65 protein-coding genes and 1 pseudogene (2 of these 66 running past the window's edge) are annotated in these 54165 nt (G+C 69.2%); 36 read left to right on the forward strand and 30 right to left on the reverse strand.

Annotation, left to right across the window (positions count from 1 at the left end):
• Positions 1–329: the 3' end of a hypothetical protein gene (locus BM199_RS07020; RefSeq protein WP_091671286.1), read on the forward strand. Its footprint begins 655 nt before the window's first position; the window shows 329 of its 984 coding nt (coding positions 656–984); its start codon lies off the left edge, out of view; the stop codon is at positions 327–329.
• 48 nt (positions 330–377) lie between these two features.
• On the opposite strand, the gene BM199_RS07025 is transcribed toward BM199_RS07020, so the two are convergent.
• The 7 genes from BM199_RS07025 to BM199_RS07055 all read right to left on the reverse strand — a co-directional run bounded on the left by BM199_RS07025 (position 378) and on the right by BM199_RS07055 (position 7699).
• Positions 378–1292 (reverse strand): GNAT family N-acetyltransferase, encoded by a 915-nt coding sequence (locus BM199_RS07025; protein WP_091671288.1) that lies wholly within the window; start codon positions 1290–1292, stop codon positions 378–380.
• Positions 1293–1468: 176 nt separating this feature from the next.
• Positions 1469–2218: a phosphoglyceromutase gene (locus BM199_RS07030; RefSeq protein WP_091671289.1), complete on the reverse strand. Its 750-nt coding sequence runs from the start codon at positions 2216–2218 to the stop codon at positions 1469–1471.
• 457 nt (positions 2219–2675) lie between these two features.
• Entirely contained in the window at positions 2676–3608 is a 933-nt protein-coding gene (locus BM199_RS07035) for a DUF4349 domain-containing protein (RefSeq protein WP_091671291.1), read from the reverse strand.
• 231 nt (positions 3609–3839) lie between these two features.
• A complete protein-coding gene (locus tag BM199_RS07040) occupies positions 3840–4373 on the reverse strand; it encodes a type III secretion system chaperone family protein (protein ID WP_091671292.1) in 534 nt (177 codons plus the stop codon).
• Positions 4373–5680, reverse strand: coding sequence for a D-inositol-3-phosphate glycosyltransferase (gene mshA, locus BM199_RS07045; protein WP_091671294.1), 1308 nt, complete (start codon positions 5678–5680; stop codon positions 4373–4375). The genes BM199_RS07040 and mshA overlap by 1 nt, the downstream gene beginning before the upstream one ends.
• Positions 5681–5699: 19 nt before the next feature.
• Complete coding sequence (locus BM199_RS07050; protein ID WP_091671606.1) at positions 5700–6533, reverse strand: alpha/beta fold hydrolase; 834 nt, start codon at positions 6531–6533, stop codon at positions 5700–5702.
• Between the two features lie 5 nt (positions 6534–6538).
• Positions 6539–7699: a L,D-transpeptidase gene (locus BM199_RS07055; RefSeq protein ID WP_091671295.1), complete on the reverse strand. Its 1161-nt coding sequence runs from the start codon at positions 7697–7699 to the stop codon at positions 6539–6541.
• Positions 7700–7821: 122 nt separating this feature from the next.
• Here BM199_RS07055 and BM199_RS07060 point away from each other — a divergent pair, with 122 nt between their 5' ends.
• A complete protein-coding gene (locus tag BM199_RS07060; RefSeq protein ID WP_091671297.1) occupies positions 7822–8553 on the forward strand; it encodes an SDR family oxidoreductase in 732 nt (243 codons plus the stop codon).
• Here the strand turns inward: BM199_RS07060 and BM199_RS07065 are convergent, their stop codons facing one another.
• A complete protein-coding gene (locus BM199_RS07065; protein ID WP_091671298.1) occupies positions 8554–9630 on the reverse strand; it encodes a UDP-N-acetylmuramate dehydrogenase in 1077 nt (358 codons plus the stop codon). It lies immediately after the preceding gene.
• A 188-nt stretch (positions 9631–9818) separates the two neighbouring features.
• Between BM199_RS07065 and BM199_RS07070 the strand changes: the two genes are divergently transcribed.
• The 7 genes and pseudogenes from BM199_RS07070 to purU all read left to right on the forward strand — a co-directional run bounded on the left by BM199_RS07070 (position 9819) and on the right by purU (position 15066).
• A complete protein-coding gene (locus BM199_RS07070) occupies positions 9819–10313 on the forward strand; it encodes a DUF2505 domain-containing protein (RefSeq protein WP_091671300.1) in 495 nt (164 codons plus the stop codon).
• Positions 10298–11125 (forward strand): acyl carrier protein, encoded by an 828-nt coding sequence (locus BM199_RS07075; protein WP_091671301.1) that lies wholly within the window; start codon positions 10298–10300, stop codon positions 11123–11125. The genes BM199_RS07070 and BM199_RS07075 overlap by 16 nt, the downstream gene beginning before the upstream one ends.
• Positions 11126–11308: 183 nt before the next feature.
• Positions 11309–12061, forward strand: a complete 753-nt coding sequence (locus BM199_RS07080; protein WP_091671303.1) for a GNAT family N-acetyltransferase — start codon at positions 11309–11311, stop codon at positions 12059–12061.
• Positions 12062–12138: 77 nt separating this feature from the next.
• Positions 12139–12840 carry a lysophospholipid acyltransferase family protein gene (locus tag BM199_RS07085; RefSeq protein ID WP_245788205.1) on the forward strand — a complete coding sequence of 234 codons (702 nt, stop codon included), beginning with the start codon at positions 12139–12141 and terminating at the stop codon, positions 12838–12840.
• Positions 12833–13618 carry a DedA family protein gene (locus BM199_RS07090; protein ID WP_245788206.1) on the forward strand — a complete coding sequence of 262 codons (786 nt, stop codon included), beginning with the start codon at positions 12833–12835 and terminating at the stop codon, positions 13616–13618. Before BM199_RS07085 ends, BM199_RS07090 begins: the two co-directional genes overlap by 8 nt.
• Positions 13536–14156: pseudogene (locus tag BM199_RS07095) on the forward strand (maleylpyruvate isomerase family mycothiol-dependent enzyme); the annotation flags it as partial. The gene BM199_RS07090 and the pseudogene BM199_RS07095, both read left to right, overlap by 83 nt.
• Before the next feature lie 25 nt (positions 14157–14181).
• On the forward strand, positions 14182–15066 hold the full coding sequence (purU, locus tag BM199_RS07100; protein WP_091671306.1) for a formyltetrahydrofolate deformylase: 885 nt from the start codon (positions 14182–14184) through the stop codon (positions 15064–15066).
• Positions 15067–15229: 163 nt separating this feature from the next.
• Here the strand turns inward: purU and BM199_RS07105 are convergent, their stop codons facing one another.
• Positions 15230–16240, reverse strand: a complete 1011-nt coding sequence (locus tag BM199_RS07105; RefSeq protein WP_091671308.1) for an NADP-dependent oxidoreductase — start codon at positions 16238–16240, stop codon at positions 15230–15232.
• A 100-nt stretch (positions 16241–16340) separates the two neighbouring features.
• The gene (locus BM199_RS07110) at positions 16341–16787 is read right to left on the reverse strand and encodes an SRPBCC family protein (RefSeq protein WP_091671310.1); all 447 of its coding nucleotides are present in this window, start codon (positions 16785–16787) and stop codon (positions 16341–16343) included.
• 252 nt (positions 16788–17039) lie between these two features.
• On the opposite strand from BM199_RS07110, the gene BM199_RS07115 reads away from it, so the two are divergent.
• Positions 17040–17879 (forward strand): helix-turn-helix domain-containing protein, encoded by an 840-nt coding sequence (locus BM199_RS07115; RefSeq protein WP_245788207.1) that lies wholly within the window; start codon positions 17040–17042, stop codon positions 17877–17879.
• Positions 17880–17892: 13 nt separating this feature from the next.
• On the forward strand, positions 17893–18090 hold the full coding sequence (locus BM199_RS07120) for a DUF397 domain-containing protein (RefSeq protein WP_091671311.1): 198 nt from the start codon (positions 17893–17895) through the stop codon (positions 18088–18090).
• A 36-nt stretch (positions 18091–18126) separates the two neighbouring features.
• On the opposite strand, the gene BM199_RS07125 is transcribed toward BM199_RS07120, so the two are convergent.
• From BM199_RS07125 to BM199_RS07140, 4 genes are all read right to left on the reverse strand, one after another.
• Positions 18127–18681, reverse strand: coding sequence for a YbaK/EbsC family protein (locus BM199_RS07125; protein WP_091671313.1), 555 nt, complete (start codon positions 18679–18681; stop codon positions 18127–18129).
• 182 nt (positions 18682–18863) lie between these two features.
• Positions 18864–19160, reverse strand: a complete 297-nt coding sequence (locus BM199_RS07130; RefSeq protein ID WP_091671314.1) for a DUF2516 family protein — start codon at positions 19158–19160, stop codon at positions 18864–18866.
• A gap of 80 nt (positions 19161–19240) precedes the next feature.
• A complete protein-coding gene (locus tag BM199_RS07135) occupies positions 19241–19966 on the reverse strand; it encodes a hypothetical protein (protein WP_091671611.1) in 726 nt (241 codons plus the stop codon).
• Between the two features lie 5 nt (positions 19967–19971).
• A complete protein-coding gene (locus BM199_RS07140; RefSeq protein ID WP_177242516.1) occupies positions 19972–20391 on the reverse strand; it encodes a helix-turn-helix domain-containing protein in 420 nt (139 codons plus the stop codon).
• Between the two features lie 163 nt (positions 20392–20554).
• Here BM199_RS07140 and tgmC point away from each other — a divergent pair, with 163 nt between their 5' ends.
• Complete coding sequence (gene tgmC / locus BM199_RS07145) at positions 20555–21694, forward strand: ATP-grasp peptide maturase system methyltransferase (RefSeq protein ID WP_091671317.1); 1140 nt, start codon at positions 20555–20557, stop codon at positions 21692–21694.
• Positions 21695–21714: 20 nt separating this feature from the next.
• Here the strand turns inward: tgmC and BM199_RS35160 are convergent, their stop codons facing one another.
• From BM199_RS35160 to BM199_RS07165, 4 genes are read right to left on the reverse strand one after another with little or no spacing between them, the layout of a single operon-like run.
• Positions 21715–22104 carry a PPOX class F420-dependent oxidoreductase gene (locus BM199_RS35160; RefSeq protein ID WP_425425503.1) on the reverse strand — a complete coding sequence of 130 codons (390 nt, stop codon included), beginning with the start codon at positions 22102–22104 and terminating at the stop codon, positions 21715–21717.
• A 33-nt stretch (positions 22105–22137) separates the two neighbouring features.
• On the reverse strand, positions 22138–22791 hold the full coding sequence (locus BM199_RS07155; protein WP_091671321.1) for an AAA family ATPase: 654 nt from the start codon (positions 22789–22791) through the stop codon (positions 22138–22140).
• A 15-nt stretch (positions 22792–22806) separates the two neighbouring features.
• The gene (locus BM199_RS07160) at positions 22807–23268 is read right to left on the reverse strand and encodes a TFIIB-type zinc ribbon-containing protein (RefSeq protein WP_091671322.1); all 462 of its coding nucleotides are present in this window, start codon (positions 23266–23268) and stop codon (positions 22807–22809) included.
• Between the two features lie 40 nt (positions 23269–23308).
• Complete coding sequence (locus BM199_RS07165; RefSeq protein ID WP_091671324.1) at positions 23309–23686, reverse strand: VOC family protein; 378 nt, start codon at positions 23684–23686, stop codon at positions 23309–23311.
• Between the two features lie 89 nt (positions 23687–23775).
• On the opposite strand from BM199_RS07165, the gene BM199_RS07170 reads away from it, so the two are divergent.
• On the forward strand, positions 23776–24261 hold the full coding sequence (locus BM199_RS07170) for a CGNR zinc finger domain-containing protein (RefSeq protein ID WP_091671326.1): 486 nt from the start codon (positions 23776–23778) through the stop codon (positions 24259–24261).
• Positions 24262–24314: 53 nt separating this feature from the next.
• Positions 24315–24821 (forward strand): GtrA family protein, encoded by a 507-nt coding sequence (locus BM199_RS07175; protein ID WP_091671327.1) that lies wholly within the window; start codon positions 24315–24317, stop codon positions 24819–24821.
• A gap of 10 nt (positions 24822–24831) precedes the next feature.
• Here the strand turns inward: BM199_RS07175 and BM199_RS07180 are convergent, their stop codons facing one another.
• Positions 24832–25191, reverse strand: a complete 360-nt coding sequence (locus BM199_RS07180; RefSeq protein ID WP_143101781.1) for a hypothetical protein — start codon at positions 25189–25191, stop codon at positions 24832–24834.
• Positions 25192–25488: 297 nt separating this feature from the next.
• Positions 25489–26778: a DUF445 domain-containing protein gene (locus BM199_RS07185; protein ID WP_091671330.1), complete on the reverse strand. Its 1290-nt coding sequence runs from the start codon at positions 26776–26778 to the stop codon at positions 25489–25491.
• A gap of 29 nt (positions 26779–26807) precedes the next feature.
• On the opposite strand from BM199_RS07185, the gene BM199_RS07190 reads away from it, so the two are divergent.
• Entirely contained in the window at positions 26808–27977 is a 1170-nt protein-coding gene (locus BM199_RS07190; RefSeq protein ID WP_091671332.1) for a pyridoxal phosphate-dependent aminotransferase, read from the forward strand.
• Positions 27978–28016: 39 nt separating this feature from the next.
• Here the strand turns inward: BM199_RS07190 and BM199_RS07195 are convergent, their stop codons facing one another.
• A complete protein-coding gene (locus BM199_RS07195) occupies positions 28017–28574 on the reverse strand; it encodes an RNA polymerase sigma factor (RefSeq protein ID WP_091671334.1) in 558 nt (185 codons plus the stop codon).
• A gap of 365 nt (positions 28575–28939) precedes the next feature.
• On the opposite strand from BM199_RS07195, the gene BM199_RS07200 reads away from it, so the two are divergent.
• Both BM199_RS07200 and BM199_RS33770 read left to right on the forward strand, forming a co-directional pair.
• Entirely contained in the window at positions 28940–30166 is a 1227-nt protein-coding gene (locus BM199_RS07200; protein WP_143101782.1) for a hypothetical protein, read from the forward strand.
• A gap of 111 nt (positions 30167–30277) precedes the next feature.
• The gene (locus BM199_RS33770; RefSeq protein WP_177242505.1) at positions 30278–30445 is read left to right on the forward strand and encodes a hypothetical protein; all 168 of its coding nucleotides are present in this window, start codon (positions 30278–30280) and stop codon (positions 30443–30445) included.
• 150 nt (positions 30446–30595) lie between these two features.
• Here the strand turns inward: BM199_RS33770 and yczR are convergent, their stop codons facing one another.
• Positions 30596–32062 (reverse strand): MocR-like transcription factor YczR, encoded by a 1467-nt coding sequence (gene yczR, locus BM199_RS07205; protein WP_177242506.1) that lies wholly within the window; start codon positions 32060–32062, stop codon positions 30596–30598.
• A gap of 61 nt (positions 32063–32123) precedes the next feature.
• On the opposite strand from yczR, the gene yczE reads away from it, so the two are divergent.
• Complete coding sequence (yczE, locus tag BM199_RS07210; protein ID WP_091671339.1) at positions 32124–32759, forward strand: membrane protein YczE; 636 nt, start codon at positions 32124–32126, stop codon at positions 32757–32759.
• On the opposite strand, the gene BM199_RS07215 is transcribed toward yczE, so the two are convergent.
• On the reverse strand, positions 32756–33301 hold the full coding sequence (locus BM199_RS07215; RefSeq protein WP_091671341.1) for a Clp protease N-terminal domain-containing protein: 546 nt from the start codon (positions 33299–33301) through the stop codon (positions 32756–32758). The genes yczE and BM199_RS07215 overlap by 4 nt on opposite strands.
• A gap of 4 nt (positions 33302–33305) precedes the next feature.
• Positions 33306–33512, reverse strand: a complete 207-nt coding sequence (locus BM199_RS07220; RefSeq protein WP_091671342.1) for a sigma factor-like helix-turn-helix DNA-binding protein — start codon at positions 33510–33512, stop codon at positions 33306–33308.
• A 65-nt stretch (positions 33513–33577) separates the two neighbouring features.
• Between BM199_RS07220 and BM199_RS07225 the strand changes: the two genes are divergently transcribed.
• From BM199_RS07225 to BM199_RS33780, 6 genes are all read left to right on the forward strand, one after another.
• Positions 33578–34345, forward strand: a complete 768-nt coding sequence (locus tag BM199_RS07225) for a protein phosphatase 2C domain-containing protein (protein WP_091671344.1) — start codon at positions 33578–33580, stop codon at positions 34343–34345.
• Positions 34346–34536: 191 nt separating this feature from the next.
• A complete protein-coding gene (locus BM199_RS07230; RefSeq protein WP_091671346.1) occupies positions 34537–35262 on the forward strand; it encodes a DUF998 domain-containing protein in 726 nt (241 codons plus the stop codon).
• Between the two features lie 159 nt (positions 35263–35421).
• Positions 35422–36795: an amidase gene (locus tag BM199_RS07235; RefSeq protein WP_091671348.1), complete on the forward strand. Its 1374-nt coding sequence runs from the start codon at positions 35422–35424 to the stop codon at positions 36793–36795.
• Positions 36792–37349, forward strand: a complete 558-nt coding sequence (locus BM199_RS07240; RefSeq protein WP_091671349.1) for a TetR/AcrR family transcriptional regulator — start codon at positions 36792–36794, stop codon at positions 37347–37349. The genes BM199_RS07235 and BM199_RS07240 overlap by 4 nt, the downstream gene beginning before the upstream one ends.
• Before the next feature lie 77 nt (positions 37350–37426).
• On the forward strand, positions 37427–38011 hold the full coding sequence (locus BM199_RS33775; RefSeq protein WP_177242507.1) for a hypothetical protein: 585 nt from the start codon (positions 37427–37429) through the stop codon (positions 38009–38011).
• Positions 38008–38370, forward strand: coding sequence for a transcriptional regulator (locus BM199_RS33780; RefSeq protein WP_177242508.1), 363 nt, complete (start codon positions 38008–38010; stop codon positions 38368–38370). The genes BM199_RS33775 and BM199_RS33780 overlap by 4 nt, the downstream gene beginning before the upstream one ends.
• On the opposite strand, the gene BM199_RS07250 is transcribed toward BM199_RS33780, so the two are convergent.
• Both BM199_RS07250 and BM199_RS07255 read right to left on the reverse strand, forming a co-directional pair.
• Positions 38321–38506: a DUF397 domain-containing protein gene (locus tag BM199_RS07250; protein ID WP_091671351.1), complete on the reverse strand. Its 186-nt coding sequence runs from the start codon at positions 38504–38506 to the stop codon at positions 38321–38323. The two genes, BM199_RS33780 and BM199_RS07250, sit on opposite strands and share 50 nt — an antisense overlap.
• Complete coding sequence (locus tag BM199_RS07255) at positions 38493–39368, reverse strand: helix-turn-helix domain-containing protein (protein ID WP_091671615.1); 876 nt, start codon at positions 39366–39368, stop codon at positions 38493–38495. Before BM199_RS07255 ends, BM199_RS07250 begins: the two co-directional genes overlap by 14 nt.
• A 114-nt stretch (positions 39369–39482) precedes the next feature.
• Between BM199_RS07255 and BM199_RS07260 the strand changes: the two genes are divergently transcribed.
• The 3 genes from BM199_RS07260 to BM199_RS07270 all read left to right on the forward strand — a co-directional run bounded on the left by BM199_RS07260 (position 39483) and on the right by BM199_RS07270 (position 40477).
• A complete protein-coding gene (locus tag BM199_RS07260; protein ID WP_091671353.1) occupies positions 39483–39791 on the forward strand; it encodes a hypothetical protein in 309 nt (102 codons plus the stop codon).
• Complete coding sequence (locus BM199_RS07265) at positions 39788–40018, forward strand: hypothetical protein (RefSeq protein WP_091671355.1); 231 nt, start codon at positions 39788–39790, stop codon at positions 40016–40018. The genes BM199_RS07260 and BM199_RS07265 overlap by 4 nt, the downstream gene beginning before the upstream one ends.
• 90 nt (positions 40019–40108) lie before the next feature.
• Positions 40109–40477, forward strand: a complete 369-nt coding sequence (locus BM199_RS07270; protein WP_091671357.1) for a hypothetical protein — start codon at positions 40109–40111, stop codon at positions 40475–40477.
• A 48-nt stretch (positions 40478–40525) separates the two neighbouring features.
• Here BM199_RS07270 and BM199_RS07275 read toward each other — a convergent pair whose 3' ends face one another.
• Complete coding sequence (locus BM199_RS07275) at positions 40526–41617, reverse strand: hypothetical protein (protein ID WP_091671617.1); 1092 nt, start codon at positions 41615–41617, stop codon at positions 40526–40528.
• Between the two features lie 146 nt (positions 41618–41763).
• Between BM199_RS07275 and BM199_RS07280 the strand changes: the two genes are divergently transcribed.
• Complete coding sequence (locus BM199_RS07280) at positions 41764–42267, forward strand: hypothetical protein (protein ID WP_091671358.1); 504 nt, start codon at positions 41764–41766, stop codon at positions 42265–42267.
• A gap of 118 nt (positions 42268–42385) precedes the next feature.
• Here BM199_RS07280 and BM199_RS07285 read toward each other — a convergent pair whose 3' ends face one another.
• The 3 genes from BM199_RS07285 to BM199_RS07295 form a co-directional block, all read right to left on the reverse strand.
• The gene (locus BM199_RS07285) at positions 42386–43183 is read right to left on the reverse strand and encodes an ABC transporter ATP-binding protein (RefSeq protein ID WP_091671360.1); all 798 of its coding nucleotides are present in this window, start codon (positions 43181–43183) and stop codon (positions 42386–42388) included.
• Positions 43180–44214, reverse strand: coding sequence for a FecCD family ABC transporter permease (locus tag BM199_RS07290; RefSeq protein WP_091671619.1), 1035 nt, complete (start codon positions 44212–44214; stop codon positions 43180–43182). Before BM199_RS07290 ends, BM199_RS07285 begins: the two co-directional genes overlap by 4 nt.
• A gap of 83 nt (positions 44215–44297) precedes the next feature.
• Positions 44298–45362 carry a FecCD family ABC transporter permease gene (locus BM199_RS07295; protein ID WP_091671362.1) on the reverse strand — a complete coding sequence of 355 codons (1065 nt, stop codon included), beginning with the start codon at positions 45360–45362 and terminating at the stop codon, positions 44298–44300.
• Between the two features lie 217 nt (positions 45363–45579).
• Between BM199_RS07295 and BM199_RS07300 the strand changes: the two genes are divergently transcribed.
• The 8 genes from BM199_RS07300 to BM199_RS07335 all read left to right on the forward strand — a co-directional run.
• The gene (locus BM199_RS07300) at positions 45580–47847 is read left to right on the forward strand and encodes a xanthine dehydrogenase family protein molybdopterin-binding subunit (RefSeq protein WP_091671363.1); all 2268 of its coding nucleotides are present in this window, start codon (positions 45580–45582) and stop codon (positions 47845–47847) included.
• Positions 47848–47874: 27 nt separating this feature from the next.
• Entirely contained in the window at positions 47875–48327 is a 453-nt protein-coding gene (locus BM199_RS07305; protein WP_091671365.1) for a (2Fe-2S)-binding protein, read from the forward strand.
• Between the two features lie 136 nt (positions 48328–48463).
• A complete protein-coding gene (locus BM199_RS07310; protein ID WP_091671367.1) occupies positions 48464–49192 on the forward strand; it encodes a TetR/AcrR family transcriptional regulator in 729 nt (242 codons plus the stop codon).
• Positions 49193–49251: 59 nt separating this feature from the next.
• A complete protein-coding gene (locus BM199_RS07315; RefSeq protein WP_091671369.1) occupies positions 49252–49716 on the forward strand; it encodes a DUF6401 family natural product biosynthesis protein in 465 nt (154 codons plus the stop codon).
• Positions 49717–49888: 172 nt separating this feature from the next.
• On the forward strand, positions 49889–51331 hold the full coding sequence (gene ligD, locus BM199_RS07320) for a non-homologous end-joining DNA ligase (protein WP_091671371.1): 1443 nt from the start codon (positions 49889–49891) through the stop codon (positions 51329–51331).
• A complete protein-coding gene (ligD, locus tag BM199_RS07325; RefSeq protein WP_091671373.1) occupies positions 51324–52250 on the forward strand; it encodes a non-homologous end-joining DNA ligase in 927 nt (308 codons plus the stop codon). Before ligD (BM199_RS07320) ends, ligD (BM199_RS07325) begins: the two co-directional genes overlap by 8 nt.
• A gap of 22 nt (positions 52251–52272) precedes the next feature.
• Positions 52273–53376: an NAD-dependent epimerase/dehydratase family protein gene (locus BM199_RS07330; protein WP_091671620.1), complete on the forward strand. Its 1104-nt coding sequence runs from the start codon at positions 52273–52275 to the stop codon at positions 53374–53376.
• Between the two features lie 18 nt (positions 53377–53394).
• Positions 53395–54165: the 5' portion of a phytoene desaturase family protein gene (locus tag BM199_RS07335; RefSeq protein WP_091671375.1), read on the forward strand. It continues 822 nt past the right edge of the window; 771 of the gene's 1593 nt are visible here — the first part of the coding sequence; the start codon lies at positions 53395–53397; its stop codon lies off the right edge, out of view.

Raw genomic sequence — 54165 nt, forward strand, 5'->3', positions numbered from 1 at the left:
ACGCGTCCGACCCGGAGGGCACCATGGATCGTTCCGAGGCCGTGGCCGTGGACCCGCTGCGCACGCAAATCCGGGAAGCCCGGGATGCCAATATCGACAAGCTGGTCGCCGCGGGCACGGTAGCGGTGCCTGCCGCACCGGCCGCGGTGGCAGCGGTCGAGTTCGACCGTGCTGCCGGTACCGCGACCGTGCTGCTGGCCTTGGAAATCAACGTGACGCAGCACGGTGAGCAACGTGGGCAGCGCCCGACAAGCATGCGCCTTGGCGTCACCCGCACAGAGCGAGGCTGGCTGGCAAGCTCGGTCGACCTGATCCGCCCCACTGCCTGACCCGTTCGTGCGACAAGCCGGGTTCCCAATGCCACTTTGGGGACATCCTCACGCCGGGAAGTGCAGGTACGTACGTTCCTGGGTGACCGGGTAGCCGGCTCTGGCGAAGGCGGCGGCCATCGGGGTGTTGGTCGCGTCGGTCTCCGCCAGGATCGGGGCCTCCCCCGCCTCGACCAGCCGGTGCGTGCACTCCACCAGCAGGTCGTAGCCGTACCCGTGCCCCCGCTGCTCCGGCACGACGCCGATGATCCCGACGACCGGCCCCGTGTAGTTCCGCCCCGGCACGGTGAGTCCCACCAGCTCGCCGCCGGGCGTGTGGGCGAGCAGCCACCACTCCCGCGGCGAGGGCATCCAGCGCAGGAACTCCAGGTCCGACGCGGCCGCGGCGTCGAGCCCGCCACGCCGGATGTCCGCCTGCGCGTGCGCGTCGAGCGTGCCCGCGTGTATCCGGCGCAGGACGTCGAAGATCACGTCGTCGTCGGGTTCGGGCCGGAACTCGAGCCGTCCTGGCCTCGGCTCCAGCGGGCGGTCAGGCGTCCAGGTGTAGCGCAGGCGGTCGACCAGTCTGCGCATTCCGGCCTGCTCGGCGACGGCGATCCGAGCACGAGTGGCCGCGGCGCGTTCGGTGTCGCGCTGCCATCCCGGCGGCAGCGCCAGGCAGTACTCCGCGCGGATCGATGCACCGCGCAGGAGGGCGACGGCCGCCTCAATGTCGTCGCCGAAGTCGAGGCAGTGCAGCGTTATCGGCTCGGCGTCGTCGGGCCCGGCCCACCAGGCGGCGCGGGCCACGATCCGCTCACCGCGCAACGCGATCCAGGTCCATTCGGGACGGTATTCACCCTTGGCCAAGAGCGCGTCGAAGCTCTTGCCAGGAAAGGGAAAACCGACTTGTGCGGCTTCGGGAAGAGCATGGAAGAGGTGTTGCTCGCCCGCGTTCAGCGGGCGCACGACCAGATCGGTCACGGGTGGATCCTTCCGGAAAGCTGCGCGCTCCCGGCCGGGTCGTCGGTGACGCCCTACTTGATCTGCCCGAGGCGGGAGCACGTGAACGGCTGGCACTGCACGGCTCTCACCTCCTTCGGCGATCGGCGGACGTCGTGGGCGACCCTAACCGGGCCACCCACGACGAGCCAAGCGATTTACCTGCCCTGTTTCGCGACGGCCGCCGCGGCCTGGGCGGCGGCGTCGGGGTCGAGGTACGTGCCACCCGGGTTCAGCGGCTTGAGGTCCTCGCCGAGGTCGTAGCGCAGGGGAATGCCGGTGGGGATGTTCAGCCCGGCGATTCCGTCGTCGGAGATCCCGTCGAGGTGCTTCACCAGCGCGCGCAGCGAGTTTCCGTGCGCGGCGACCAGAACGTTGCGCCCCGCCCGCAGATCCGGCACGATCGCCGACTCCCAGTACGGCAGCATCCTGGCGACCACGTCCTTCAGGCACTCGGTCAGCGGAGCCTCGTCACCGAGGTCCGCGTACCGCACGTCGGTGTCCTGACTGAACTCGCTGCCCGGTTCGATCGGCGGCGGCGGCGTGTCGAAGGAACGACGCCAGAGCATGAACTGCTCCTCGCCGAACTCCTCGAGCGTCTGCTTCTTGTTCTTGCCCTGCAGCGCCCCGTAGTGGCGCTCGTTGAGCCGCCAGTCCCGCCGCACCTCGATCCAGTGCCGGTCGGCGACGTCCAGCGCGAGGTTGGCGGTGGAGATCGCGCGCCGCAGCAGCGAGGTGTGCGCCACGTCGGGCAGCAGCCCGGACTCCGCGAGCAGCTCTCCGCCCCGGCGGGCCTCGGACTCGCCGAGCTCCGACAGCGGAACGTCGACCCAGCCGGTGAACAGGTTTTCCGCGTTCCACGTGCTCTGCCCGTGCCGCAGCAGTACGAGTGTCCCTAGTTCGGCCATGGGCCAAGCCTGCCAGAGCCGGGAGGGTCCCGAACAGCGGGTTCGCAGCGAAAGCACAGCTACTACCGGGAAGAATGAGAACCTACCCACAGTTGGTTGACTCGCGAGTAGTTAATCACTCCAACGTCCGGCATAGCGCCAACAAGATCTCGGTTACGTCACGTTAGTTGCGTTCCGTTAACGCCTAAACACAAGTTCACTCGAACGGAGTAACCAGTAGTCTTGTGATTACGGACCCGGTTCTGCCAAGTTGGCTAACGTCCCGCTCGGTTGGAAACCACGCACTCCCCAGCCGTGCGGACTACAGACGCAGCTCGTCTCCCCCCTGCCGAGCTGCGCCCGCCGGCCCCGTTGGCATCCCCCTCGTCACCGGGTCCATCGCGGCGGGAACGTCAGCGGGGCGGCTCGAGTTCGCGACTCCCCCCTCCCTCGAGCCGCTCCGCTCCCCGCACCGGGGTCATTCCGGGAGTGGCGTCGCCACGGTGGTCCTGCGTTTGCGCAACAGCCACCAGACGAGCAGCGCCACCGGCACCCCCAGCAGGACCAGGAACGGCAACATGGCCGCCAGCACGGTCAGTGCGCCGGCGCTGACGTCGAGAAACACCCGCCAGCCGGCGGCGAGACCGCCGAGGATGCCGGTGTCGGAGTCCGTCGCGACGGGACCGGGAGCCGGGCGGATGCTCACTGTGACCGTGGACATCGCGACGCTGCCCGCCAATGCCTCCTGACGTGACTTCAGCGACTCCAGTTCGGCTTCCCTGCTGGTCAGCTCCGACTCCAAGGTGGTGATCTCACTGATCGAGTTCGCCCGCTCCAGCAGTTCCCGCACCCGCGCGACGCTGGCCTGCTGCGTCTCCACCCTGGATCGCACGTCGACGACCTGCTCGGTCACGTCCTGCGTGTGCTGCTCGCGCGCCACCACCTCGCCGAGCCCGGCGAGCCGGTTGAGCGTCGCGTCCAGTTCGTCGCTGGGAACGACGACCTCCACCGTCGCCGACTGGAGGTCGCTGCGCTCCTGCCCGGTGTAACCACCGGCCGCACCGGCGATGGTCCGTGCCCGCGCGACCGCGTCGCCAAGGTCGGGAGCCTCGATCTCCAGCCGGGCGCTCCTGGCCAGCTGCCGGTCCTGCCCGCTTACCCGGCCCAGCGGCACCGTCGCTTTCGCACCCTCGTCCTTCGGCGCGGCCTTGTTCGGTGCGGCCTCCTTCGGGACCAGCCCGGCTCCGCTGTCCGCCGCCTCCGGAGCGACGGGTGCCTGCCCTGCGTACTCACTGTTCGCCTGGGCGTCCGTGGCCGAGCCCGCGTCCTGGCCGGTACAGCCCGCCACCAGGACCGCGAGCACCCCGAACGCCAACACCGCAGCCGACGCACGTGCCCATCGTGATCTCATTCGTCCGGTTCCCTCCAGTCGTGTGCGCCGGAAGGACGGACTCACGGATCAGCGGCGTTGCATTCGCCCGATCACGATGTCTTATTGAAATTCGGGTTACTCACCTCCGATGTGCGGCAAGGACCGGCCTCACCTGCAGTCGGCAGCCACGACCGCCCCTACTGCGGCAAAAGGCCTGCCACAGCGGGGGCCTCTCCGGGGCGGCGCCGTCTGCCGACTTGTGAATAACCCTCACGATTCGGTCAGCGGGGTGTGCCCGTGTTCGGGCTCGATCAGGTGCTTGAACGCCTGCAGGTTCGCCAGCGACTCCCCGCGCGAGACCCGCCAGTCCCACTCGCGCTTGATCGAACTGGCGAACCCGATCTCCAGCAGGGTGTTGAAGTCGCCGTCGGCGGCTTCCAGCACCTGCCCGAGCAGGCGGTCCAGCTCCGCCCTCGTCACCGACTCCAGTGCCAGCCTGCCGACCAGGTAGATGTCGCCGACCTGGTCGATCGTGTAGTGCACGCCGTACAACTTCGCGTTGCGCCGCAGGAGGTAGCGGTAGACCTCCTCGTGCGCCTCGTCCGGCCTGCGGCAGACGAAGGCCTCCACGACGAACGCGTGCTCTGTGGCGATCAGCCAGCAGTTGGTCTGCAGCTTCTTGATGCCGGGCAGTGTGACGAAGTAGCGCCCCTCGCCCTTGCGCTCGTACTTCAGCTCGGCCTCGTCCAGCGCCCCCCGCACCAGCTCGTCGACCCCAGCCCCCAGCTGCTCCGGCTTGCTCACTAGACCGCTACCTCCTCCTGCAACGCGCGGACCACCGAGTCGCGGAACGCGGTGGCCGCGTCGGTGTACGTGGCCACCAGCGCGTCGGTTGTGCGTTCCCAGGAGAACCTGCGCGCATGCCGGACCGCGTTGGCCGCGAGCTCCGCGCGCCTTCCTGGGCGCAGAGCGACTCCTGCCAGCGCATCCGCCCAGTCCTGCGCCCGGTGACCGGACACCAGCATGCCGGAAACGCCGTGCGACACCGCCACCGGCAGCCCGCCGACCTCGGCGGCCACCACCGGCGTCCCGCACGCCTGCGCCTCCAGCGCGACCAGGCCGAACGACTCGTTGTAACTCGGTACGGCTACCACGTCGGCCGCGCGGTACACATCGACCAGCGCCTGGCCCGGCTGCGGCGGCAGGAATCGCGTCTGTCCCGCGATGCCGAGCGAGCCGGCCAGCTCCCGCAGCTCTCTCGGCTGCTCCATCCCGCTGCCCGAAGGACCGCCGACGATCAGCACGACCAGCCGGTCCCGCAGCTCGGGCTGCCTGCGCAGCAGGTTCGCCGCCGCGTGCAACAACACGTCCGGGGCCTTGAGCGGCTGGATCCGGCCGGCGAACGCCAGCACCACGGCGTCCTGCCGGAGTCCCAGCGCCGCACGCGACAGCATCTGCGAGCCGGGCGTGAAGCGTTCCAGGTCCACGCCGGGCGCGACCGTCCGCACGGTGCTGGGGTCGGCGTCGTACAGCCCGACCAGCTCGCGCGCCTCCACCTGCGTGTTGGCGACGAGCCGGTCCGCCTCGGCCACCACCTGTTCCTCGCCGATCACCCGCGTCCTCGGCTCGGGCGTGTCACCTTCGGCCAACGCGGCGTTCTTGACCTTCGCCAGTGTGTGCGCGGTGTGCACCAGCGGCACTCCCCAGCGGTCCCGCGCCAGCCAACCCACCTGACCGGACAACCAGTAGTGCGAGTGGATGACGTCGTAGTAGCCCGGCTCGTGGAAGGCCTCGGCGCGCAGCACCCCCGAGGTGAAGGCACACAGCTGCGCGGGCAGCTCGTCGCGGCCCAGCGGCTGGTAGGGCCCCGCCGGAATGTGCCGGACCAGCACTCCGGGCGCGAGTTCCGCGACCGGCGGCTGATCCGAGGAGGTGGCTCTGGTGAAGACCTCGACGCTGATGCCCCTGCGCGCCATCTCGGTGGCCGTCTGGCTGATGTACACGTTCATCCCACCCGCGTCGCCGGTGCCCGGCTGCTCCAGTGGTGAGGTGTGCACGGACACGACGGCGACCCGGCGCGGCGTGCGCACCGGGGGGAAGGGCAGGGTCATCTACCTGGTCACTCCTCGGTCAAGGTGCCGACCGCTCTTCGGCGAACCGCAGCAGGGCAGCGTTGAACTCCTCCGCCGCCTCGATGAACGGCAGATGGCCTACACCCTGGACCCAACGCCGAGTGGCCCCTGGAATCTTCCCGGCCGCGAATTCGCCTGCGGAGGGATCCACCACCAGGTCCTCCGTGCCGTGCACGACCAGCGTCGGCACGTCCACTCCGGCCAGCACCTCCGCGCTGTCGACGGTGCGCCGGAACAGCGCACCCCGCACCGCGGGCGGCACCGACAACGACGCGCCGAGCAGGGCCTGCGCGAGGGCGCCGGGAACGGCGGCGGTGGCCATCCCCTCGTTGAGCCCGGTCAGCGCGGGCAACGCGACGGCCGGGTCCTCCGACAGCGCGTCGGGCAGCGCGCCCCGCATCGCGGAGCCGATCCGCCCACCGGCCCGTCCCTTGCCGATCTCGGTGATCGCACCGGCCAGCACGATTCCGGCCAGCCCGTCCGTACCGTGCACCCGGACGTGGTCGGTGATCACCAGACCGCCGTAGGACCAGCCGACGACGACCGCGGGCGCGCCCGCGAACTCGAGCACGGCAGCCAGATCTCCCGCCCAAGCCGCGGGGTCGTCGTAGCCGTCCGCCGGGACATCGGAGTCACCGTGCCCGCGCAGGTCCATCGCGATCAGCCGGAACCGGCGGGTCAGTTCCGGGTCGGCCAGTTGCAGCGACCACGCGCGGGCCGACTGTGCCCAGCCGTGCACGAGCACGATCGGCGGCAGGTGCGGCTCACCGGCCACCCGCAGGGCGATCCGGACGCCGTTCGCGCCGACAACTTCCGTGTGCTCGGTACCCACGGTGCTCACAGTGCCGACTTCGACTGCCAGGTGGACCAGTCGAGCAGCCAGTCCATCACGTCGGATGTGGTCGGAAAGTCGGCCTTGGCGCCGGTGACCTCCACCGGGTCGCCGATCATCGCGGAGTCGAAGTAGGCCTTGGCGTCGGCCTCGAACAGGTTGACGCAACCGTGCGAGGTGTTGCGTTTGCCGATGTTCGCCCTGTTCTCCTCGTTCTCGTGGATGTACTCGCCGTGGTTGGAGATGCGGCAGCACCACTTCTTCTTGACGTCGGTGTAGCCGTACCGCTCGTTGTCGAAGATCGAGGTCGGCTCCTTGGTCATCACGATGACCGTGCCGTTCGGAGTGTTCAGGTTGGGGTCGGCGTCCTTGCCGTTGCTGCACGGGTAGCTCGCGTGCTGGGCGCCGTCGCGGTAGACCTTCATCACGTGGTCCGGCGTGTGGATCTTGACCACCTGGTTGCGGCCGATGGTGAACTTCGTGGTCACGTCGGTCTTGCCGTACCTGCCACCGCCGTAGTGCACGCCATAGAGGTTCGCGGAGACGTTGACCTCGGTGTTCGCCGGCCAGTACTCCTTGGGCCGCCAGTCCACCTGCCGGTCGGACAGCCACGCCCACGCGCCCTCGACCTCGGGGGAGGTCTCCACCTGCAGCGCCTTCTGCGCGGCGGCGCGGTCGCTGACGGCCTCGTCGAACTTCACGCTGATCGGCATGCCGACCCCGACCACCGCGTCGTCGATCGGGTTGAGCGTCGCCCTGATCACCTTGGCCGGCTTGACGGTGTCGAAGCTGCCGGTCAACTCGACATTCTTGCCGTCACCGCCGGTCGCGGTCGCCGTGTAGGTGTAGGTCTTGCCGTAGCCGAGCGGCTCGGAGCTGGTCCAGGTGGTCTTCGCGTCGTCGAGCTCACCCTTGACCTCACCGCCGTCGCTGTTGGTCACCGCGACCGCGGTCAGGGTGCCCTTGGCGGCCCTCACCTTCACCGGCTCGGTCACCGGGACGTCCTTCGTCTTGGGGGCGGGATCGGCGGTGATGCTGGCCTCTGGTGGCGCCTCGACCGGGGGTGCCTCCGCGTCCGGCCCGTCACCGTCACCGGAGCAGGCGGTCAGCACGACCGCACCCCCTGCCGCGATCGCGGCCTTGAACATGGTTCGCCGTTCGATCACCGTCGTCCTCCCATCGCACCGCGTTCGCGCTCGATCCGGCCCCGGAACGCGGGCCGCTGTCTGCATAACCGCGGGCCCTCGCCCGACGTTACGTCGCCACTGGAGACTGGCAACATGCAGTCATGAGCAAGCGAACCGCTGTGATCACCGGGGCCAGCGCCGGAATCGGTGCCGCCACCGCAAGGGCGCTCGCCGAGGCGAACTTCCACGTCGTACTGGGTGCCCGGCGGCTCGACCGCCTCACCCCACTGGCCGACGAGCTGTCCGGGACGGCCCACGTACTGGACGTCACCGACCCCGAATCGGTTGCGTCGTTTGTGCGCTACATCTCAGAATGCGACGTTCTCGTGAACAACGCGGGCGGAGCTCGAGGGCTGGAGCGCGTCGAGGACGCCGACGAGGACAACTGGCGCTGGATGTGGGAGACCAACGTCCTCGGTACGTTGCGGATGACCAAGGCGCTGTTGCCCAAGCTCATCGACTCCGGCGACGGGCACGTGCTGACGGTGACGTCGGTCGCCGGGCACGAGGTCTACGACGGCGGCGCGGGCTACACCTCGGCGAAGCACGCGCAGTCGGCGCTGCACCGCACCCTGCGCTCGGAGCACCTCGGCCAGCCGATCCGGTTCACCGAGATCACCCCGGGCCTGGTGGAGACCGACTTCTCGCTCAACCGCTTCGACGGCGACGCCGAGCGTGCCGAAGGTGTCTACCGGGGGATCCGGGCGCTGGCCGCCGAGGACGTCGCGGAGGTCATCGCCTTCGCCGCCACCCGGCCGTCGCACGTGAACCTGGACCAGATCGTGCTCAAGCCCCGCGCCCAGTACAACGGCAGCCGCGCACACCGGGAGTAGTCACAGCGCACAGCCGATCAGCAGGGGCTCGGGGCGCAGTTCGACGCCGAACCGGACCCGCACACCGTCGCGGACCTCGCGCGCCAGCGCCAGCAGGTCCCCGGTGGTCGCCCCGCCCCTGTTGGTCAGCGCGAGCGTGTGTTTGTGCGACAGCGACACCCGGCCGCCCGCGCCTTGGTGCCCCTTGGCGAACCCGGCGCGCTCGATCAACCATGCCGCGGAGAGCTTGACCCCGTCGTCGGCCGGGTACTGCGGCACGGCGACATCAGCGCCGACGACCTCGCCGATCCGTGCCAGCACCCCGGCCACCTCGGCCTCGGCGACGATCGGGTTGGTGAAGAACGAGCCCGCGCTCCAGGTGTCGTGGTCGGCCGGGTCGAGCACCATGCCCTTGCCCGCGCGCAGCCCGAGCACGGCCGCCCTTGCCTCGGCCGCGGGCACCCGCGCGCCAACCTCGACGCCCAGCGTCCGCGCCAGCTCGGCATACCGGATCGGCTGGGAGAGTCCGTCGGCCCGCAGCCGGAACCGCACACTCAGCACGACACCGGCGTCGGTGCCCTTCAGCACACTCGTCCGGTACGCGAAACCGAGGTCGACCGCCGACATCGTGCGCACCTCGCCACCGGCTCGGTCATAGCACCGCACCGACTCCACGACGTCACCGATCTCACAGCCGTAGGCCCCGACGTTCTGGATCGGCGTCGCCCCGACCGAGCCGGGGATACCGGAGAGGCACTCGACACCGCCGATGCCCCGCTCGACCAGCGCGGCCACGAACTCGTCCCAGTTCTGCCCCGCGGCCACCTCGACCAGCAGCTCCCCGGCCTGCTCCCGCAGGACGGTCCAGCCCTCCGTGGCGATCCTGAGCACGGTGCCGTCGAACCCGGCATCGCTCACCACCAGGTTGGATCCACCGCCGAGCAGCAGCAGCCGCTCCCCCGCCCGGTCGGCCGCGCGCACGGCATCGACCAGCTCGTCGGCGGTGGTCGCGGTGGCGAACGCCTTGGCCGGCCCGCCGAGGCGCAGGGTGGTGTAGCTCGCGAGGGTCGCCTCGGTGCCCGTTTCGACAGTGCTCACGTTTCCGAACGGTACTTCAGCAGAGATGGCGACCGGACCGCACTATGCATCAGGAACGGGTCGGGCCGGAGGCCTCGCGAACGTGGCTGCGGGTCGCCCTCGAACGCGAACTGAAGCTGTATCGAGTAGTCACGACCCGTAGACACGTTCGGCGATCACCCGTTTCCCGTCAAGTACTGTCTGCGGTCATGGCAACCCGAATCGAGCACCGCGCGGAGTTCGGCGCGGACGTCGCCGAGGTGTACCTCGCGCAGTCCGACGAGGCCGCGCTGCGCGCCCGCCTCGCCGAGATCGGCGGTGCGCACGCGCGCCTCGACGAGCATTCCGCGACCGATGACGGAGTGCGGTTCAAGCTGGTTCAGGGTGTCAGCGCGGACCGGCTGCCGCAGGCCGTCCGCACCATCCACAAGGGCGACCTGATCGTGCACCGGGAGCAGGTGTGGCGGCGCGACGGCGAAGGCTGGACCGGTACCGCGAAGGCCACCGTTGAGGGCGTGCCCGGCGAGATCAACGCCCGCACCGACCTTAGGTCCACCGGCGCGGGCACGGAGCTGCGCAGCAGTGGTGAGGTGAAGGTTCGCATCCCACTCGTCGGCGGCAAGCTGGAGCGGCTGATCGGCGAGCAGGTCACGAAGCTGCTGGAACGGGAAGCGGAGTTCACCGCGAAATGGCTCGCCGGGTAACCCCCCTCGGCGTTCCGACTCGCGGCACCACCAACCCGAACCGCCTTCGCCGGGTCGACCGCTGGCTCACCGGCTCCGCCGAGGTCGCCCGCCTGCTCGGATCGGCTCCCGAACCGCTGGTCGTCGACCTCGGTTACGGCGCGTCCCCGGTCACCACGGTCGAACTCGCCCGCAGGCTGCGAATCGTTTACCCGAAGGTCCGGGTGCTCGGCCTGGAGATCGATCCGGTGCGCGTCGCCACAGCGCGGACCGTCGCCGACCCGCCGTGGCTGGACTTCGACCGTGGCGGATTCGAACTCGCGGGCACGTCCCCGATTCTGGTCCGCGCGTTCAACGTGCTGCGCCAGTACGACGAGAGTGAGGTCGCGGGTGCGTGGCAGGCGATGCTCGACCGCATCGCCCCCGGCGGCCTGCTCGTCGAGGGAACGTGCAACGAGATCGGCAGGCTCTGCTCCTGGGTGACGGTGACCCACGATGGGCCACGATCGTTGACGTTGTCCTGCAACCCATCCGCATTCGAATCACCGTCCACTGTGGCGGAACGACTGCCCAAGGCGCTGATTCACCGGAATGTGAGCGGTGAGCGCATCTACGCACTTTTGTCCACTCTGGACGCGTGCTGGGCGGCCGCGGCGCCGCTGAGTCCGTACGGTCCGCGTGCGCGCTGGGTCGAGGCCGTCCGGCTGCTGGTCGAACGCGGCTGGCCGGTGATCGGCAGGCGTAGCCGGTGGCGGCTCGGCGAGCTCACCGTGCCCTGGCACACCGTAAAGCCCGGAGCGCCCGGGCAGGCCCCGGTCGGGGACACCCCCTAGTTCTCCCGGAGATTGCCGAAACGCCGTGGCGTGTTTGCACGCCTAGCTGGAAGCATCCATTGGGCGGTGAAAGAAGGGGCCGCCGAGCGGCAACTCGGCGGCCCCCGGAGAACACGAGCACCCGCGCGTCATTTCGCTGACCACGAGCCCGCGCGGAGCATTTCCGGATGAACGGAGAGACCCATGTCCTCGACAACAACGGTACCCGCGGCGCTCGGCACCGCGACGTACACGACGTCGATCGCGGCCACGCCCGCACAGGTGCGCGCCGCGCAAGCCCTGCGGCACAGCGTGTTCGCGGACGAACTCGGTGCGACCGTGCAGGGCGGAGCCGGTCTGGACGTCGACGAGTTCGACGACCGCTGCGACCACCTGATCATCGAACACACCCCCACCAAGGAGGTCGTCGGCACGTACCGCCTGCTGCCGCCGGGACGCGGCGAACACCTCTACTCCGAGTCGGAGTTCGACCTGTCCGCGCTGGCCCCGCTGCGGGCGTCCCTGCTGGAGGCCGGGCGCTCGTGTGTGCATCCGGACCACCGCACGGGCGCGGTGATCACCCTCATGTGGTCGGCGCTGGCCCGCTACGCGCTGCTGTCCGGGCACGAGTACCTCGCGGGCTGCGCCTCCGTTCCCCTTGCCGACGGCGGAATCGTCGCGTCGGCCACCCGGCAGTTCACCGAGACCCGGCACAGTTCGCCACCGGACCTGCGGGTGCACCCGCACCGGCCGTGGGTCCCGGCGATTCCGGAGCAGCGGAAGGTGAACCAGTCCATGCTGCCCCCACTGCTGCGCGGCTATCTGCGCCTCGGCGCCTGGGTCTGCGGGCCGCCCGCGCACGACCCGGAGTTCGGCGTGGCCGACTTCTTCGTGCTGCTGCGGCTGGACCGGATGGACGACCGATACCTGCGCCACTTCCTCGGCAGCCGACGATGACTCCGTACCAGGTGAATTCACCCTGTACCCCCCAGTGCGTCACCCGCGCTCGACCTCCGGCCACGAGACTGGAGACCGTGAAGCGCTGGGTGAGGCTGGCGGGGGCGCTGGCCGCCGCCGCGCCGGCCTCGGCCCGTGGCGAGGAGCTGGGCGGGCACGCCCGGCGAGTGCTCGACGCCCTCGATGTCCGGCTGGAGGCGCCGGAGCACCGGCTGAGCGTGCCGGGCAGCACCGGCACCCTGCTGGTGGCCAACCACATCTCCTGGCTGGACATCGTCGGACTGCTGGCCGTGGAGCCGGCGGCGTTCCTCGCCAAACGGGAGGTCGCGGACTGGCCGGTGTTCGGCCCGATGGCGAGCAGGATGGGGACGCTTTTCCTGGACCGCGAAGCCCTGCGCGCCCTCCCCGACGGGGTGGCCCGCCTGGCCGCGCTGCTGCGCTCGGGCCGGTCCGTCGTGGTGTTCCCGGAAGGCACCACCTGGTGCTCGGCACCGGGCGGACAGTTCCGCAGGGCGGCGTTCCAGGCCGCGCTCGACGCGGGCGCTCCCGTCCGGCCGCTGACGATCTCCTACCGCGAGGGCGGCGTGCCGAGCACGATCGCGGCGTTCGTCGGCGACGACACGCTGGCGGCAAGCCTGCACAGGGTGGCGTCGGCGCGGGACCTCACGCTGCGGATCGACGCGCACCCGGTGCTCCTCGCGGCCGGGGACCGGCGATCGCTCGCGGTCGCGGCACAACGTGCGGCGACCGGCGAGCGCGGCGGGCTGATCAGTGCTTGACCTGCTGTACCAGCTCACCGACACGATGCAGGGCGCACTGGAGTCGCCCTGGCTGTGGCTGATCGTGTTCGCGGTGGCCGGGCTGGACGCGCTGCTGCCGTTCATGCCGAGCGAGGCGACGGTGATCACGGTGGCCGTGCTCCTCGGCCCTGATGCGGGGAAACTGGCGTTGCTCTGGCTGATCGCCATGGCTGGGGCCTTCGCGGGCGACTGCCTCGGCTACGGCATCGGCAGGGCCGCGGGGCCGCACGCGCTGCGTCGACTGCAGCGGGGCGAGCGCGGACGGGAGCGGTACACGTGGGCGCGTATGCAGGTCGACCGCCATGCGCCGACGTTGATCATCGCGGGCCGCTATCTGCCGGGAGGACGCGTGGCGTCCGGACTGGCCACGGGCAGCCTGCGGTTCCCGCTGACCCGGTTCGCCGCACTGGACCTCGTCGGGGTGAGCATCTGGGCGGCCTACAGCGTCGCCATCGGCTACCTCGGTGGCGCGGGGTTCGCCGGCGAACCCGCCAAGGGCCTGCTGCTGGCGTTCGTGATCGGGCTGCTGATCGTCGCCGGCATCGAGGTCGGCAGGCGGTTACGCTCAAGACGTGCAGCACGCCGACCTTCTGACCGCGCTGAACGACCACAACGAAGGGCTGCGGACGGCGGCGGTCGCCACCGGACCCGACGCGGAGGTTTCCACCTGCCCGGGCTGGACCGTGCGGCGGCTCGTCCGGCACGTCGCCAGGGTGCAGTCGTGGGCGCGTGCCAGTCTGGCCGACCCGAGCGGTGAACTTGCCGTCGCGGGTGAAGCGCCCAGGGATTGGGACGCCCTGCTGAGCTGGTGGGACGAACAGCGGGCGGGACTGGTCGGCGAACTCGGCGGTGACCCCGACGCGCCCGCATGGCTGCCGTTCGGCGAGTACCCGCCGACGGTCGGCTCGCTGGCGCGGCGGCAGGCGCATGAGGCGGCGATCCACCGCCTGGACGCGATCATCGCGGGCAGGGGCGGCGTCAGCATGGTGACCTTCGATCCCGAGTTCGCCGCCGACGGCGTGGACGAGTTCCTGACGATGCTCCTGCCAAGCAGGCGGACCGAGCACCAGTCCGAGGGATCGGTGCTCGTGCACGCGACCGACGTCGACCGGCTGTGGTCGCTGCGCCTCGAACCGGGCACCCGGCTGCGCTCGGCCGACCCGGAGCAGCCGTTCGAACCGGATCTGAGCATCACCGGCGTCGCCGACCAGCTCTACCGGGCACTGTGGGGACGGCCGTACCGGGCGGGCATCGTCGGTGACAGGTCGTTGCTGGAGCCGCTGCGCGCACCGTGACCCGGACCAGGGATGATGGTGAACCGTGCACGCTTCAGATCGCCGTTACGTCATCACCTTCGGCTGCCCGGACCGCACCGGGATCGTCGCCCGTGTGTCCTCGTTCCTCGCCGAGGTCGGCGGGTGGATCGTCGAGGCCGCCTATCACACGGACCCGGACACCGGCTGGTTCTTCACCCGCCAGGAAGTCCGCGCCGACTCCATTCCGTTCGACGTCGAGGAGCTGCGCGCCCGGTTCGCCGGGGTCGCGCGCTCGCTGGGCAGCGAGACCGACTGGCGTATCGACGACACCGGTGAGCGCCGACGCGCGGTGATCCTGGTGTCGAAGGAAGGGCACTGCCTCTACGACCTGCTCGGCCGGGTCGCGGCGGGGGAACTGGACGCGGACGTGTGCGCCGTGATCGGCAACCACGAGAACCTCGGCGACATCACCCGTGCGCACGGCATCCCGTTCCATCACGTGCCCTTCCCGACGGGTGACGTCGAGGGCGCCGAGGGCAAGGCCGCGGCGTTCGAGCAGGTGCGCAAGCTGGTCGACGAGCACGACCCGCACGCGGTGGTGCTGGCGCGGTTCATGCAGGTGCTGCCCCCCGAGCTGTGCGCGGCGTGGGCTGGGCGCGCGCTGAACATCCACCACAGTTTTCTGCCGTCGTTCGTCGGCGCAAGGCCGTACCACCAGGCGCACAAGCGCGGGGTGAAGCTGGTCGGCGCGACCTGCCACTACGTGACGGCGGATCTGGACGCGGGGCCGATCATCGAGCAGGACGTGATCCGCGTGGACCACGGCGACTCGGTGCGCGACATGGTGCGCAAGGGCCGCGACATCGAGAAGGTGACCCTGGCCCGCGGCCTGCGCTGGCACCTGGAGAACCGCGTCCTGGTCCACGGCAACCGCACGGTCGTCTTCTAGGGCCTGTCCGCCCCCGATTCGCACTTTCCCGGGAAAGTGCGGTAGTTGCGCACGCACGTATCGCACTTTCCCGGGAAAGTGCGAGAGGGCAAGCCCGTGACCACGGGCGGGAGTTTCCGAGCTCGCACTTTCCCGGGAAAGTGTCGCTACGACACGACCTGGGTCAGAGCCGGACGAGCATCTTGCCGGTGTTGGCGCCGTTGAGCATGTCGAGGAACGCCTGCGGCGCGTTGTGCAGACCCTCGACCACGGTCTCCGAGTACTTGATCTTGCCGTCACGGACCAGCGGAGCGACCTCGGCGACGAACTTCGGCTGCAGGTCGAAGTGGTCGGCCACGAGCATTCCGCGCATGGTGAACCGCTTGGCGATCACCTGGCTGAGGTTGCGCGGCGCCGGGGTGGGCTCGGTGGCGTTGTACTGCGAGATCATGCCGCAGACGACGATTCGCCCGTGCAGGTTCAGCGCGTCGATCGCGGCTTCCAGGTGCTCGCCGCCGACGTTGTCGAAGTACACCTCGATGCCGTCGGGGGCCGCCGCCGCGAGCTGCTCGGTGACCGGGCCGTCCTTGTAGTTGAACGCGGCGTCGTAGCCGAGCTCCTCGGTGAGGTAGCGCACCTTCTCCGCCGAACCCGCGCTGCCGATGACGCGCTTGGCGCCCTTGAGCTTCGCGAGCTGGCCGACCAGCGAGCCGACGGCACCGGCCGCGCCGGAGACGAACACGGTGTCGCCCTCCCGGAATCCCGCGACGTCGAACAGCCCGGCGTACGCGGTCAGTCCGGGCATGCCCAGCACGCTGAGGTAGGCCGACATCGGCGCGGCCTCGGTGTCGATCTGCACCGCTTGCTCGGGGTCGAGGACGGCGTGCGAGCGCCAGCCGAGCTGGTGCAGCACGACATCACCAGGACGCAGGGCGTCCACATCGGATTTCACAACCTCGCCGATCGCGCCACCCGTCATCACCTCGCCGACCTTGTACGGCTCGGCGTAGGACTTCGCGGAGCTCATCCGCCCGCGCATGTACGGGTCGACACTGAGGAACACGTTGCGTACCAGCACCTGCCCCGGCCCTGGCTTCGGAACGTCGACGTCCACAATGGAAAAGTTGTCCAGTGTGGGCTCACCGTACGGGCGGTCTGCGAGCCGGATTTCCGTTGCCTGGTCGGGTGAAGTCAAGACACCTGCTCCTGTCGTCGTTCGGGAGTGACGCACAACAGAACGCCACTCCCGTGGCCAACCCCACAAATGGGACGATGATTCCCCATTGTGTCGGCTGTTACGCCTGTTCGCGAGCGAGGTCGTCGAGCTTGGCCAGCACCCCGTTGTAGATCCGCTTGAGCCCGCCCGGTGCGAAGGTCTTCTCGAAGAAGCCGCCGATACCGCCCGCGCCGTCCCACGAGGTCTCGATCCGCACCATGCAGCCCGCGCCGAGTTCCCGGATCGTCCAGGTGGTGACCATGCTGGAGTTCCCGTCGGTCTCCACCAGCATGCCCGGCTCCGGTTCCGTCACCGTGGCGGCGATGTCGCGCACCCGCTTGGATGTGGCCTGCAACTTCCACCTCGCGACGGTGCCCGCGCCCTTACCGCCCTCGATCACGTCGAAGTCGCGAAACTCCTCGGTGAGGATTTTCGGCCGGGCGTCGCTGTAGTCGGCGACGAGTGCGCGCACCTTTTCGGGGGACGCGTCGATTGTTCGTTCCGCAGTGGCCGTGACCTTGCCCATGACTCTCCCTGTCCGTGGTCGATTCCGCCAGGACTCACGATTCCACTCGTCGCAGTTGCCGGTTCGACCGCCCCGACGCAGCGAGAAGCTGCACGTCGACGCCCGCGCCTCGGCAATCCGCGCCGCGAACTCGTCGTCCAGCGCGGACCGCTACGGCCGAATCAGATCTTCAGAAACACGCGGTCGAGAATCTCGACTGTCTCCCTCTCGTCCTACTATCCGTGTCCACATGGTTTCGAGGGGTGAGAGCCGGTGGGGTATCCACGCAAGCCGAACTTCCGCATGCGCCTGCTCGGCCGGACCCTGCGACGGCTGCGCGAGCAGAGCCGAATGACGCAGGAGGAGGTCGCCGCGCGGATGCGGTTCTCCACGGCGAAGATGAGCAGACTGGAGCAGGGCCAGCTGCCGAACTACCACGAATTCCTGGCCATGCTCGACCTCTACGGTGTGATCGTCTCGGACTACGACGAGTACATCCGCATGTTCGACCGCGCCAGAGAACGCGGCTGGTGGCACGCATACGGGCTGGACGACAAAGGCTTCGTGAGCCTGGAGGCGGAGGCCAGCGAGGTGCGGAACTACGAACTGGGCTACATCCCCGGACTACTGCAGACCGAGACATACATGCGCGGCAGCTTCGTCGGCGCACGCCTGCCCTTACCTGGGGAGAAGTTGGAGAACGAGGTCGCCGTACGACTCCGTCGTCAACATCGGCTCACCAAGGAACCCCTGCTCAGGTTGCACGCCATCATGGATGAGTCAGTGCTCTGGCGACCGATTCCAGATGCGGAGGGTTTCCGCGCCCAACTGCGCTTCCTGATCGAGCGAGCACACCTGCCCACAGTCACCCTGCAAGTCGTTCCCCGCACGGTAGCCGCTCACCCCGGCCGCGCGGGGAGCTTCGTGATCCTGCGCTTCCCGATTCCCGACGAGCCGGAGATTGGCTACGTCGAGCACGGGTTCGGCTCGTTCCAGACAGAGAAGGCCAGCGAGGTCCGCGCTGCTAGGCTCACTTTTCAACACCTGGAAGGCCTGGCGCTGGATCAGACCGAATCCCTGGCGCTGATCGAGCGCGTAGCGGCCCAGACCTGACCGAGGAGCCGCCGTGCCCGCGCACATCACCTGGCGCAGAAGCAGCTACAGCGACAGCGAAGGTCAGGGCGGAAACTGCGTCGAGGTCACGTTCGACGGACCGGCTGTCGGTATCCGGGACAGCAAGTCACCCGACTCCGGGGTGCTGCTGGTCTCGTCGGCGGTCTGGCGGGGGTTTCTGGCCGCGAAACTGCCAACTCGGGCCTCCTGAACTGGCAAGTCGGCCGTCGAAACTGCCAAGTCGGGGTCAGCCGACGGGCTTGGCCAGGTCCTCGATGATCTCGGCGCCGGGGAGGGCGGCCAGCTGGGCGCCGGTGACCAGGAGCTTGCTGCCGCGGATGCCGCTGCCGATGATCAGCTCGGGCGCCTCCGCGACGGCCTTGTCCACCAGGATCGGCCAGCCTTCGGGCAGGCCGACGGGGGTGATGCCGCCGTACTCCATGTCGGTCAGCTCGACGGCCTCGGCCATCGGCGCGAACGACGCCTTGCGTACGTCGAGCCTGCGCTTGATCACGTTGTTGACGTCGGCGCGCGTGGTGGCCAGCACCATCGCGGCGGCGTAGCGCACCTCGCCCGCGCGCTTCCCGGCGACGACCACACAGTTGGCCGATGCGGTCAGCGGGGAGGAGTAGGCGGCGCAGAACTCCGCGGTGTCCGCGAGTTCCGGGTCGATGGCCGCGACGCCGACGCTCTCGGCATCGGGAAGGGCGGCAAGCGCCTTGGCAACAGGTTCGGCCAGCAGGTCAGCGCGCTGCGCAGCCGACTCGACGTTCAGGGTTCCGGCGATGGTCCAGGTACTCACCCACCGAGCCTAACTCCCGTCCAGGGATGGATCGTCTGCAAGTACCCCCAAGCATGATCAAAAACGCCGCTAACTGCTACCAAGCTGACTGGCCTTGGTAGCGGTTAGCGGCGAAGTCGATCTTGCTTGGGGGTACTTGCAGGCGCACCAACCCACCTCCGCGCAGGAGGTGCGGGCCGCAGCTACCAGTTCTGGCCGCCGCGTTGGACTTCGATGAGCTTCGGGCGGACGTCGACTATGTAGACCAGTGAGGCGATCAGTCCGGCCAGCCAGAAGATCATTCCCGGGCCGAAGAATCCGAACAGCGCCATCGCGACGGTGGACCCACCGGTGATGGCCAGCCAGATCGGCTTGGTCTTGCGGTCGGCAGCGGCGTAGGCGTCAGCGCGCTGCGTCAAGGCGTGCGCGAACGCGAAAAGGCCGGCGAGCACACCTGCCCAGCTGATGACCGTGACGATCAGATACGCGGGATACGGCACGTCTCCAGCCTACGGCAATCCGGGGGGACGGCACGGGCCCCGGCACCTGTGCGGGTGCCGGGGCCTGGTGCAGAACGGTTTTACTTGGTGTTCTTCGAGCTGGTGCCGGTGCTCTTCTTGGCCGCACCCGAGCCGTTCGGCGAGCTGGACGTGCTGGACGTGCTGGACGTCGAGGAGCTCGAGCGACGGGCGGTGCTCGTCGTGCGCGGGGCCGTCTTGTTCGCGGCCTTGCGGCTCACGCTGCGGGTCTCCGAAGCCAGGTCGTCACCGGCCTCCTCAACCTTCTCCGCCACGTCGCCCGCGACCTCCTTGACCGTGCGCGCGGTCTTCTCGCCGGTGGAGCGGGTGCGCTTGGTGATCAGGCCCAGCACCTCATCCACCCGCTCGCGGGTGTCGGACGCCACGTCCTCCGCACGGTCCTGCGCGGTCGCCAGCGCCTCCTCCAGCTGCTCCAGCGCGCGCTTGACCTGCGGCTGCGCCACGAGCTTGTCCCAGGCCTGCTCACCGGACTCGGCCAGCTTGTTGTAGAGCTTCAGCGCGGCATCGGTGTACTCGTCGATCGCCTTGCGCAGCTCGGCCGGGTCGAGCTTCTCGCGGAGGCTCTCCACGTCCGTGGGCAGCTCCTCGATGTTCTTCCTGGCGACCTCGCTGCTCTCGGTGACCCGCTCGCGGGTCTTGTGCACGGCGTCGGCGACGGCCTGGCTGGCCAGGTTGCCCGCGCCGAGCGCGGCGAGCATCGAGGTGCGGACCTGGTCCAGTGCGGTGTTCACCTGGATGCGGACCTTGTCGGTCTTCGGGTCAGTCATGATCATCACTCCTGAGATGTCGCGGCCTCGGCAGGCCGCTCGGTGCTGGTGGTCGTACTGTTGCTCTGCGCTGCCTTGGCAGCGACGTTCTCTCGCCGGAACGACTCGTAGACGTCAAGCAGGACCTGCTTCTGCCGTTCGGTCAGTTCGACATCGGCTCGGACCGCGTCGGTCACCGGTCCGCCGGTCGGCAGGTCCAGAATTCCGGCCTGCACATAGAGGGCCTCGGCCGAAATCCGCAATCCCTTGGCGATCTGCTGCAGAATCTCCGCGCTGGGCTTGCGCACCCCGCGCTCGATCTGGCTCAGGTACGGATTCGACACACCAGCCAGTTTGGACAGTTGGCGCAGCGAAATCTTGGCATTGCTGCGTTGCTGCCGGATGTACTCGCCAATGTCCCGTCCGAGGTCGGTGACCTTGTCAATGGGGCCATGTGGATCTCCGGCTTCGCTGCCGTTCGCGCCTGGGTCCGTCACGTGTGTCACCTCCTCGCGACATCACCAACGGTACGCATGGGTGCTAGCAATTGCAAGCACGCTGCTTGCATCGATCGGGTGTGTTGTCGCTCACCAGCGCTAGGATTGGCGGATGCCCCTCGTGAGCAGGAATCGGCGACTGGTCGCCACACTCCGCGCGGATCGGGCACTACAAGATCCACAATGGATCGCGGCCTTCGCGGAGGTGCCAAGGCATGTCTTCCTCCCCCGGTATTTCATGCAGATCGGGTACCGCTGGGTGGCCGTGGAGCAGGGCGACGCGGGCTGGCTCGAACGCATCTACGCGGACACGGTGCTGGTGACCCAGCTCGACGACGATCCAGGCTCGTGGAGCCGGGCACGGCGCGCAGGCCCCGTGCACGGAACGCCCACCAGTTCCTCAAGCATGCCGGGAATCATGGCCATCATGCTCGAGGAGCTGCGGGTGCGGGACGGCGACCGCGTGCTCGAGATCGGCACCGGCACCGGGTACAACACAGCGCTGCTCTGCCACCGCCTCGGCGACACCAATGTCTCCACAGTGGACATAGATTCGACGCTGGTACCCAAGGCACGCGCGGCACTCGCGGAATGTGACTACCACCCGTCCTGCCTACTCGGCGACGGCGAACTCGGATATGCCGAGCGCGCACCCCACGACCGGGTGCTCGCAACTTGCGCGGTGTCCAGAATTCCGCCTGCCTGGCTGGAGCAGACGCGACCCGGTGGACTGATCGTCACCACGCTGAACCGGCCGATCGGCGCGGGGCTCGTCCGCATCACCGCGGGCAAGGGTGCGACGGGCACTGGACGAGTGCTCGCTCGCGACGGCCGATTCATGCCACTGCGCGCACACCGGCTGGCGCCGATCCCGGAACTGCCTGACGAGACCATGACGGAACCGGGGCGCCGGGCAACCCTTTCCGTGGCCGACGCACTCACCCCGCCCAGCCGGTTCGAGTTTTTCGCCGGGTTGGAACTCCCGGAAGTCAGCTCACTCCACGGCGACAGCCCGGAGATCACCTGGCTCGCTCACTCGGACGGTTCCTGGGCCAGGCAGGTCGACACCGGCGACGGGTTTCTCGTGTGGCAGGGCGGGCCGCAACGCCTGTGGGACCGGGTCGAGGAGGCGCACGCGCGCTGGTTGGAGCTGGGTCAACCGGAGCGGTCGGACTTCGGCATCACGATCGACGGAGAGATGCAGGAGTTCTGGCTCGGGTCCCCGGAGAGTGAGCTGCGCTGGCCGTGGTGAGGCCTCATGTAGACATCGCGCTACGCGGCGTCGAGACTGATCTCGATTCCGACAGCGCGCCCGCCATGCTTTCGAGGGCGACCAATCAGCGTGATGACCGTGAACCAACGGAACTTGTTTCCATACTTCGCAGTCATCGCACGCTTGGCGATGCGTAGTTTGGAAACGGGAAGCACCGTGGCGCGACCCGGACGCCAGGGTCCGTGAGGTTCCCCAGCGAAGTCCGACGGTGCGACCTCCACTGTCGGGTTTCGTCGAATACGCCGGATCTTCCAGGAACGACTGGGGGTATACGCATACAAATACTCGTCCGCCGGTGCCAGCCAGATGGGTGTCGATACCGGCGACCCATCCTGGCGGAACGTCCGCAATGCGAAGTACTCATCCCCGACTCGCTGTTCCACAAGCACAGTCTTCCCAACTGAACTGGCAGCCGCAAGCAGTCACGCAGGTCGAACAAGGCCTGCTTCGGCGAGCCCGTCGAGCACCCAGTCGCGGGCGACCGCGACCGTCTCGACAAGAGTGGCGTGCGTGGTGTCGAACAGCCGCACCGGTGGCCGGAGGTTCGCGGCATCGGCGCGTAGCCAGTCGTTGAACTCGAGCATCTCCTCGATTCGCTCCGCCGACCACTCCCGCCACGCGGGCCGCGCCCGCAGCCGCCGGTCCAGCGACTCGGGCTCCGCGACCAGTGCCAGATAACGGATCTCGCTGAAGAACACCCGTTCCGGCAACGGTTCGAACTCGGGCGGCACCACGGTGCCGCAGAGCACGACGGGGCGGCCGTTCTGATGGATCATGCCGGCCATCCGCAGCCAGGTGGAGCGGAACGCCGGGTGCCCGTCGACGTCCTCACGAAGTGCGCCGGTCCACAGCACGTCCTGTTCCAGCACCACGACGTGCTCGGCCAGCGCCCGCGCGAGTTCGGGCCCCACCGTGGACTTGCCCGCACCGCTGGGTCCGGTGAGCGCGAACATCGGCAGCCGCAGGAACGGCCGCCGATGCCCGCACACTCGGCAGACGAGCACCGGCTCGGGCTCGACGACAACGGGCACCTCGGCTCGGTCGCCGCAGCCGGCGCAGATTTTCAGATCGAGCATGCGCGCGGGAAAACCTCAGTCGAAGAGGTTCTCGAGGAAGCTGCGCTTACGACGCGGGTGGCCGCCGTGACCGCCATAGCCACCGCCGTAGGGGCGCGGGGAGTCGCCGTAGCCCCCGTGTCCGCCCCGGTACGGCTTCGGCGAGTCCTTGTACCCGCCGTGCCCACCGCGATAAGGCTTGGGCGAATCCTTGTAGCCGCCGCCGTAGGGGCGGGGCGAGTCGGGCTTGCCGTAGTGGCCTCCCCGCGGGGGCGCCCCCTGGTACCCGGGCGGCGGCATGGGCGCACCACCCGCATACGGCGGCGGAGCGGCCTGCGCGTAGTAGGCGTTCTCGGCACCGACGATCTGTTCCAGCTCACCACGATCGAGGAAGATGCCGCGGCACCCCTCGCACTGCTCGATGTGGATGCCGCTCTTGTCGACGGTCTTCAGCACGTTCTGGCATTTCGGGCAGATCACGTATCTCAGCCTACGCATGTTTGAGCGCCCGGCGAGACCCATATCACCCGAATCGCCCTCAGCAGGCGCAAAGGCAGAAAGGATGGCCCACCGGGTCGGCGTAGACCTTGAACGTCGGAGGATTCAGGTCCAGCTCGCGGGCGCCGAGGCGCACGGCTCGCTCGTGTCCGGCGTCGAGATCCTGGACGGTCAGATCGAGATGGAACTGCTGCGGCCGTACGGCCGACGGCCACTCGGGAGCCTGGTAGTCAGCGACCCGCTGGAACTCGATCGAAGGGCCGCCCGCCGGATTGGCCAGGGTCATCCAGTCGTCGTCCCCCTCGGCCGCGGGCCATTCGAGCAACTCGGCGTAGAACACGGCGAGCGCGGCGGGGTCAGGACAGTCGAGAACCACGGAACCGAACGTGGGAACCGCCGTCTTCGTCGGTGCGGTCATGTCTCAATTCTCCTGTCGTAGATAACCAGTAAAAGAATTATGTTGGTTAGCGCATGAGTGCGCAACCCTCGTTGACCTAGAGTGGAGATGTGGCGGCAGAGCCTGCGGACATCACCCTCGTCCTCGACTTCCTGAACACCCTTGATGTCGAGGACGATGTCGATGCGCTGCGCGAATCCGGGACGTGGCGGCAGTGGGCGCAGGATCGCGGGCTGCGTGCGGGAGCACTGGCGACCGGGGTGCAGACACGGGACGCGCTACGGGCAGCGGTGGGTGATCCGGTCGCGCGGCAGGCGCGAATCAAGGCCCCGGTCCAGATCGAACTGACCGGAGCGGGCCCCGTACTGGCCGCTGCCGACGCGGTCGGAGCGGTGCTGGCCGCCGCCGCCCGCCTCAAAGTGCTCGGCGAGTGGGAGCGGATGAAGATCTGCCCCGCCGACGACTGCCGGTGGGCGTTCTTCGACCACTCACGCAACCGCTCCCGCACCTGGTGCTCGATGCAGGTGTGCGGCAACAGGGAGAAGGCCCGCGCCTGGCGCGAGCGCACGGCCGCCGAGCACTCAGGTCAGGCTTAAGCACGCTGGCACGTCCACCGCGATCACCGATACGGCACTCGTATAGTCCCGAGGTGGCCATCCAGGAGTCGACACTCGCGTTCGTGCCACAAGCGGTCCGCACGAAGCTGATCGAGCACCGCGAGTTCCTGAAGTTCGCGGTCGTCGGCGCCGCGGCATTCGTCGTGGACAACGGCGTCTGGTTCCTGCTCAAGCTCTCGGTACTCACGGACCGCCCCACGACGGCGAAGGGAATCGCCATCCTGGTGGCCACCGCCGTGTCCTACGTCCTCAACCGGGAGTGGTCCTTCAATGCCCGGGCCGGGCGCCAGCGGCGGCACGACGCCCCGCTCTTCTTCCTGGTCAGCGCCGCCGCGCTGGTCGTCAACCTGGTGCCGCTCATGGTCTCGAGGTACGTACTGCACCTGGAGACCCCGAACGTTTCGTGGGTGGCCCAGGAGACCGCCGACTTCGTCAGCGGGTCCGTCATCGGGGTCGCACTGGCAATGTCGTTGCGGTTCTGGTGTTTCCGGAGGTGGGTCTTTCCGGAGGAGTTGGGGATGCGGCGCCGGAATGCATGACAGGCGGACCTCAGGACACCGCGATCGAATAGGCGATCACGAAACCCACCGCGTACACCCCTGCGCCGATCCACAGGCTCGACCACGGCGAGCGGTCGGCGCGAATGGCACGTCGACCGAACACCAGCGTGAGCACGATCGCCGTCATCCAGCCTGCCCACGGCACCCAGATCCCGAGCTGCTCCCCGGCTGTCGAGCAGACGAACCCGGCATCACTGGTGCCACAGACAGCGCGCCCCATGGAGACCGTGAACGCGGCCACCGCATTGATCACCACGCCGAGCATGGACAGCCCGACCAGCGCGGCGGTGAAGCCGAGCCAGCGGCGCATCGACGGTGGGAGTCGGCGGAAGTCGGATGGCGTTGTCATCGCCGGTCACGCTACGGCTCGCCGGAGCACCACACGAGCGGGGAACTACTCAACGGGGGTTGGTAGCGGTTGAGGGACTTCTCGATCTTGCTTGGACGTACTTGCAGACGCACCAACACGGGGACCAGCCACGGACGGGATCCCCGGAATGGGGACAAACACAGGAGTGCCTGTGGATAACCCCGTGGATAACTCGAACGTGTGTGGATAACTCTGCGGCGCTACCGCTGAACGAGCGAACACGTGATCAGGAGTGACGACGTAGCGTTCCGACCACGCACTCCAGCGAGAGCCGCGTCAGAACAGCAGTTGCGCGATCCCGTAGATCGCCACACCGGCGAGTGCGCCCACCACCGTGCCGTTGATCCTGATGAACTGGAGATCCCTGCCGACCTGGAGTTCCACCTTGCGCGAGGTCTCTGTCGCGTCCCAGCGCTGCACGGTGTCGGTGATGATCGTGGTGATCTCACCGGAGTAGTTCGTCACCACGTAGGACGCGGCGCCCTCCACCCAGCCGTCCACCTTGGCCGCGAGCGAGGCGTCGTGCACCAGGCGGTGACCGAGTTCCCGCAGCCCTGCCCGCACCCGCCTGCGCAGCTCGCTGGACGGGTCCTCGGCCGCGTTGAGCAGCAGTTCCTTCGCCGTCGACCACGCCGACCCGATCAGCTTCTGCACCTCGGGGTGCTCGATCACCTGCTGCTTGACCTGCTCGGCCCTGGCCATCGTCTCCGGGTCCTTCTGCAGGTCCTGGGCGAACTCGGAGAGGAACTTGTCCAGCGCGAGCCGCATCGGGTGGTTCACGTCGGTCTTCACCGCCCAGGCGAAGGACAGCACCTCGCCGTACACCTTGTCCGCGAGCATCTCGTCGACGAACTTCGGCGACCACGACGGCGCGCGGTCGGACACCACCCGCAGCATCGCGGTGTGGTTGTCGCGCACCCACTCGTAGGCGCGGTCGCACATCAGGTCGACCAGCTTGTGGTGCGCGCCGTCGGTGAAGACCTGATCGAGCAACTTGCCGAGCGGCGGTCCCCACGGCTTGTCGATGATCTGCCGCGCGACCGCGTGCTCCATCACCGCCTGGACGTCCTCGTCCCGCAGCACTCGCACAGCGGCACGCACGACCGTCGCCAGTTCCGACGTCACACGCTCGGCGTTCTCCTCCTGCGCGAGCCAGCCGCCCAACCTGCGCGAGGTCTCCACGCTGCGCAGCTTCTCCCGCACCACGTCCTCGGCCAGGAAGTTGCTGCCGACGAAGTCACCGAGGCTGTTGCCGAGCGCGTCCTTCTTGTTCGGGATGATCGCGGTGTGCGGGATCCGCAACCCCAGCGGATGCCGGAACAGGGCCGTCACGGCGAACCAGTCGGCCAGCCCGCCGATCATGCCCGCCTCGGCCGCCGCACGCACGTATCCGACCCAGCCGGGCCAGCCCGCCGACTCGGCCCAGCTGGCGAGCAGGAACACCACCAGCGCCCCGAGCAGGAACGACAGCGCCACCAGCTTCATCTTGCGCAGGCCGCGCCGCTTGGCCTCCTCACCGGCAAGGCCACCGGGAGGATCGGCCGGAGCCCGCGTCAGTTGCTTCACCCCACCATTGTCCGTGAGGATCTGCCGATATGCGCGAACCAGCCCTCGTCCCTCGTCTTCAGCCGTTCACCTCGACCATCTTCGCGGAGATGACAGCGTTGGCGACGCGTACCGGTGCAGTGAACCTCGGACAGGGGTTTCCGGACACCGACGGCCCGGTCGGCATGCTCGATGCCGCGAAGAACGCGCTGTTCAGCGGCGCGAACCAGTACCCGCCGGGGCCGGGCAGGCCCGAACTGCGTGCCGCGATCGCCGAACACCGTACCCGCTACGGCCTCCACCACGACCCGGACAGCGAGATTCTCGTCACGACCGGTGCCACCGAAGCGATCGCCGCGAGCCTGCTCGCGTTGACCGAGCCAGGGGACGAGGTGCTGGTCATCGAGCCGTACTACGACTCCTACGCCGCATCCGTGGCGCTGGCGGGAGCGACACGGCGAGTCGTGCCGCTGACGGCCGACTCCGACACCGGCCGGTTCCGGCTGGACGTCGACGCCGTGCGCGCCGCCGTCACCCCGGCCACCCGCGCGATCCTGGTCAACTCCCCGCACAACCCCACCGGCACCGTCTTCACCCGCGCCGAACTGGAGGCGCTGGCCACCGCCTGCGTCGACCACGACCTGATCGCGATCACCGACGAGGTCTACGAGCACCTGGTCTTCGACGACGCCGAGCACATCCCGCTGGCGACGCTGCCCGGCATGGCCGAGCGAACGGTCTCGATCTCCAGTGCGGGCAAGACGTTCAACTGCACCGGCTGGAAGATCGGCTGGGTCTGCGCCCGCCCCGAGCTGATCGGCGCTGTCAAGGCGGCAAAGCAGTTCCTGACCTTCGTCTCCGGCGGGCCGCTGCAGCCCGCCGTCGCGCACGCGCTGACGCACGAGCTGGACTGGGTCGAGCGGTTGCGCACCGACCTCGCGGGCAAGCGGGACCGCCTCTCGGCCGGACTCGCCGAGGCGGGGTTCGCCGTGCGGCCCAGCTCGGGGACCTACTTCGTCTGCGCAGACGTCCGGCCGCTGGGCTTCACCGACGCCGCCGACCTGGCCTGGCAGCTGCCGGAACGGGTCGGTGTCGCCGCAGTGCCCGTGCAGGTCTTCACCGACCATCCACAGGAGTGGAAGCACATCCTGCGCTTCGCGTTCTGCAAGCGGGACGAGGTGCTCGACGAGGCGATCGCCCGACTGCACAAGCTGGCCTGACCCGCCCGTCTCCACCACCGCGCCACTCGACTTCCCGGGTCAGCGCAGGTCGCCGCCATCGAAACCGTCGGCGAGGAGTCGCGCGCGCATCCGGCCGAAACACCGGGCCCGCAGCGGGCCCACGCTGCCGGGCGCGATGCGGAGTTCGATGGCCAGTTGCGCGTGGCTGAGGTCGGGCCGCATGACCAGCAGCCACAGCAGCTGCCGATGCCGTTTCGGCAGACCGGCGAGGGCTCGCCAGAAAGCCCTGCGGCACTCGTCGGATATCAGGAGCGCCTCCGGCGACCGCACCTGCGTTGCGTCATCCACCCGCTCGGGACGCGGGCACAGTTCGTGCCGGCGGCGCACGACCACCCGAACGGCCTGCCTGCGCGCGGTGGTGACCAGCCAGGCCTGCAACGCGGCCGGGTCACGCAGACAGGGCAAGCTCGTGGCGAGCGCCAGCCAGGTCGACTGGCACACGTCCCATGCATCGGCCTCGCCCAGGCGGTAGGCCCTCGCGACGGCCAGCACGAGGCCGGTGCTGTGGCGTACGAGCAGGACCCACGCTCGCTGGTCACCCCCTGCCGCTCGCAGGCACACCTCACGCAAGTCCATGCCGGCACCGCCCGTCGGTCGCCGCCGCCGTCGGCGACGTACTGCCACTGAGACGACACGCAGAGTGGGCAGGATCCCTAACGATCCAGGTCAGGGCACAGTCGAGTAGATCTACTCAGGCGAAAGTTGATACTGCTCAATCAGCCGCCGACAGGTACCCTCAGTGATCAACGACGAACCCGGCGCCACCGGTGTCGGTACGACAATTCGGCCAACTGGGCTGGATCGAACGCTTTAGAGGTGAAACACTCCCCAGCGGTGCTAGAAAAAGGACAGCCCCGGTAGAGCTGCTACCAGGCCAGATGTGTCCCGACGAAACAGCAGCGACGCTCGAATGAGCCGAGGCCCGGACGGTGGTGGTGGCGATGCTGAGCAGGGGATCGGCATTCCCGCTCGACGCCGGCCCTGTCCGCGTCCTGGCCAGGGTATTGCTGGTCGTGGGCCTCGCCGTGGCGGGCTGGCTGCTCGTCATGGCCCTGAGTTCGCCCGCGCTGGCGAGCGACACCACGGGCGACAGCGGGCAGTCCACGCCCGACAGCACCCCTACCGCGCCTGCTCCCGCTCCGGATGACGAGACTCCGGCCCCGGCCGAACCGGCCGAACCGGCCGAGCCCGCCGAGCCCGCCGAACCCGCCGAGCCCGCCGAGCCCGCTCAACCGGCAGAGCCGGCAGAGCCCGCGGAACCTGCCGAGCCCACGGAGCCGGCAGAACCCGCCGAACCCGCCCCCAGCGAACCGGCCGAACCGGCCGACGATCCAGCGGAGCCCATCGAGCAGGACCCGGCCACGCCGGACGAGGACGGGAAGACTCCCGCCACCAGCGACCCCGAGGAGCCCGCGGACGAGAACGCGGACCAGGACATCGACGTCGGCGACACCCTGCAACATCGGGAACGCACCGCACCCTCCGTGGCCACCACCGGCCCTGCCGCCCACAACAGCGGCGTGCTCGGCCTGGTAGGCGGCACAGTGAACGGCCTGGTCAGCTCGCTCGGCGGAACCGTCGACGGCCTGGTCCATGGCGCGGGTTCCGTCCTCACCCCGATCACGGGTGGCGGTTCGATCGTGCTGCCCCTGCCCGACATCGGGCCCGTGCTCCCAGACCTCGGCGGCGGAAAACAGCCCGCTCCGAGCCCGCCGACGGCCCCGGACGACGGTGACCGGATCACCGGTCCGCCCCCGGCGGAACCGCAGCCCGTCCCGCACTCTCCGCCCGTTCCGGCGCAACCGAGCCCGGCAGCCAAACCTTCCGGACCGCAGGAGCGCCAGTCGGCCTGGCCAACTCGAACACCGGCAGGCTCAGGCCTGGTCCACGACCTGACCGGATCCGTTGACGCGAGCGACGCCAACGCCTCGGACGGCTCCGGCAGCAGTCCTGGCGGCAATCCACTCGCGCCCGCGCACACCGCGCCCACTGGGCCGATCAGCCAGGCGAACGCCGGCCCCGACAACACCGCGGGTGGCCGTCAGTCGCTCGCCGTGCTGGGCTCGGCCGCCAACACCACACAGCTGCGCATGATGGGCACCAGCCGCAGCCTCGCGGCCGAGGACGCCGGCCGGGATGCCGGGCTGCCCACCACCTCCCCCGACTGACTTCAGCCCGTTCAGTCAGGACCGCCGCGTCCAAACCAAGATCAACTTCTCTTTTGATCCGCCCGCGCGCAGCCGTTGTCAGCAGCGCGAACCAGGGCGTGAGGGGCGTACATGAACACCCAGACCACACGACTTCCCGCCCGGCCGACCGCGCCAGGCCGGGTCGGGACCCGGTCCTGGCGTCGCGCTGCCCCCGCGACGCCAGGACCCACCAAGGGCGCGCTTCGGACGTTCCTGCTCACCGCGCCGAGCAGGAACACCAGTCCGATGCGCGCCTGAGTCGCAGGCGCTTTGCCGGCACGTCGAGGGGCTGCGCCGGCAGGCAGCCGCGACATACAGCCGGTGCGCTGGATGACCCGCCGTCTCACGTCCCTGGAGAGACGGACCGGCATCCGGCGCACCGGCTGTCTTTTCGTCCTTCTCAGGCAGTCACGCCACGGGGGTGTCGACCGCGGGCCCACGACCGACGCTTGAAAGGCGCAATGACGCGGCCGCGGCGCTCACCCGCCGCATCGCCTCCTGCAACTGCTCGACCGGCTGGCTGAACGGCAGCCGGACCCAGCTCTCCAGACCGCCGTCGGTGCCGAAGCGCGGCCCCGGCGCGAGCTGCACGCCATGGTTCACCGCAGCGACGGCGAGTCTCGTGCTAACCGGTTCCGGCAGTCTGCACCACAGGGACAGTCCGCCCGAAGGCAGGCGGAACGACCAGTGCGGGCAGTACTCACGCACGGCGTCGGCCAGGGCGTCCCGCCGCACCCGCATCTCCTCCCGCCTGCCCCGGAGCACGGTGTCCGGGTCGGTGAGCAGTTCCGCGAGGACCAGTTGCTCGAACACCGGGGAGCCGAGGTCGAGGGTGTACCTGGCGGCCATCAGCCGCCCGAGCATCTCCTCCGAAGCCCGGATCCAGCCCAGCCGCAGCCCGCCCCAGTGCGACTTGGCCGCCGAGCCGACGGTGATCGCCCAGTCCCCGGCGAAGGCGGCCAGCGGCGGCGGTCCGGCCACGGGATCCCCTTCCAGGTCCACCTCGGCGTGGGTTTCGTCCACCACGACGGGAGTGCGCGCCTTGGCCAGCACGGAACCAAGGCGCTGCCTGCCCGCTGCGTCGAGCCGGAGGCCGGTGGGGTTCTGGAAGTCGACCAGCAGGTAGGCCAGCCGCGGCGCCGCCTGGCGCAGCGCCGCCTCGATGCCCTCGATGTCCCAGCCGCCGTCCCTGCCGCTGGGGTCGAGACCGACGGGAACGGCGAGGGTGTGGGCAGCGCGGATGGCTTCCAGCGCGTTCGGGTAGCTGGGCCGGTCGACGAGCACCCGGTCCCCCGGCCCGGCCAGCGTGCGCAGCGCCAGGACGAAACCGTGGTGCGCGCCGTTGGTGACCATCACCTGAGCCGGGCTCGTCGGCAGTCCCCTCGCGGTGTAGCGCTCGGCGATCCGGGCGCGCAGGTCCGGTAGCCCGAGGTCGCTGTACCCGTGGCCGGTGAGTTCTTCGCACAATCGCCGCCTGGCCACGTCGACCGCAGGCAGCAGACCGGCGACGGCAGGCGGGGAGGCGCGGGCGAGATCGATCAGCCCGGCCCCCTCGGGCGGGGCAGGGTCGAGACCACCCCGGCGCGGCGTGGTGATCCAGGACCCCGCGCCGCGCCTGCTCGCGACGAGGCCATCGGCACGCAGCCGGTCCAGTGCCGCCCCGACCAGGGTGCGGCTGACACCGAGCGCGTCGGCCATCTCGCGTTCGGCGGGCAACCGGGTGCCCGGCGTGAGCTGCCCGTCCAGCACCTGCATCTCCACCGCACCGGCGAGATCGGCCGCGCCCCGGCGGGAGCCACCGTGCCGCCAGGTGCCCAGGACCATGGCCAACCGGCGACCAGATATGCGTCCACCTGGTGGAATATCGCGGTTCATCAGACCAATTATTCAGAATTGGCTATGGTAAAGCTAGCCAATCGGGCAGATAGTTCTTCCTGTGCCCAAGGTTGACCTCTTCCCGGTTCGTGTGTCCGTCCACCCTTCCCGCCGACTGACCCAACTCGTGCTCGGCCTTGTCCTGTACGGCGCGAGCGCGGCCATGCTCACCAGGGCGAACCTGGGGCTCGACCCGTGGAACGTGCTCCACGAGGGCCTCACGAAACTGACCGGGCTGACCTTCGGCACGATCACGGCGATCGCCTCGGTCGCCGTGCTACTGCTGTGGATCCCCCTGCGTCAGCGGCCGGGGATCGGCACCGTGCTGAACGTCATCATCATCTCGGTGACGGTGGACCTGACCAGGATCGTGCTCCCCGAGCAGCACACCCTCGGCTGGCAGATCGCCGTGCTGGTCGGCGGCGTCGTGCTCAACGGCCTGGCGACCGCCGCCTACGTCGGTGCGCGACTCGGTCCGGGACCACGCGACGGCCTGATGACCGGGCTGGCGGCGCGCACCGGCCGTTCGGTGCGGCTGGTGCGGACCGGCATCGAGTTGACCGTGCTGGCCACCGGGTGGTTGCTCGGCGGCACGGTCGGCGTCGGCACCGCCCTGTACGCACTGGCGATCGGCCCACTGGTCCAGGCCTTCCTCCCCCTGGTCGCGTACCGCCATCGGCCGCCGGAAGTCGACTAACCGGCGGGCATGCGCGCGAGCACCTGGCGGACGGCGGCGTGGTCGACACCGTGGGCGCGCAGAATGTCGGCGACCGGACCGGGCATGGTGGTCAGCGCGAGCAGCAGGTGCTCGGCGCCGATGTGCTTGTGTCCGAGTTCCAGCGCCTCGGACAGGGTGAGCTCCAGCGCCCGCTTCGCCTCGTCGGCGAACGGGATGTGATCGGAGCCGAACCAGCGTCGCCTGCGTGGCCGCCCGGCAGCGGCGAGCGCGTTCTCCCCGTGCACCTGCTCTACGCGCTCCACGATCCGCTCGACGTCGATACCGAACGACTCCAGCGCGGCGACATCGGACGCGCTGATCCCGCCCCTTCGTCGCATCTTCGCCAACTCGTCGGCCAGCGACGCCGGTTCGACGCCGAGTTCGCCGAGCACTCCGCCCGAGGAGTCGAGCAGCGCCAGCAGCAGGTGCTCGGGCTCGATGCGTTCGGTCCGCAGCCGGACGGCGTGTTCCTGTGCGTCGATCACGGCCACGCGGGCATCTCGGGTGAATCTCTCGAACATCTGCCTACCTCCCGTACTTCTTGTGCACGGCCTGCCTGCTCACGCCCAGTTCGGTGGCGATCTCCTGCCACGACCAGCCGTTCACGCGGGCACTGCGGACCTGCACGGCCTCGAGTTGCTCCAGCAGCCGCCGCAGTGCCGCGACCGCGCGCAGTCCCACTCGGGGATCGCGGTCGCCGACCTGGGCGGCGAGATCGGTTACTTCGGTCATGGGTGTCAATCTAGGTTGACGTGGTGAGGATGTCAACCTCAGTTGACGCCCGCTAATGTCGACAGGTGCCCGACATCGACATCGACATCGCCGAGCAGGCAGGCGTTGGCGCGGACGGCAGGCCGCGCCCGACCGAGGACCACGTCGTCGTGCTGGACAACGCGGTCGTGCTGCTCGACGGCGCGACCTCACCGTCCCCCGACCTGCCGAGCGGCGGCTGGTACGCGGGACTGCTCACCGAGCGGCTCGCGGCGGGCCTGCGCTCCGCGCCGGACGCCGACCTCGCGCGGTTGCTCTCCTCCGCGATCGCCGACGTCGCGGCCGAGCACGACTTGCGGATCGGCAACTCGCCGTCGAGCACGGTGGCGATGCTGCGCTGGACCGACGAGCGGGTGGACGCGCTGGTGCTCGCCGACAGCCCGATCGTCGCGTTCAGCAGGGCGGGCGTGCATGTCGTGTCCGACAACCGGATCGCCGAGCTGCGCGGTGGCGGGAAACTTCGGACCGGTGCCGACGTGCGGGCGCAGCGCAACGCTCGCGGTGGTTTCTGGGTCGCCGAGGCGGACCCCGGGGCGGCGGAGCACGCGGTACGGGCGAGCTGGCCGCGCGCCGAACTCGAAACCGTCCTGCTGGCCACCGACGGCGTCGCGATCGGGGTGGACGAGTACCGGATCCTCGACTGGCCGCAGGTGTTGAAACTGGCTCGCGCACACGGTGCGCGGGCGGTTCTCGACGCGGTGCGCGACGCCGAACTCGACGATCCGCACGCCACCCGGTGGCCGCGGCCGAAGCGGCACGATGACCAGGCACTCGCCCTGATCCACTTTCACTGAGCCCTGAATCACACCCAGCGGTGTTCCGGGTGAGGTGCTCGCACTTTCCCGGGAAAGTGTTGTAGTTGCACGCGCCGGGTATCGCACTTTCCCGGGAAAGTGCGAGGCGGATCGTCGGCACGGGTGGTTCTCAGGGGTGAATCAGGGATTTCCCGGATCACACGGAATATACTTTTCGCCAGGCTTGGTTCATGGGTGACATGGGGGCACGAAGAGCCGAGGTTGTCAGTCAGGACGCGAGCAGAACCCGGCCCTGGGTGGTGACGTCGGCTTCGGCGATCGGCTGGGCGCTGTTCACGATGGTGATCCTGCACGTGGTCAGCTCGCACGACCCGGTGCTGGACACCATCAGCAGCTACGCCTTCACCGAGCGGGGAAGCGGCCTGCTGGAAGCCAGCGTGCTTTCCCTCGCGATCGGGTCGCTCGCGCTGCTCGGCGCGCTACTGGCGGCCGGGGTGGCGATGGGACAGACGGGCGCGCTCCTGTTGATCACCTGGTCGTTCGGCCTTGCCACGGCAGCCCTGTTTCCCGCGGACTTCGCCGACACCGTCGACGTGACGACCGGACGCGTCCACCAGTACGCGAGCCTGCTGGCCTTCCTCAGCCTGCCCGGCGTCGGCTTCGCGATCGCGGACCGGCTGCGCGATGTGGCGGGCATGGAACGGAGTCGGGTCCTGCTGCTGCGGGCATCGTGGATCGGCGTGCTCAGCCTGGGCGTGTTCGGCTTGAGCTACGCCCTGAACGCGATCGGCGACGTCCCGGTGCTGCAACAGCTTTCCGCCACACTCCCCGTAGGCCTGGCACAACGAATGACCCTGCTCACCGACCTGGCCCTCCTGACCACCCTCGTCCTGGTCGCCGCCAAAGCCCCTGGTGCGTCTGCAAGTACCACCAAGCAAGGTCAACTTCGCCACTAACCGCTACCAAGCGAAGTGCTCCGCACGGCCACTCAAGGGCGTACAAGCCCCGCTTGGTAGCGGTTGGTGACGCTGTCGATCTTGCTTGGGTGTACTTGCAGACGCTCCAAACCCGCGGGCGATGGTACTGTTCGTTCGAACGAACGAATGGGGATTGCGATGGGTGCAGAGGTTGCGTTCGCGGGGCTGGGCAGCCAAGCGGCGTCGCTTGCCGAGGGGCGAACGTCCGCTGTCGCGCTGGCCACCGAAGCCTTTGCGCGGATCGAGCGGGCGCAGCAGACACTGAACGCGTTCCGGTTTCTGCGTCAGGAGCAGGCGATGGCGGAGGCCGCCGACGCGGACCGGCGGCTGGCCGCAGGGGAACGGTCGCCACTGCTCGGCGTGCCGGTCGCGATCAAGGACGACGTGGACATCGCGGGCCTGCCGACCGCGTTCGGCTGCGCGGGCGACTTTCCGGTGCGGGACAACGACTCCGAGGTCGTCCGGCGACTCAAGGACGCCGGTGCCGTGATCGTCGGCAAGACCAACACCCCGGAGATCGGACAGTGGCCGTTCACCGAGAGCTCCGCGTTCGGCGCCACCCGCAACCCCTGGCACACCGACTACTCCCCCGGCGGATCGTCCGGTGGTTCGGCGGCGGCCGTGGCTGCCGGACTGGTGTCCGCGGCCCTCGGCTCCGACGGCGCGGGCTCGGTGCGGATTCCGGCCGCCTGGAACAACCTCGTCGGCATCAAGACCCAGCGCGGCCTCGTGCCCAGCACGCCGGAGCCGGAACTCTTCCACGGACTGACCGTCATCGGCCCACTCGCCAGAACAGTCGCCGACGCCGCTCTGCTGCTCGACGTCGTCGCGGGCACCGGCCACCGCCACCAGCACGCGGCACAGCGCACCCCGGACCGGTTGCGCATCGGCCTGTCCATCCGAATCCCTTTCACCGCAACGAAAACCCGGCTCGACCCGGTCGTCCGCCAGGCAGTCGCCCGGCTCGCGGGCACGCTGGCCGAACTCGGGCACGAGGTCGTTCCGGCCGAGCCGCGCTACGGCCTGATCGGACTGGACTTCCTTCCGCGCTCACTGGCCGGGGTGCACGACTGGGTGGGCCGCGTGCCCGACACAGCCGTGCTCGATCCGCGAACCAGGGCCAACGCGCGAACCGGATCGTGGCTGCACGGCCACGCGCTGCGCCTGTCCCGCAAAGCCGAACCACTGCTACATCGGCAGGTAGGTGCGGTCTTCCGCGACATCGACGTGCTACTCGCACCAACCACGGCGACCCCACCGCCGCGCATCGGTAGGTTCGACGGCCTCAGCGGGTGGCAGACCGACCAGGCGATGATCGCCGCCTGCCCCTACGCCTGGCCCTGGAACGTGCTGGGCTGGCCGGGGGTGAACGTGCCCGCCGGCCTCACACCCGACGGCCTGCCGCTGGGTGCACAGCTGCTCGGGCAGGAAGGCACCGAGGAACGGCTGATCTCGCTGGCCGCGGAGCTGGAGACGGTGGAGCGCTGGCACGAGCGGAAGCCCCCCGCGTGAGCACCAGGAAGAAAATCCTCCGCGCGTCGCTGCGCGTGATCGGCGAGCAGGGGGTGGCGGGGCTGACCAACCGGCGGATCGCCGCCGAGGCCGGGGTCTCGCTCGGCTCGCTGACTTACCACTTCCCCAGCCAGACGGAGCTGCTGCGCGAGGCGATGCTGTTGTTCGCCGAGGACGAGACGCGGCAACTCGCCGGTCTCGCGGAGGCGCAGCGGGGCGGGAACCCTTCGGTGCGGGAAGCCGCGGCCACGGTGGAGCGCGTTCTGGAACAGATGACCTTCGGCACCGACGAGATCGCACCTCTGGAGCTGTATCTGCAGGCCGGACGCGACCCCGCGCTGCGCGATGCGACGCAGCGGTGTTTTGCCGCCTACGACGACTTGGCGCTGACCATCCTGCGCACGCTCGGCGTGCCGGACGCCGAGCGGCTCGCCGGTCCGGTCGTGGCGCTGATCGCCGGACTGCAACTGCGCAGGCTGGCGACCGGCGCCACCAGCGCGACACCGGCCGCGGACTCGCTGCTCATGCTGATCCAGGGCGCGGCAGCCGACTGAAACCGCCATGGTTTGCATTGCAAACCGGTTTGGCTCGCTGTACGGTCAACTCCTGTCAGCGCTCCTGGGGAGGAATCGTGAACGATCGCGCCAAGCTGGAAAGAGTCCGCTTCGTCACCGCACACTTCGAGTACCTACAAGGACTCGCGACCGTGCCGGTGCTCATCTGGGTCGGCCTGGCGATGGCCTACGCGGGCGACTGGATCAACGGGTGGGTCGTCCTGGCCGCGACGCCACCGCTGGCGCTGGCGGCCATCGCGGCACTCGCTCACTACCGTCGCACTTACGGCCAGGTGCGACAGCCCGAAACCAAGGCGCACAAGGGTGTGCTGCTCTGGCCCACCGCCGCCGTCATCGCGGTCATGCTCCTGGTGGGCAGCCTCAACCTCACGCTGCCGATCGGCGTCGAGGGCCTCGTTCTGGCGGGCGCGGCGCTGGCGGGCGCCTGGTTCCTGCGCCCGCTCGCCCCGGCGATGCTGCTGGTGAGCATGGCCGCGCTGATCGTGAGCCTGCTCCCGTTGGGTGGCCCCGATGGTCCGCATCCACTGTCCGACACCGAAATGTGGATCCTGGCGCTCTGCGGGGCCGGTGCCGTGGTGCAGGTGTGGGGTCACCTGCTGCTGCGGCGCACTCTCGGAGCCAGGGAGGCCACGAGCGCGTGAACGGACCGTTCGAGGAACTCGCCGGACTGGACAAGCTGATCCACGAACCCGCCCGGCTGGCGATCACCACCGCCCTCAGCGCGTGCGAGCAGGCCGACTTCCTGTTCCTGCAACGACTGACCGGGCTGTCGAAGGGCAACCTGTCCGCGCATCTCAGCAAACTGGAGACGGGCGGACTGGTGACGATCAGCAAGCGGTTCAGCGGCAAGCGCCCGGAGACCTGGGTCCGGCTGACGAGCGAGGGCAGCAAGGCGTTGGCCGCACATTGGGAACGGCTCGACGCGCTGCACAAGCAGGCGCGTGACTGGACTAACGCACCTGGTCGAGAAGGGCCTGCCAGGGCACCCGGGGCACGGTGAGGGCGCCGCCGGGCCGGTCCTTGGTGTCGCGGACCAGCACCTGGTCGGCACGGTGCCCGACCTCGACACAGTCACCACCGTTGGTGCTGTAGCTGCTGGTGCGCCAGGTGACGCCATCCGGCTCAGGCACGTTCATCGCGATCCTCTCCCGAGGGGTACAGCTCGGTTGCCAGGCTGGCAATCAGCTCTCGCGATTGTCCCTCATCAAGCGCCTTTCCCGCGAGGCCATGCAAGATTCGGCGATAAGCGGCAATTTCCACCGGCTCCTCAAGGAAGAGGCAGGACGTCTCGCTGTCGAGGTACACCACTGGCTTGAACTCGATGAACTCCATCAACTCGAACTGGCCAGCGATCCCCGGGTGTCCACCGACCGATGCAGGGATCACCTGTATTGCGACGTACGGGCGCACCGACATTCGCAGCAGGTGGTGCAGCTGATCCGATCTGATGTCCGGAGCACCGATGGGGAGGCGGAGAGCATATTCGTGAATGAAGAAGGTAAATCGAACCGATGGTTGCCTGCTGAACAGGCTCTGCCGAGCCAGCCGGGCTGCCACCCTGTCTTCGATCTCATCGGCTGGTGCATTGCCGGTCTCGGCCATCAACTCCCGCGCGTAGTCCCCTGTCTGCAACAACCCAGGCACAATCACCGGTTGGAACTGTCCGATGCTCACCGCCTTGTCCTCGTGGTCGATTAGCGTGCGGAGTTGCTTCGGCAGGCGGTCGCCGTGCTGCTGGAGCCAGCCCGGCGTGCCCTGATCGCGAGCGAGCTGGATCAGTCGTTCGCGCTCGCCCCCCTTCACCTCGCAGATGGCGAGGATGCTCACCACTTCCATTTCCGTCCCGCCGCGTTTCCCGGTCAGAATCCGGGAAACCCGGCTCTGCGACCAGCCGAGCTTGCGCCCGATCTCACTGCCGCTGATTCCGGCCCTGCGCATGACAGCACGCAGCCCCTCGCCCAGCTCCCGGCTGCGGACTGTGGTTTCGCGGTCCTCCATGTGGTCGAAAGTAGACCGCGCGCAAGCGGTGTCATGGCGGCGCGCGGACATATCCCCCGAAGAGGCGCGGGTATGTCCACAGGACACAGGGTTGGCTGTAGTGGGAGGCAGACCATGACCACAGTTCCCGCCGCACTGGCGGAGGCGTACGCGTTGCTACGCGAGGATTTGTACGACCATCTCGACCGCGCCGAGTTCCTCGCGATGCAGTGCACCCACTGGGACACAGCGGACATCGCGACGGCGCGCAGGCTCATCCCGGACCTGGTGGACGTCGTCCGCGCAGCGCTGGCACAGCACGAAACGGGGCCGCACGGCCGCTGTCGAGGCTGTCTTCGCAGCTGGCCGTGCGACACCGTCGTGGCGATCCATCGCACGATCAAGGACCGCGACCGTGCGCTCGTCGCGCTGGCCGCCTCATGACCCTCATCTTCGCGCGCCTCCTGCGCGAACACGCACGAGGCGAGAGCGAGCGAGTCGTGCATCTGATCCGCCTGCCGGGCGACGGCGGCATTCCCCCGCATCTCTTCGCGCAGTGCGGCGAACGCTTCGAGCCGTACGTCCTGGAAAGCCTTCCCCTTCCCGGCGGCGCCCCCTGCGTCCCCTGCTTGGCAGCGGTGCCGCGGCCAGGCCTGCCTCCGAACGAGTGAACCCGCGCTAATCTTCCGCGCCCCCGATTCGGCTGTGCTGCACTGGATTCTCGTGATGGGGAGCACAACGCAAGGAATGAGGGGGAAGGAATGCGCAAGCTGAAGCAAGCTACCGCTGTAGCCGCATTGGCGATCAGTTCCATCGCAATGGCGGGGGTCGCCACCGCAAGCACGGTGGAGACGACTGACGAATTCACCATTCAGGGCAAGTGTGGAGACGACTACGACATCCAGACCTCCGGGGCGCGAGCCACAGCTTCCCTCTGGTGCCACAACGGGAAGATCTACATCGACGGTTGGGTGAAGGACATCGCGGCGGACGGGGAATGCGCCGAGGTGTACGGCAACGTGGGCGACAGAAAGTTCAGGAGCCCACTGGCCTGCCCGAAAGGGGACGAGGAGTACTTCTCGTACTCCGGCAAGGGCAGTACCGCGAAGGTTTATCTGCGTGAGTTCTGACCTGTGAAACAGCAATGGCTGTGAGTCGGCCGTCGCCGCGGTCGCGGCTCAACCGCGACCGCAGCGGCGGCACGTACCGCGGCGGCGGAGGTAGTAGGCCAGTGCCGCCGCGGCGAGGGACACGCCCCAGATCGGCCACAGGGCCATGGGACCGACGGTCGCCCAGAGGTCCATCGAAAAGCCCCTGGCGATCAGTTGCCGGACGACCATCAGGCCGGCCGAGGTCACGATCACCGCGACGATCCCGGCTGGGACGACAGCGAGCATGATGGGCACCCGCTTGCCGGCCAGGCCGAGCATCCAGCGAGGAAACACCTCGCCCCAGCGATGTGTCAGGCCGTGCGTGAGCACCGCGCCAGCCAGACCGAGCAGGCCCAGGATCGCACCGGCCAGCCACATGCCCTCGCGCTGGCCGTCCTCCCACATCTCCTGGCTGAGTCCCAGCGGCCAGCCCAACGCCCATGCCCAGCGAGTGAGGTCGTAGAGCACCGGCACGGCCACGGCGACATAAACCGCCCAGCGGCCCCACCTCGCCGCCGACGCAGGGGTCGTCCAGGCAGCTCCCGTGGTCGCACCGCGCCCGCAGTTGCCGCAGTTCAGCCTGCTCCGTCGCTGGTACGACACCACGGCGAGCAGCCACAGCAGTCCGCCGAAGGTCAGCAGCATGAGGTTGACCGTCGGCCAGTCCAGGTGGTCCAGGTAGCTGACCGGTGGCCACCCGAACGGCGCGCCGACCAGGAAGATCGGGAGGTACGCGAGCATCATCAGCACGCGGTAGTCCGGAATCACCACCGCGAGCAGCACCGCGCAGCTCCAGCCGAACACCACGCCGGGTCCGCGCATCGCCGGTGGCAGACCGTGGCGCGCCATCGCCACCGCGAGGACCGCGCCCGACAGGCCGAGAACGGCGATGATCGGGCCACCGATCTCGGGCACGGCTCCGGCGAACAGGGTCAGCTCCCTGGACGGATCCCGCTCGCCGAAGGGGAACCCCGGCCAACCGAGCGACCAGCACAGCCCCAGAATTCCGTAGACCAGGCTCCACAAGCCCGCAGCCAGCCCGGCCCACTCTGGCCACCTCGCCCGCCAGCCGGTCTCGGCAACCGTGTTCGCAGGGCCCGCGTCGATCGTTTTCGTCATGCCCACAGCTTTGTCGCCGCCGGGATCCAGCTCCTCCCTCTGTGGAGGGATCTCCATCCCCCGTCAGATGCGTTGGCTTGGCACGGCGATGGCAGGTACCGGACTAGCTTCTCGACCAGGGAAATCGCCGGGCATAGGTTCGACGAATGGTGCTTCCAGACAGCGGTCGCGCACGCGGTGCCGGCCGGAAATCGGTGTTCTCGCCCCCGCGTGAACTCACGCTCGCCGCCGTGCTGCTGGTGCTCAGCGCGGTCCCCTGGTTCGTCGTGTACCTCGACAACGTCATCTCGTCGTCCTCGGCTCTGGGCGCAGGAGATCCCTCGGGCGGAACGTACGGCGCGTTGCTGCTGCTGAATATCGGCTACCTCGTGCTCGCCGTGCGGGTCCGGCTCGGACGCAGGGCGACCAGAACGAAGGTGCTGATCGCCACCGTGGCGTTCGACCTGTTGCTGGTGCTGATGCTGACCGGCCTCCGCACCTACGGATTCGGCTGGTCCGGCGAGACCCTCTCCGTTGTGGTCGTTTCCATGTTCACCCTCGTGGTGTCGATCATCGGACTGGTGCTGCTGTTCTCCGGTCCGGCAAGGAACTACGTCGACGAGTCCGAGGCGGGGATCCTCGCCCGTCTCAACCGGGCCAACGGCAGGTGACGTCGCACTTTCCCGGGAAAGTGCGGTTGGAGGTAGTTGGCGGCGTTGATGATCTTGCTTGGTGGTACTTGCAGGCGCACCATCCCTGAAACCGCACTTTTGCGGGAAAGTGCGAGTTCTAGGTGCCGGGGCGGAGGTGGGCGCTGATCGGGATCACCAGTGGTGTCCCCGAGACGGGGTCGGGCAGGACCTTCGCGTCCAGGCCGAACACGTCCGACAGCAGCTGCTCGGTGAGCACCTCACCCGGGGAACCCTGCGCCACGATCTGCCCGTCGCGCATGGCGACCAGCGTGTCCGCGTACCGGGCCGCGAGGTTCAGGTCGTGCAGCACCATCACCACCGTCGTGTCCCGATCGGTGTGCAGCCGGTGCACGAGATCCAGGACATCCACCTGATGTGCGAGGTCGAGGTAGGTGATCGGCTCGTCCAGCAGCAGCAACGAAGTGTCCTGTGCCAGCGTCATCGAGATCCACGCCCGCTGCCGCTGCCCGCCGGAGAGGTGGTCCACGACGCGCTCGGCGTGGACGTCCATCCCGGTCAGCGTCAGCGCCCGGCCCACGGCCTCCTCGTCGTCGCCCGACCACTGCCGGTACCAGCTCTGGTGCGGATGCCTGCCCCGCGTCACCAGATCGGCGACCGTCAGCCCCTCCGGCGCGCTGGGCGCCTGCGGCAGGAGGCCGACGACCTTCGCGACCTCCTTCGTCGGCTGCCGGTCGATCCGCTTGCCGTCCAGCAGCACCGCGCCCGCGCGCGGATTGAGCAGGCGGCCCAGCGCGCGCAGCAGCGTCGACTTGCCGCAGCCGTTCGGCCCGATGATCACGGTGACCGAGCCGTCCACCACGTCCAGATCGAGGTTCTCGACCACCACCCGCTCGCCGTACCCGAGGCGCACACCCTCGGCCTTCAGACGTGTCATGCGCGAGCCTCCCGGCGGGATCGGACGAACAGAAAGATCAGGTACGGCGCACCGAGGATCGCCGTGAGCACCCCGACCGGGAGGTCGGAGGCACCGGGCGTGAGGCGCACCGTGAGGTCGGCGCCCACGGTGAGCAGCGCGCCGAGCACCAGCGAGCCGACCAGCGGCGGCTGCGCGGTGCGGGCCAGCCGCAGCGCGATCTGCGGGGTCGCCAGCGCGACGAAAGTGATCGGCCCCGCGGCCGCGGTCGCCACCGCGGCCAGCGCCGCCGCCAGCAGCAACAACGTCGCCCGCGCGCCGTCCACCCTGATGCCGAGGCCGCGTGCGGTGTCGTCGCCGAACTGCAGTCCGCCGATGGTGTGCGCACAGACCAGCACGGCGGGCACCAGCAGGACCAGCGCGATGGCCGTGGGGGTGACCGCCTCCCAGCCGACATCGCCCAGGTTCCCGACGAGCCAGGTCGTGGCGCGGGTGGCGTCGTCCACGTCGCCGACCGTCAGCAGCCAGTTCACGACGTTGTAGCCGACCGCGGACAGCCCGATTCCGATCAGCACGAGCCGGTACCCGTCGATCCCCTTGCGCCAGGACAACAGATAGAGCAGCACACCGGTGAGGACTCCCCCGGCGAGCCCGGCGAGGGGCACGCCGATCTCGGCCGCCACGCCGCTGATCTGACCCCGGTATCCGCCCACCACGATCACCGCGACCGCGGCCGCCCCCGCACCCCACGTGATGCCGAGGATGTCCGGGCTGGCCAGCGGGTTCCGGGCGATGGACTGGAAGACGGCCCCCGCCAGGCCGAGGCCCGCGCCGACCAGGATCCCGGCCAGTGTGCGCGGGAGCCGGAGGTCGAAGATGATGCCCTGCTCGCGGCGGTCGCCCCCGCCCGCCAGCGTGCGCAGCACGTCGAGCACCTCGATATGGGAGCTGCCTTTGCCGATGTTCAGCGCGGCCACCAGCACCAGCAGGCCGAGGCCGATCAGCGGCACGGCCACCACTCGCGGGCGGACGGCCGCGGCGAAGGGACCGATCCGGACGACCCTGCGCCCGGGTGTGGTGTCGAGTTCGCGAGTCGGGGTCGACCGGGTCGACTGGGTCGTGGGAGTCGTGGGAGTCACAGCCTGGCCAACCCTCTTCGGCGCACGAGAACGATGAACACGGGCGCGCCGAGCACGGCGAGCATGATGCCGACCTCGAAGCTGTCGCCGGAGACGATCCGGCCGAGCACGTCGGCGAGCAACAGCAGGACCGCGCCGAGCAGCGCCGCGAACGGCACCAGCCAGCGGTAGTCGGGCCCGGTCAGGAACCGGGCGACGTGCGGCACGATCAGCCCGAGGAAGGCGATCGGTCCGCACGCTGCCACGGCCGCCCCGGTGAGCAGAGTGATCGCCAGCACGCCGGTGACGCGCGTCCGGCGCAGGTCCTGCCCGAGGGACTTCGCGACGTCCTCGCCGAGCGAGAGTGTGTTCAGTCCCGGCGTGTTCATCAGCGCCAGCAGCAGGCCCACGACCAGGAACGGGGCAATCTGCCCCGCGATGGCGAAGTCCCGTCCGGCGATCGAGCCGACGTGCCAGAACCGGTAGGTCTCCATGCCCTGCCGGTTGCCGAGCACGATCGCCGAGATGATGCCGTACAGCAGTGCGCTCACGGCGGCCCCGGCCAGCGCGAGCGTCACCGGAGTCGCACCGCGCCCGCCGACGGCGCCGAGGACGAACACCACGATCGCGGCGAGCATCGCCCCGGCGAAGCCGAACCAGATGAACGAGCTGAGGTCCTGCACCCCGAACACCACGACGGCCAGCACGATCGCGAACGCCGCCCCCTGGTTCACCCCGAGCAGGCCGGGATCGGCGATCGGGTTGCGGGTGTGACCCTGCATGAGCGCGCCCGCGACCCCGAGGGCCATCCCGACGAGCACGCCGATCACGGTGCGCGGCACCCGCAGCGAGCGAACCACGATGGTGTCCGGGTCCTGTGCCCCGGTCGGTGGATTCAGCAACGCGTCCCAGACCGCGCCGAGCGGAATCGCCCTGGCCCCGAACGCCAGACTCAGCCCGACCGCGAGGACGAGTGCGAGCAGCAGGACCAGCAGCCCAGCGAGCCGCCGACGGCGCTGACCGGCCTGGACAACGCGCCCACGGCTGCGTTGCCCGGCTGGTCCGGCAAGGGTCGCGGTCATTAGGGCAGCCTAACCGTTGGCGACACGCGCTCTTCCGTGACGCCGAACCCGCCGCATTTGCACCCGGGGCAAACAGGGCACGCAGTGCACCCGAAAGGGTGTATGTGAATTTCTGGCCGTACAGCCGGTCAGCCAGTAGTGTGACCTGCGCTACAGAGGTTAACGATCGCTTGCTTACCCGTTACCCCACGGCAACGCTGCCGAATTCGGAGTCCCGATGGCCCATCCCACCACGCCCCCCGTTTCCGTCCCCGATGCCGGCACGGATCCGCCCGGCGAGGGCGGCCTCGGCCGCCGCCGGTTCCTCACCTTTCTGGTCGCGGCGCCAACGCTGACCATCGCGGCCAAGCTGGGCGGTGACACGTTGGCCCCAGGCACCGCCGAGGCGCAGATTCCCAGCTTGCCCGCACCCGCCGACGTCGTCGATCTTGGCGACATCCTGATCCTCGCGGCGGCGCCGACCGCACACATGCTCGTGCTGGAGATCAGCGAGGACAACCGCGTCCGCGTCGAACTCCCCCGCGCCGAGGTCGGCCAGGGCATCAACACCGCCACGGCCATGCTGGTCGCCGAGGAACTCGGCATCCCGCTGGAGAACGTCGAGGTCATCCTGGCCGATGCCCGCCCCGAACTGCTGTTCAACCAGCTCACCGGAGGCTCCAACACCATTCGCGCGATCTACGGACCGATGCGCAACGTCGCCGCCGCGGCCAGGACCAGGCTGCTGGCAGCCGCGGGCGAGCAGTGGAACGTGCCCGCGGACCGGCTCTCCGCCCGCGGCGGTTCGGTCTTCGCCCCGGACGGTCGGTCGGCCACCTTCGGCTCGCTGTCGCACGCCGCCGCCCGCGCCTCCCTTCCGGTCGGCAAGGTCGCACCGAAGCCCGCATCCGAGCACTCGCTGGTCGGCACCCCGACCTCGCGCATCGACGCCCGGGGCATGGTCACCGGCGCCAAGCAGTACACATTGGACATGGACATCCCCGGTGCCATGCCGACGATGGTGCGGCATGCGCCGACGATCCACGGGACACCGAAGGCGGTGAACAACGAGGCCGAGATCCGCGCGATGTCCGGGGTGATCGACCTCGCCGTGATCCCCACGGGTGTCGCGGTGATGGCCGAGACGTTCGGGCAGGCCCTCAAGGCCAAGGACGCGCTCGACGTCACCTGGAATCCCGGCACGGTCGACAACGAGAACAACGAGACAATCAAGGAGAAGCTGCGCGGTGCGGCACTGCCGTTCGCCGTGCCGCCGCTGCTCGTCGACCATGTCGACGCGGAGTTCGACTTCGCCTTCGCCAGCCACGCTCCACTCGAGACCAACTCCGCCGTGGCCGACGTACGGGCCGACCGGGCGGAAATCTGGTCGGGCCTCAAGTCGCCGATCGTCGCCAAGCAGACGATCGCCAGGGAGATCGGGCTGCCGGAGAACAAGGTCACCGTGCACGTCGTGCAGGGCGGTGGTTCCTTCGGCCGCAGGCTCTTCTTCGACGGCGCGCTGGAGGCCGCGCACGCGTCCAAGGCGATGGGTAAGCCGGTCAAGCTCATGTGGACCCGGGTCGACGACATGCGGCACGGCAGGGCGCGGCCAGCGACGCACCACAAGGTGCGGGCCACTTTCACCATCGGCAACGTGCTCTCGTTCGAGCACCGGGTCGCGGCGGTGGAGACCGACTTCGGCCACGGCCTCGGCGAGATCCTCACCGCCACCGCGGCGAAACTGCCGGTCGGCGGCAACCTGAGCTTCGCGCAGACGGTCTTCCTGACCACGGTGAAGACGCCGTACAACTTCGGCGTCGTGACCAACCTGCTCAACGAGATCCCACTGAAGATGTACACCGGCAGCTGGCGTTCGGTGTACTCGGCGAACACCCGCGGCGTCGAGGAGATCATCGTCGACGAGATGGCCGCGAAACTGGGCAAGGACCCGGTGGAGTTCCGCAGGGCCTCGTTGAAGGACGACCGCCAGCGCGCCGTGCTGGACAAGGTCGCGGAGATCGGCGAGTGGGGCCGGGAGCTGCCTGCGGGCTTCGCGCAGGGCGTCGCGTTCCACGAGGAGTACAAGTCGGTCACCGCGTGCCTGGTGGAGATGGACGCGCGAGATCCGAAGAAGCCGAGGGTGACCAGGGCGAGCATCGTGGTCGACGTCGGACTGCCGATCAACCCGCGTGGCCTCGAGGGCCAGATGCTGGGTGGGCTCACCGACGCGATCGCCACCACGCTGCGGGCCGGGTTACACATCGACAAGGGACTGCCGCTCGAAGGCTCCTACTCGCAGTTCCACTACCCACGGCAGAAGGACTCGCCGCCGAAGGTGGAGATCGTGGTCATGCCGGCCACCACGGGCGAGCCCGGTGGCGCGGGCGAACTCGGGGTACCGGCAGCGGTCGGGGCCATCGCCAACGCCTACGCGCGCGCGACCGGCACCAAACCGCGCAGCTTCCCGATCAACTTCGACATCGACTTCGAGCCGTTCCCGCGCTGAGCGCAGGCCCTTCCAAGGAGTTCCCCCGTGCCCAACTACACCTTTTCCGTGAACGGGAAGGCCGTCACCGTCGACGCGCCTGCCGACCTCCCGCTGCTCTGGGTGCTGCGCGACAAGCTCGGCGTCAAGGGCCCGAAGTACGGCTGTGGCATCGACGTCTGCAAGGCGTGCACCAGCCACCTCGACGGCGCCGCGATCAACCCCTGCGTGACCCCGGTGGCCGAAGTGGAGGGCCGTGAGGTCACCACGATCGAAGGCCTCGCCGACGGCGACAAACTGCACCCGGTGCAGGAAGCCTGGCTGGAACTCGATGTGCCGCAGTGCGGGTACTGCCAGCCCGGACAGATCATGGCGACCGTAGCGCTACTACGGCAGAATCCCGACCCGACCGACGAGGAGATCGACGCGATCGAGAACGTCTGCAGGTGCGGCACTTACTTCCGCATTCGCGAAGCGATCAAAAAGGTCGGTCGCTCCTGACTCGTGACTGCGGCGGCGGGTGAGCCGTCCGACCGCTACGGTGGCCCCGGGAAGAACGTGTTCCCGGGGCCGACGTACGTCCTCCAACGCCAGGCCCGGGCAGTGTGGCCCACGAATCTGAGAAGGGGATGACGTCATGAGCACCTCGAGACTGCGGAGACCGACCGCGGGCAAGTCGGGTGCGATCCTGGAGACCTTCACCCGTTACGTCGCCGAACGCGGCTACGACGGCACGAACTTCGGCGACATAGCCGAAGAACTGGAGATCTCCAAGGGCACGATCGTGCACCACTACGGCACCAAGGACCAGTTGCTGGCCGCGTTGCACGAGTCGTACATGCAGCGCAGGCTGCGTGAGGCCCGCGAGATCGTGGAACGCCTCGCCTCGCCGAGCGAACGGCTGGCCGGGCTGCTGTTCGCGTTCATGCTGTACCAGGTACACGACCGCGCCGCGACCGTCGCGTTCCAGCGGGAGATCGCCAGGCTGGCTCGGCACGTCGCGCTGGCGGAGGGGGTTCGGCTGCGGTCGGAGTACCTTTCGCTGGTCCGCTCGCTGCTGCGGGACGGCATCGCCGAAGGCGAGTTCCGGGACTGCGACGTGCGGGTGCAGAGCCTGCTGTTCTTCGGCTCGGCGCACTGGGCGTGGACGTGGTTCGATCCCGAGGGCAGCGACACCGTGGAGCAGGTCGGAGCGAATCTGGTCGACCTCGTGCTAAGCAGCCTGCTCATCAACCGGGACCGGCTGGGAGAGCTGACCGATCTGGACGGTCACGTCCTCGCGACCGTCCTCGGTTGTCTCAGCAACGCCACCGGCACCGGGGACACGGCCGAGGAACCGGCGCAGCCAGTCCCTGCCATCCCCTGACCGGCGGACTATGGGCGTCACAGGTGGCTAGTTGGCGGCTACGTAGCGCATCATCGGGTGTGGACTGGCTGGAGTTGCTGACGGACCGATCGGCCCGACGCTGGTTGCGCCGGATGGAGTCCCGGCTCGAATCGGGCTGGGCGGCGTTGTCCCGACGTCCTGACGTGCAGCAACAGTTCCGCGCGCACCTCGCCGCCGTGACCGACGCCGTCCGCTGCGAGGACGAGCTGGTGCCCCGGCCGGAACCGGTCACCCCGCTGGTGCTGCTGGCCAGTCACGGCTACGAGGTGTTCCAGGAGGCCGACCGGCGTGGCTGGAAACCTCCGGAACACGAAGCTCAGTGGACGCCCGGCGAGTGGTACGGCCTGCGACTACTGGCCTGCTACTGGCTGGCGAGCGAGGTACGGCGTGGCCCGCCGATGCCACCGATCATCACGCTCGCCGACCCGGGCGAGCAGCCGACCCCGCTGGGCCGGGGCCTGCCGCCGCCGACAGAGGGGGAGGGTCGGCGACGGCAGGCTTAAGGGAGCGCGTACTGGGGGAGGTCGCGCTCCCGAACGCAGTTTAGGAGACTTTTCCTCTCCGCGCCGCGTTTGGGGCCAACTGCCGTAATTGGCTCGCTTCGAGTTTCACTCCACCCGCCATCGGATACCCCTCCTGTACGGCGATGCCGGAAGGGAGCGGGGTGCGACAAGAGTGGCCGGATTGGACGAGTACCGGCGAAAAAGAGACTCCAGGCGCACCCCCGAACCGGTGCCGGACGCGGACGAACTCCCCCGCGGCAACGACGACGTCTTCGTGATCCAGGAGCACCATGCCCGCAGGCTGCACTGGGACGTCCGGCTGGAGCGGGACGGGGTGCTGGTCTCCTATGCGGTGCCGAAAGGCCTGCCCCCCGAACCGGGCACCCCCCGGCTCGCGGTGCACACCGAGGACCACCCGCTGGAGTACGCGAGCTTCGAGGGCGAGATCCCGGCGGGTGAGTACGGCGGCGGGAAGATGCTGATCTGGGACAACGGCAGGTACGAGACGCTGCACTGGTCTCCGCACAAGGTCGAGGTCGTGCTGCACGGGCGCCGGGCGCGGGGGCGATATGTGTTCGTCCAGCAGCACGGCACCGAGTCCGATCGGAACTGGCTGGTGCGCCGCGTGGACCCCGCCGAACGTGAATGGGCCTCACTTCCCGGCTTTCTCCCGCCGATGCGGGCACGGGCGGGCGCCCTCCCGCCTACCGGGGAGGACGGCGACTGGGCCTACGAGTTCGCCTGGCAGGGGCAGCGCACGATCGCCAGGGCCCAGGGCGGCAGGGTGCAGCTGTTCGACGAGGCGGGTTCCGACGTGACCCGCATCTTCCCCGAGCTACGCGGTATGGGCGAGGAACTCGGGGCCACCGAGGCGCTGCTCGACGGCGAGATCGTGGTCCTCGATCAGGGGGTGCCCAGCCAGGAGGGACTCGATCGCAGACAGCAGGCGGGCGACACCCGGCAGGCGCACCGGCTCAAGGCCCGGTTGCCCGCGGTGTACCTGGCCTTCGACGTGCTGCACCTGGACGGGCGGTCCTGCCTCGAGCTGCCGTATCTGGAACGCAGAAAGCTGCTGACCGGTCTGCGGCTGGCCGGGCCGAGCTGGCAGACGCCCGAGCACTACGTGGGCGATGGCGGCTCGGTGGTGCGGGCCGGTCGGGCGAACGGCCTTTCCGGCGTCGTGACGAAACGAGTCGACGGCCCTTACCTGCCGGGCCGGAAAAGTCCCGATTGGACAGTGGTGGCCGGGGTCCGGGTGCAGGAGGTGGTGATCGGCGGCTGGCAGGCGGGCGAGGGAAACCGTTCCAGCTCGTTCGGCTCGCTGCTGCTGGGCGTGCCGCACGGTGACGCGCTGCGTTATGTCGGTTCGGTAGGCACCGGCTTCGACGCCGAGACACTGCGATCCCTCGCCGGGCGGTTGCGCCGCCTCGAGCGCAAGCGGAGCCCGTTCCACTCGCCACCCTCGGGCAAGGACCGTAACGTGCACTGGGTAAGGCCGGAGATCGTCGGGGAGGTCGTGTTTCGCGACTGGACGAAGGCCGGCTGGCTGCGGTCCCCTCGGTGGCGGGGCCTGCGGCCGAACCGGGAGGCGAGCGAGGTGGAGCTCGATGGCTGAACAGCGGATCTCCGTACGGGTTGACGACCGCACGCTCAGTCTGTCCAATCTGCACAAGGTGCTCTACCCGGCGAGTGGCTTCACCAAGCGCGACGTGATCGACTACTACAGCCGGATCGCGCCCGTCATCCTGCCGTACCTGCGCGACAGGGCCACGACGTTCCTGCGCTATCCGGAAGGGGTCGAGGGCGAGCCGTTCTTCGAGAAGGACGTCTCCCGTCACGCTCCGGACTGGGTGCGCACGGCCAAGCTGCGAACCAGCTCGCGGGGCAGCGGCTCGCGTGGATCGGAGATCAACGAGTATCCGGTGATCAACGACCTGCCGACACTGGTGTGGGCGGCGAATCTCGCGGCACTGGAGTTACATGTTCCACAGTGGACCGTAGGCCCTCGTGGTGCCCGGCGCAGCCCGGACCTGCTCGTGTTCGACCTCGATCCCGGCGCCCCCGCCGACATCGTGGACTGTTGCCGGGTCGCGGAACTGCTGCGCACCGAACTCGCCGAGGACGGTCTGACGGCGTGGGCGAAGACCAGCGGCTCAAAGGGGATGCAGCTCTACTGCTCCGTGCGCACCACGAAGCCGGAGCAGACCTCGGCCTACGCGAAGGCGTTGGCGGAACGGCTGGCGAAGGCGCACCCCGAGGCCATCGTGGCGAAGATGGCCAAGGCGGCCCGTCCCGGCAAGGTCTTCATCGACTGGAGCCAGAACAACCCGGCCAAGACCACGGTCGCGCCCTACTCGCTGCGCGGCCGGGAGCGGCCGACCGTGTCCACCCCCATCACCTGGGACGAGGTCGAGTCCTGCCGCAAGGCGGCCGACCTCGTCTTCACCAGTGACGACGTGCTGCAACGCGTCGACGAGTTCGGCGACCTGTTCGAGGAGGTGCAGGATCGACCCGCGAAACTCCCCCGCGTCTGACGGGATGCGTGGAAACGACGGAATGCCTGGCACTGGCGACTCCCGCAAGCAGGTGGTGATCACCGGCGCCAGCGGAAACATCGGCACGGCACTGCTGCGCCGCTGCCAGGACCTGGAGAACTGGGACATCACCGGCGTGGCCCGGCGGCTGCCCGACCGCGACCGCACGCCGTACTCCTGCGCGACGTGGTTCACCTGCGACATCGGCGAGCCCAGCGCCCCCGCGTCGCTGGCGGAGATCTTCACCGGCGCTGACGCCGTGGTCCATCTGGCCTGGGCCATCCACCCGCCCCGGTCGGATCCGCCGATGCGCCGGACCAACAACGACGGCACCGCCGCGGTGCTCGCCGCGGCGGCCGCCGCCGGAGTTCGGCACATCGTCTGCGCGTCGTCGGTGGCCGCCTACTCGCCCGCCCAGCGATGGCAGCGGGTACACGAGGACTGGCCCTGCGACGGTGTTCCCGGCAGTGCCTACAGCAGGGGGAAGGCCGAACTCGAACGCCGACTGGACGCCTTCACCGCCACCCGCCCCGACATCACGCTCACCCGGATCCGGCCCTGCGCCGTCGTGCAGCGGGACGCGGCGGGCGAGTTCGCCAGGTGGCTGACCAGCGCACTGCTTCCGGAACGCCTGATCGGCGCGCGTTGGCTGCCCCTGCCGCTGTGGGACGAACTCCGGCTGCAGCTGGTGCACGCGGAGGACGTGGCCGACGCCATCCGGCTGATTCTGAACCGGGGCGAGTCGGGTGCGTTCAACCTGGCCGCCGAACCGGCACTCGGCGCCGTCGACGTCACCAGGGCGGCGGACAGCCCGCGTCTGCCGGTGCCTGCCGGACTGGTGAAGGCGGCCGCCGGTCTTACCTGGCAGGTCGGAGTCCAGCCCTTACACCCCGGGTGGCTGACCCTCGCCGACCAGGTCGCGCACGTGGACACCACCCGGGCGCGGGAACAGCTCGGCTGGGCACCTCGCTGGGACGGCGTGAGCGCCCTGAAGGATCTGCTCGAGGGGATGCGCGACTTGGCAGGGGCGCCCAGTCCCCCGCTCGAACCCAACGGAAAAAACGGTTTGCTGGCGCGGCTGCGGTCGGTCCCCTGGGGACGTCCCGGCAGCCAGCCACAGGCCTGACAGGAGAGGAGGTACGCGATGAGCACCGACGTCGTCGACGCGGTCGTGATCGGTGCGGGGCACAACGGCCTAGTCGCCGCGAACCTGCTCGCCGACGCGGGATGGCAGGTTCTCGTCCTCGAAGCGGCCGACCGGCCGGGGGGCGCGGTGCATACCGCCGATATGGATACGCCGGGGTTCACCTCCGATCTGTGCAGTGCGTTCTTTCCGCTCTCGGCAGCCTCCCCGGTGTTCGCCGGTCTGGATCTGGAAAACCACGGGCTGCGGTGGCGGCACGCGCCGGATGTGCTGGCCCACGTGCTGCCGGACGACCGGTGCGCGGTGCTCTCCCGCGACCTCGGCCGCACCACCACCTCGCTGGCCGAGTTCGCATCGCAGGACGCGGTGGCCTGGGAAAGCATGTACGCCCAGTGGCAGCGGATCAGGGACGACCTGATGGAGGCGCTGCTGCGCCCGTTCCCCCCGGTCCGCCCCGCCGCGCGGCTGCTGCGCGAACTCGGCACCGGTGAGGCGCTGCGGCTGGCGCGGCTGCTGGCACTGCCCGCGCGCAAACTGGTCGAGGAACGGTTCGACGGCGAGGGCGCGCGGCTGCTGCTGGCCGGCAACGCGATGCACGCGGATCTCGGCTCCGAGGAGCCTGGCAGCGGCGTGTTCGGCTGGCTGCTGGCGATGCTCGGCCAGGACGTCGGGTTCCCGGCTCCCGAGGGCGGCGCGGGGCGGATCACCGACGCGCTGCTGCACCGGCTTGCCGAACGGGGCGGTCAGGTGCGGTGTGGGCGGCGGGTCCAG

Origin of the sequence: Amycolatopsis marina (assembly GCF_900111885.1) — a bacterium.
GTDB classification, from domain to species: domain Bacteria; phylum Actinomycetota; class Actinomycetes; order Mycobacteriales; family Pseudonocardiaceae; genus Amycolatopsis; species Amycolatopsis marina.

Bases quoted from the DNA above. Each gene is read 5' to 3' on its own strand.
- BM199_RS07030 (WP_091671289.1), bottom strand. From the start codon at position 2,218: ATGGCCGAACTAGGGACACTCGTACTGCTGCGGCACGGGCAGAGCACG.
- BM199_RS07310 (WP_091671367.1), top strand. From the start codon at position 48,464: ATGAGCACCTCGAGACTGCGGAGACCGACCGCGGGCAAGTCGGGTGCG.
- BM199_RS07235 (WP_091671348.1), top strand. From the start codon at position 35,422: ATGGGTGCAGAGGTTGCGTTCGCGGGGCTGGGCAGCCAAGCGGCGTCG.
- BM199_RS07330 (WP_091671620.1), top strand. From the start codon at position 52,273: ATGCCTGGCACTGGCGACTCCCGCAAGCAGGTGGTGATCACCGGCGCC.
- BM199_RS07075 (WP_091671301.1), top strand. From the start codon at position 10,298: ATGGCTCGCCGGGTAACCCCCCTCGGCGTTCCGACTCGCGGCACCACC.
- BM199_RS07160 (WP_091671322.1), bottom strand. From the start codon at position 23,268: ATGCGTAGGCTGAGATACGTGATCTGCCCGAAATGCCAGAACGTGCTG.
- BM199_RS07230 (WP_091671346.1), top strand. From the start codon at position 34,537: ATGGGTGACATGGGGGCACGAAGAGCCGAGGTTGTCAGTCAGGACGCG.
- BM199_RS07265 (WP_091671355.1), top strand. From the start codon at position 39,788: ATGACCCTCATCTTCGCGCGCCTCCTGCGCGAACACGCACGAGGCGAG.
- tgmC (WP_091671317.1), top strand. From the start codon at position 20,555: ATGCCCCTCGTGAGCAGGAATCGGCGACTGGTCGCCACACTCCGCGCG.
- BM199_RS07220 (WP_091671342.1), bottom strand. From the start codon at position 33,512: ATGACCGAAGTAACCGATCTCGCCGCCCAGGTCGGCGACCGCGATCCC.
- BM199_RS07080 (WP_091671303.1), top strand. From the start codon at position 11,309: ATGTCCTCGACAACAACGGTACCCGCGGCGCTCGGCACCGCGACGTAC.
- BM199_RS07155 (WP_091671321.1), bottom strand. From the start codon at position 22,791: ATGCTCGATCTGAAAATCTGCGCCGGCTGCGGCGACCGAGCCGAGGTG.
- BM199_RS07110 (WP_091671310.1), bottom strand. From the start codon at position 16,787: ATGGGCAAGGTCACGGCCACTGCGGAACGAACAATCGACGCGTCCCCC.
- BM199_RS07165 (WP_091671324.1), bottom strand. From the start codon at position 23,686: ATGACCGCACCGACGAAGACGGCGGTTCCCACGTTCGGTTCCGTGGTT.
- mshA (WP_091671294.1), bottom strand. From the start codon at position 5,680: ATGACCCTGCCCTTCCCCCCGGTGCGCACGCCGCGCCGGGTCGCCGTC.
- BM199_RS07275 (WP_091671617.1), bottom strand. From the start codon at position 41,617: ATGACGAAAACGATCGACGCGGGCCCTGCGAACACGGTTGCCGAGACC.
- BM199_RS07200 (WP_143101782.1), top strand. From the start codon at position 28,940: ATGCTGAGCAGGGGATCGGCATTCCCGCTCGACGCCGGCCCTGTCCGC.
- BM199_RS07255 (WP_091671615.1), bottom strand. From the start codon at position 39,368: ATGGAGGACCGCGAAACCACAGTCCGCAGCCGGGAGCTGGGCGAGGGG.
- BM199_RS07215 (WP_091671341.1), bottom strand. From the start codon at position 33,301: ATGTTCGAGAGATTCACCCGAGATGCCCGCGTGGCCGTGATCGACGCA.
- BM199_RS07295 (WP_091671362.1), bottom strand. From the start codon at position 45,362: ATGACCGCGACCCTTGCCGGACCAGCCGGGCAACGCAGCCGTGGGCGC.
- ligD (WP_091671373.1), top strand. From the start codon at position 51,324: ATGGCTGAACAGCGGATCTCCGTACGGGTTGACGACCGCACGCTCAGT.
- BM199_RS07135 (WP_091671611.1), bottom strand. From the start codon at position 19,966: ATGACTGACCCGAAGACCGACAAGGTCCGCATCCAGGTGAACACCGCA.
- BM199_RS07260 (WP_091671353.1), top strand. From the start codon at position 39,483: ATGACCACAGTTCCCGCCGCACTGGCGGAGGCGTACGCGTTGCTACGC.
- BM199_RS07250 (WP_091671351.1), bottom strand. From the start codon at position 38,506: ATGAACGTGCCTGAGCCGGATGGCGTCACCTGGCGCACCAGCAGCTAC.
- BM199_RS07195 (WP_091671334.1), bottom strand. From the start codon at position 28,574: ATGGACTTGCGTGAGGTGTGCCTGCGAGCGGCAGGGGGTGACCAGCGA.
- BM199_RS07070 (WP_091671300.1), top strand. From the start codon at position 9,819: ATGGCAACCCGAATCGAGCACCGCGCGGAGTTCGGCGCGGACGTCGCC.
- BM199_RS07300 (WP_091671363.1), top strand. From the start codon at position 45,580: ATGGCCCATCCCACCACGCCCCCCGTTTCCGTCCCCGATGCCGGCACG.
- BM199_RS07190 (WP_091671332.1), top strand. From the start codon at position 26,808: ATGCGCGAACCAGCCCTCGTCCCTCGTCTTCAGCCGTTCACCTCGACC.
- BM199_RS07180 (WP_143101781.1), bottom strand. From the start codon at position 25,191: ATGACAACGCCATCCGACTTCCGCCGACTCCCACCGTCGATGCGCCGC.
- BM199_RS33770 (WP_177242505.1), top strand. From the start codon at position 30,278: ATGAACACCCAGACCACACGACTTCCCGCCCGGCCGACCGCGCCAGGC.
- BM199_RS07285 (WP_091671360.1), bottom strand. From the start codon at position 43,183: ATGACACGTCTGAAGGCCGAGGGTGTGCGCCTCGGGTACGGCGAGCGG.
- BM199_RS07035 (WP_091671291.1), bottom strand. From the start codon at position 3,608: ATGAGATCACGATGGGCACGTGCGTCGGCTGCGGTGTTGGCGTTCGGG.
- BM199_RS07270 (WP_091671357.1), top strand. From the start codon at position 40,109: ATGCGCAAGCTGAAGCAAGCTACCGCTGTAGCCGCATTGGCGATCAGT.
- BM199_RS07280 (WP_091671358.1), top strand. From the start codon at position 41,764: ATGGTGCTTCCAGACAGCGGTCGCGCACGCGGTGCCGGCCGGAAATCG.
- yczR (WP_177242506.1), bottom strand. From the start codon at position 32,062: ATGAACCGCGATATTCCACCAGGTGGACGCATATCTGGTCGCCGGTTG.
- BM199_RS07060 (WP_091671297.1), top strand. From the start codon at position 7,822: ATGAGCAAGCGAACCGCTGTGATCACCGGGGCCAGCGCCGGAATCGGT.